This window comes from Mesorhizobium sp. WSM4313, assembly GCF_002294725.1.
Classification (GTDB): Bacteria; Pseudomonadota; Alphaproteobacteria; order Rhizobiales; family Rhizobiaceae; genus Mesorhizobium.
The window spans coordinates 2,501-58,656 of the sequence record NZ_NSFT01000014.1 but is presented as its reverse complement, the minus strand read 5'-3'; the positions used below and the strand labels follow the sequence as shown (position 1 = coordinate 58,656).

General features: G+C 63.8%; 53 protein-coding genes, 1 tRNA gene, 2 rRNA genes and 1 pseudogene (1 of these 57 cut by a window edge). 31 read left to right on the top strand and 26 right to left on the bottom strand.

The window, feature by feature from the left end; all coding sequences use genetic code 11:
• The 3 genes in view from phnG to CK219_RS24655 are tightly spaced (at most 1 nt apart) and all read left to right on the top strand, a layout consistent with a single transcriptional unit that may run on beyond the window.
• Positions 1-332: the 3' portion of a phosphonate C-P lyase system protein PhnG gene (phnG, locus tag CK219_RS24665; protein ID WP_095769215.1), read on the top strand. 130 nt of this gene lie to the left of the window's left edge; only the last 332 of its 462 coding nucleotides appear in the window; its start codon lies beyond the left edge, outside the window; its stop codon occupies positions 330-332.
• A complete protein-coding gene (gene phnH / locus CK219_RS24660; RefSeq protein WP_095769214.1) occupies positions 332-943 on the top strand; it encodes a phosphonate C-P lyase system protein PhnH in 612 nt (203 codons plus the stop codon). Before phnG ends, phnH begins: the two co-directional genes overlap by 1 nt.
• A 1-nt stretch (position 944) precedes the next feature.
• Positions 945-2,060 (top strand): carbon-phosphorus lyase complex subunit PhnI, encoded by a 1,116-nt coding sequence (locus CK219_RS24655; protein ID WP_095769213.1) that lies wholly within the window; start codon positions 945-947, stop codon positions 2,058-2,060.
• A gap of 2 nt (positions 2,061-2,062) precedes the next feature.
• Here CK219_RS24655 and CK219_RS24650 read toward each other — a convergent pair whose 3' ends face one another.
• Positions 2,063-2,245 carry a hypothetical protein gene (locus tag CK219_RS24650; protein WP_095769212.1) on the bottom strand — a complete coding sequence of 61 codons (183 nt, stop codon included), beginning with the start codon at positions 2,243-2,245 and terminating at the stop codon, positions 2,063-2,065.
• A 59-nt stretch (positions 2,246-2,304) separates the two neighbouring features.
• On the opposite strand from CK219_RS24650, the gene CK219_RS24645 reads away from it, so the two are divergent.
• From CK219_RS24645 to phnE (CK219_RS24605), 9 genes are all read left to right on the top strand, one after another.
• Positions 2,305-3,273 (top strand): alpha-D-ribose 1-methylphosphonate 5-phosphate C-P-lyase PhnJ, encoded by a 969-nt coding sequence (locus CK219_RS24645; protein WP_176477136.1) that lies wholly within the window; start codon positions 2,305-2,307, stop codon positions 3,271-3,273.
• Positions 3,270-4,046 carry a phosphonate C-P lyase system protein PhnK gene (phnK, locus tag CK219_RS24640; protein WP_095769211.1) on the top strand — a complete coding sequence of 259 codons (777 nt, stop codon included), beginning with the start codon at positions 3,270-3,272 and terminating at the stop codon, positions 4,044-4,046. Before CK219_RS24645 ends, phnK begins: the two co-directional genes overlap by 4 nt.
• Before the next feature lie 2 nt (positions 4,047-4,048).
• Positions 4,049-4,756: a phosphonate C-P lyase system protein PhnL gene (gene phnL / locus CK219_RS24635; protein WP_095769302.1), complete on the top strand. Its 708-nt coding sequence runs from the start codon at positions 4,049-4,051 to the stop codon at positions 4,754-4,756.
• Positions 4,753-5,367, top strand: a complete 615-nt coding sequence (locus tag CK219_RS24630; protein ID WP_095769210.1) for a DapH/DapD/GlmU-related protein — start codon at positions 4,753-4,755, stop codon at positions 5,365-5,367. The genes phnL and CK219_RS24630 overlap by 4 nt, the downstream gene beginning before the upstream one ends.
• A gap of 154 nt (positions 5,368-5,521) precedes the next feature.
• Positions 5,522-6,232 (top strand): DUF1868 domain-containing protein, encoded by a 711-nt coding sequence (locus CK219_RS24625; RefSeq protein ID WP_095769209.1) that lies wholly within the window; start codon positions 5,522-5,524, stop codon positions 6,230-6,232.
• 116 nt (positions 6,233-6,348) lie between these two features.
• A complete protein-coding gene (gene phnC, locus CK219_RS24620) occupies positions 6,349-7,206 on the top strand; it encodes a phosphonate ABC transporter ATP-binding protein (protein ID WP_095769208.1) in 858 nt (285 codons plus the stop codon).
• A gap of 141 nt (positions 7,207-7,347) precedes the next feature.
• Entirely contained in the window at positions 7,348-8,256 is a 909-nt protein-coding gene (phnD, locus tag CK219_RS24615; protein WP_095769301.1) for a phosphonate ABC transporter substrate-binding protein, read from the top strand.
• A 56-nt stretch (positions 8,257-8,312) separates the two neighbouring features.
• Positions 8,313-9,266 carry a phosphonate ABC transporter, permease protein PhnE gene (gene phnE / locus CK219_RS24610; protein WP_095769207.1) on the top strand — a complete coding sequence of 318 codons (954 nt, stop codon included), beginning with the start codon at positions 8,313-8,315 and terminating at the stop codon, positions 9,264-9,266.
• A gap of 1 nt (position 9,267) precedes the next feature.
• Positions 9,268-10,635 (top strand): phosphonate ABC transporter, permease protein PhnE, encoded by a 1,368-nt coding sequence (phnE, locus tag CK219_RS24605; RefSeq protein WP_095769206.1) that lies wholly within the window; start codon positions 9,268-9,270, stop codon positions 10,633-10,635.
• A gap of 294 nt (positions 10,636-10,929) precedes the next feature.
• On the opposite strand, the gene CK219_RS24600 is transcribed toward phnE (CK219_RS24605), so the two are convergent.
• The 3 genes from CK219_RS24600 to CK219_RS24590 all read right to left on the bottom strand — a co-directional run bounded on the left by CK219_RS24600 (position 10,930) and on the right by CK219_RS24590 (position 14,388).
• On the bottom strand, positions 10,930-11,781 hold the full coding sequence (locus CK219_RS24600) for a sugar phosphate isomerase/epimerase (protein ID WP_095769300.1): 852 nt from the start codon (positions 11,779-11,781) through the stop codon (positions 10,930-10,932).
• A 219-nt stretch (positions 11,782-12,000) separates the two neighbouring features.
• The gene (locus tag CK219_RS24595; RefSeq protein ID WP_095769205.1) at positions 12,001-13,188 is read right to left on the bottom strand and encodes a Gfo/Idh/MocA family oxidoreductase; all 1,188 of its coding nucleotides are present in this window, start codon (positions 13,186-13,188) and stop codon (positions 12,001-12,003) included.
• 144 nt (positions 13,189-13,332) lie between these two features.
• Complete coding sequence (locus CK219_RS24590; protein ID WP_095769299.1) at positions 13,333-14,388, bottom strand: sugar phosphate isomerase/epimerase; 1,056 nt, start codon at positions 14,386-14,388, stop codon at positions 13,333-13,335.
• 401 nt (positions 14,389-14,789) lie between these two features.
• Here CK219_RS24590 and CK219_RS24585 point away from each other — a divergent pair, with 401 nt between their 5' ends.
• The 4 genes from CK219_RS24585 (at position 14,790) to CK219_RS24570 (ending at position 18,774) form a co-directional block, all read left to right on the top strand.
• Positions 14,790-15,677 (top strand): sugar phosphate isomerase/epimerase, encoded by an 888-nt coding sequence (locus CK219_RS24585; protein WP_095769204.1) that lies wholly within the window; start codon positions 14,790-14,792, stop codon positions 15,675-15,677.
• Positions 15,678-15,723: 46 nt separating this feature from the next.
• Positions 15,724-16,893 carry a mandelate racemase/muconate lactonizing enzyme family protein gene (locus tag CK219_RS24580; protein ID WP_095769203.1) on the top strand — a complete coding sequence of 390 codons (1,170 nt, stop codon included), beginning with the start codon at positions 15,724-15,726 and terminating at the stop codon, positions 16,891-16,893.
• A 2-nt stretch (positions 16,894-16,895) separates the two neighbouring features.
• Entirely contained in the window at positions 16,896-17,612 is a 717-nt protein-coding gene (locus CK219_RS24575; protein ID WP_095769202.1) for a FadR/GntR family transcriptional regulator, read from the top strand.
• A 181-nt stretch (positions 17,613-17,793) separates the two neighbouring features.
• Positions 17,794-18,774 carry a hydroxyacid dehydrogenase gene (locus tag CK219_RS24570; RefSeq protein WP_095769201.1) on the top strand — a complete coding sequence of 327 codons (981 nt, stop codon included), beginning with the start codon at positions 17,794-17,796 and terminating at the stop codon, positions 18,772-18,774.
• Positions 18,775-18,854: 80 nt separating this feature from the next.
• Here CK219_RS24570 and CK219_RS24565 read toward each other — a convergent pair whose 3' ends face one another.
• On the bottom strand, positions 18,855-20,150 hold the full coding sequence (locus CK219_RS24565) for an amidase (RefSeq protein ID WP_095769200.1): 1,296 nt from the start codon (positions 20,148-20,150) through the stop codon (positions 18,855-18,857).
• Between the two features lie 119 nt (positions 20,151-20,269).
• Here CK219_RS24565 and CK219_RS24560 point away from each other — a divergent pair, with 119 nt between their 5' ends.
• Positions 20,270-20,617: a GFA family protein gene (locus tag CK219_RS24560; protein WP_095769298.1), complete on the top strand. Its 348-nt coding sequence runs from the start codon at positions 20,270-20,272 to the stop codon at positions 20,615-20,617.
• A 143-nt stretch (positions 20,618-20,760) separates the two neighbouring features.
• Here CK219_RS24560 and CK219_RS24555 read toward each other — a convergent pair whose 3' ends face one another.
• The 7 genes from CK219_RS24555 to CK219_RS24525 form a co-directional block, all read right to left on the bottom strand.
• Positions 20,761-21,864: an ABC transporter ATP-binding protein gene (locus CK219_RS24555; RefSeq protein ID WP_095769199.1), complete on the bottom strand. Its 1,104-nt coding sequence runs from the start codon at positions 21,862-21,864 to the stop codon at positions 20,761-20,763.
• On the bottom strand, positions 21,864-22,970 hold the full coding sequence (locus CK219_RS24550) for an ABC transporter ATP-binding protein (RefSeq protein WP_095769198.1): 1,107 nt from the start codon (positions 22,968-22,970) through the stop codon (positions 21,864-21,866). Before CK219_RS24550 ends, CK219_RS24555 begins: the two co-directional genes overlap by 1 nt.
• The gene (locus tag CK219_RS24545) at positions 22,967-23,188 is read right to left on the bottom strand and encodes a hypothetical protein (RefSeq protein WP_095769197.1); all 222 of its coding nucleotides are present in this window, start codon (positions 23,186-23,188) and stop codon (positions 22,967-22,969) included. The genes CK219_RS24550 and CK219_RS24545 overlap by 4 nt, the downstream gene beginning before the upstream one ends.
• Positions 23,185-24,141 (bottom strand): carbohydrate ABC transporter permease, encoded by a 957-nt coding sequence (locus CK219_RS24540; RefSeq protein WP_095769196.1) that lies wholly within the window; start codon positions 24,139-24,141, stop codon positions 23,185-23,187. Before CK219_RS24540 ends, CK219_RS24545 begins: the two co-directional genes overlap by 4 nt.
• A gap of 1 nt (position 24,142) precedes the next feature.
• Positions 24,143-25,048 carry a sugar ABC transporter permease gene (locus tag CK219_RS24535; RefSeq protein ID WP_095769195.1) on the bottom strand — a complete coding sequence of 302 codons (906 nt, stop codon included), beginning with the start codon at positions 25,046-25,048 and terminating at the stop codon, positions 24,143-24,145.
• Positions 25,049-25,112: 64 nt separating this feature from the next.
• On the bottom strand, positions 25,113-26,429 hold the full coding sequence (locus CK219_RS24530) for an extracellular solute-binding protein (protein WP_095769194.1): 1,317 nt from the start codon (positions 26,427-26,429) through the stop codon (positions 25,113-25,115).
• Between the two features lie 350 nt (positions 26,430-26,779).
• A complete protein-coding gene (locus CK219_RS24525; RefSeq protein ID WP_095769193.1) occupies positions 26,780-27,475 on the bottom strand; it encodes a TetR/AcrR family transcriptional regulator in 696 nt (231 codons plus the stop codon).
• Positions 27,476-27,683: 208 nt separating this feature from the next.
• Between CK219_RS24525 and CK219_RS24520 the strand changes: the two genes are divergently transcribed.
• From CK219_RS24520 to CK219_RS24510, 3 genes and pseudogenes are all read left to right on the top strand, one after another.
• Positions 27,684-28,880 carry a Tm-1-like ATP-binding domain-containing protein gene (locus tag CK219_RS24520; RefSeq protein ID WP_095769297.1) on the top strand — a complete coding sequence of 399 codons (1,197 nt, stop codon included), beginning with the start codon at positions 27,684-27,686 and terminating at the stop codon, positions 28,878-28,880.
• Positions 28,881-28,892: 12 nt separating this feature from the next.
• A complete protein-coding gene (locus CK219_RS24515; RefSeq protein WP_095769192.1) occupies positions 28,893-29,732 on the top strand; it encodes a phosphoenolpyruvate hydrolase family protein in 840 nt (279 codons plus the stop codon).
• A 4-nt stretch (positions 29,733-29,736) separates the two neighbouring features.
• Positions 29,737-30,154 (top strand): annotated as a pseudogene (locus tag CK219_RS24510) (cupin domain-containing protein).
• Between the two features lie 319 nt (positions 30,155-30,473).
• Here CK219_RS24510 and CK219_RS24505 read toward each other — a convergent pair.
• On the bottom strand, positions 30,474-31,664 hold the full coding sequence (locus CK219_RS24505; RefSeq protein WP_095769296.1) for a Xaa-Pro peptidase family protein: 1,191 nt from the start codon (positions 31,662-31,664) through the stop codon (positions 30,474-30,476).
• Positions 31,665-31,997: 333 nt separating this feature from the next.
• On the opposite strand from CK219_RS24505, the gene CK219_RS24500 reads away from it, so the two are divergent.
• From CK219_RS24500 to CK219_RS24470, 6 genes are all read left to right on the top strand, one after another.
• Entirely contained in the window at positions 31,998-33,608 is a 1,611-nt protein-coding gene (locus tag CK219_RS24500; RefSeq protein WP_095769191.1) for an ABC transporter substrate-binding protein, read from the top strand.
• 258 nt (positions 33,609-33,866) lie between these two features.
• The gene (locus CK219_RS24490; protein ID WP_095769190.1) at positions 33,867-34,853 is read left to right on the top strand and encodes an ABC transporter permease; all 987 of its coding nucleotides are present in this window, start codon (positions 33,867-33,869) and stop codon (positions 34,851-34,853) included.
• Positions 34,850-35,680 carry an ABC transporter permease gene (locus CK219_RS24485; RefSeq protein WP_095769189.1) on the top strand — a complete coding sequence of 277 codons (831 nt, stop codon included), beginning with the start codon at positions 34,850-34,852 and terminating at the stop codon, positions 35,678-35,680. The genes CK219_RS24490 and CK219_RS24485 overlap by 4 nt, the downstream gene beginning before the upstream one ends.
• Positions 35,677-36,684, top strand: coding sequence for an ABC transporter ATP-binding protein (locus tag CK219_RS24480; RefSeq protein ID WP_176477135.1), 1,008 nt, complete (start codon positions 35,677-35,679; stop codon positions 36,682-36,684). The genes CK219_RS24485 and CK219_RS24480 overlap by 4 nt, the downstream gene beginning before the upstream one ends.
• On the top strand, positions 36,681-37,457 hold the full coding sequence (locus tag CK219_RS24475; protein WP_095769188.1) for an ATP-binding cassette domain-containing protein: 777 nt from the start codon (positions 36,681-36,683) through the stop codon (positions 37,455-37,457). Before CK219_RS24480 ends, CK219_RS24475 begins: the two co-directional genes overlap by 4 nt.
• A gap of 63 nt (positions 37,458-37,520) precedes the next feature.
• On the top strand, positions 37,521-38,027 hold the full coding sequence (locus tag CK219_RS24470) for an L-2-amino-thiazoline-4-carboxylic acid hydrolase (RefSeq protein ID WP_095769187.1): 507 nt from the start codon (positions 37,521-37,523) through the stop codon (positions 38,025-38,027).
• 5 nt (positions 38,028-38,032) lie between these two features.
• Here CK219_RS24470 and CK219_RS24465 read toward each other — a convergent pair whose 3' ends face one another.
• From CK219_RS24465 to CK219_RS31830, 4 genes are all read right to left on the bottom strand, one after another.
• Complete coding sequence (locus CK219_RS24465; protein ID WP_245340609.1) at positions 38,033-38,821, bottom strand: DeoR/GlpR family DNA-binding transcription regulator; 789 nt, start codon at positions 38,819-38,821, stop codon at positions 38,033-38,035.
• 80 nt (positions 38,822-38,901) lie between these two features.
• Positions 38,902-40,200: an FAD-binding oxidoreductase gene (locus CK219_RS24460; RefSeq protein WP_095769186.1), complete on the bottom strand. Its 1,299-nt coding sequence runs from the start codon at positions 40,198-40,200 to the stop codon at positions 38,902-38,904.
• A gap of 2 nt (positions 40,201-40,202) precedes the next feature.
• Complete coding sequence (locus CK219_RS24455; protein ID WP_095769185.1) at positions 40,203-41,573, bottom strand: glutamine synthetase family protein; 1,371 nt, start codon at positions 41,571-41,573, stop codon at positions 40,203-40,205.
• Positions 41,574-41,633: 60 nt separating this feature from the next.
• Positions 41,634-41,795, bottom strand: a complete 162-nt coding sequence (locus tag CK219_RS31830; protein ID WP_176477134.1) for a hypothetical protein — start codon at positions 41,793-41,795, stop codon at positions 41,634-41,636.
• Between the two features lie 268 nt (positions 41,796-42,063).
• Here CK219_RS31830 and CK219_RS24450 point away from each other — a divergent pair, with 268 nt between their 5' ends.
• Positions 42,064-42,504, top strand: a complete 441-nt coding sequence (locus CK219_RS24450; protein ID WP_095769293.1) for a GFA family protein — start codon at positions 42,064-42,066, stop codon at positions 42,502-42,504.
• A gap of 19 nt (positions 42,505-42,523) precedes the next feature.
• Here CK219_RS24450 and CK219_RS24445 read toward each other — a convergent pair whose 3' ends face one another.
• The 5 genes from CK219_RS24445 to CK219_RS24425 all read right to left on the bottom strand — a co-directional run bounded on the left by CK219_RS24445 (position 42,524) and on the right by CK219_RS24425 (position 47,330).
• A complete protein-coding gene (locus CK219_RS24445; protein ID WP_095769184.1) occupies positions 42,524-43,285 on the bottom strand; it encodes a glucose 1-dehydrogenase in 762 nt (253 codons plus the stop codon).
• An 11-nt stretch (positions 43,286-43,296) separates the two neighbouring features.
• Positions 43,297-44,109 carry an ABC transporter permease gene (locus tag CK219_RS24440; RefSeq protein WP_040987444.1) on the bottom strand — a complete coding sequence of 271 codons (813 nt, stop codon included), beginning with the start codon at positions 44,107-44,109 and terminating at the stop codon, positions 43,297-43,299.
• Complete coding sequence (locus CK219_RS24435) at positions 44,109-44,972, bottom strand: ABC transporter permease (RefSeq protein ID WP_095769183.1); 864 nt, start codon at positions 44,970-44,972, stop codon at positions 44,109-44,111. Before CK219_RS24435 ends, CK219_RS24440 begins: the two co-directional genes overlap by 1 nt.
• 77 nt (positions 44,973-45,049) lie before the next feature.
• Positions 45,050-46,213, bottom strand: coding sequence for a spermidine/putrescine ABC transporter substrate-binding protein (locus tag CK219_RS24430; RefSeq protein WP_095769182.1), 1,164 nt, complete (start codon positions 46,211-46,213; stop codon positions 45,050-45,052).
• Positions 46,194-47,330, bottom strand: coding sequence for an ABC transporter ATP-binding protein (locus tag CK219_RS24425; RefSeq protein WP_095769181.1), 1,137 nt, complete (start codon positions 47,328-47,330; stop codon positions 46,194-46,196). Before CK219_RS24425 ends, CK219_RS24430 begins: the two co-directional genes overlap by 20 nt.
• Positions 47,331-47,446: 116 nt before the next feature.
• Here CK219_RS24425 and CK219_RS24420 point away from each other — a divergent pair, with 116 nt between their 5' ends.
• From CK219_RS24420 to CK219_RS24410, 3 genes are all read left to right on the top strand, one after another.
• Entirely contained in the window at positions 47,447-48,259 is an 813-nt protein-coding gene (locus CK219_RS24420) for a LuxR C-terminal-related transcriptional regulator (RefSeq protein WP_095769180.1), read from the top strand.
• 144 nt (positions 48,260-48,403) lie between these two features.
• Entirely contained in the window at positions 48,404-49,102 is a 699-nt protein-coding gene (locus tag CK219_RS24415) for a GntR family transcriptional regulator (RefSeq protein WP_095769179.1), read from the top strand.
• A gap of 233 nt (positions 49,103-49,335) precedes the next feature.
• Positions 49,336-50,691, top strand: a complete 1,356-nt coding sequence (locus CK219_RS24410) for a glutamine synthetase family protein (RefSeq protein WP_095769178.1) — start codon at positions 49,336-49,338, stop codon at positions 50,689-50,691.
• Between the two features lie 19 nt (positions 50,692-50,710).
• Here CK219_RS24410 and CK219_RS24405 read toward each other — a convergent pair whose 3' ends face one another.
• Complete coding sequence (locus tag CK219_RS24405) at positions 50,711-51,352, bottom strand: ThuA domain-containing protein (protein WP_095769292.1); 642 nt, start codon at positions 51,350-51,352, stop codon at positions 50,711-50,713.
• 312 nt (positions 51,353-51,664) lie between these two features.
• Here CK219_RS24405 and CK219_RS24400 point away from each other — a divergent pair, with 312 nt between their 5' ends.
• Positions 51,665-52,516 carry an NmrA family NAD(P)-binding protein gene (locus CK219_RS24400; RefSeq protein WP_095769291.1) on the top strand — a complete coding sequence of 284 codons (852 nt, stop codon included), beginning with the start codon at positions 51,665-51,667 and terminating at the stop codon, positions 52,514-52,516.
• Between the two features lie 69 nt (positions 52,517-52,585).
• Here CK219_RS24400 and CK219_RS24395 read toward each other — a convergent pair.
• The 3 genes from CK219_RS24395 to CK219_RS24385 form a co-directional block, all read right to left on the bottom strand.
• Positions 52,586-52,662 (bottom strand) — tRNA-Met (locus CK219_RS24395).
• Positions 52,663-52,900: 238 nt separating this feature from the next.
• Positions 52,901-53,015: ribosomal RNA gene (gene rrf / locus CK219_RS24390) — 5S ribosomal RNA — on the bottom strand.
• Positions 53,016-53,104: 89 nt separating this feature from the next.
• A 23S ribosomal RNA gene (locus CK219_RS24385) occupies positions 53,105-55,928 on the bottom strand.
• Positions 55,929-56,156: the final 228 nt, after the last annotated feature.

Genomic DNA, 56,156 nt, shown 5'->3' with positions numbered 1-56,156 from the left:
GCGGCCCCGAAACCGGACTGGTGACGGTGCGCGGGCGGATCGGCGGCGGTGGCGCACCGTTCAATGTCGGCGAAGCGACGGTCACCCGCGCCACGGTGCGTCTGCCCTCCGGCCAGGTCGGCCACTCCTATGCGCTCGGCCGCGACAAGGGACAAGCCAAGCTAGCGGCGATCGCCGACGCGCTGTGGCAGGACCCGGCGCACCGCGAAGCGGTCGAGACAAGGCTCGCCGCGCCCTTGCGCGCGGCGCTTGCTGCGGCGCGCGAGACAAAGCGCGTCGAAACGGCGGCCACGAAAGTGGATTTCTTCACCATGGTGCGCGGAGAGGACTGATGGATATCGCCACGCAATCGATCGACGGCGGCTTCGCAGAGCCGGTCTTCAACGCCCAGGCGGTGTTCCGCGCCATCATGGACGCGATGGCCCGCCCCGGCACCGTCCAGCCGCTGCCGCAGCGAGCCCGCCCGCCGGCGCCGCTGTCGGCGACGGCCGGCGCCGTGGCGCTCTCGCTCTGCGACAACGACACGCCGGTCTGGCTCGACCAGCCGCTGCAGGCGGAAGCCGCGGTCAAGGCCTGGCTCGGCTTCCACACCGGCGCGCCCTCGGCAAACACGCCGGCCGACGCACATTTCGCCCTGATCGTCAATCCGAAGGAGATGGCGGCGCTCGATGGTTTTGCGCAAGGCACGCAAGAATATCCCGACCGCTCGACGACGCTGATCCTCTTGGTCGACGATCTTGCCTCGGGCCCGTCGCTGCTGCTCGAAGGTCCGGGGATCGAAAAGACGTCGATGATCGCGCCTCCCGGCATGCCGCGCCATTTCGTCGAGCAGTGGAAGCAGAACACCCAGCGTTTCCCGCGCGGCGTCGACATCATCCTGGCGGCGCCCGGCAGCCTCGCCTGCCTGCCGCGCACCACCCGCATCAAGACGATGGAGGCATGACATGTATGTCGCGGTGAAAGGCGGCGAAGCCACCATTGCCAATGCGCATCGCCTGCTTGCCGACCGCCGCCGCGGCGACCGCTCGGTACCGGCGCTGCGCCTCGACCAGATTGTCGAGCAGCTGGCGCTCGGCGTCGACCGGGTGATGAGCGAAGGCTCGCTCTATGATCGCGAGCTCGCGGCTCTCGCCGTTACCCAGGCGCGCGGCGATATGATCGAGGCGATCTTTCTGGTGCGCGCCTACCGCACCACGCTGCCGCGCTTCGGCTACACCAATCCGGTCGACACCGGCGCCATGCAGGTCGAGCGTCGTGTCTCGGCCACCTACAAGGACCTGCCGGGCGGCCAGGTGCTCGGCCCGACCTTCGATTATACGCACCGCCTGCTCGATCCCGAGCTTGCCGCCGGCGCCGAGGTCGAGATGCCAGCGCAGCGTCCGGCCGAGCCGGAGGCCATGCCGCGCGTTTCGGCGATCCTCGCCCATGAAGGCCTGATCGAGGCCGATGGCGAGATGCCGCTTGACCACGTGCCCGGCGACATCACGCGCGAGCCGCTGCAATTCCCGATGGCGCGCGACATCCGCCTGCAGGCGTTGTCGCGCGGCGACGAAGGTTTTCTGCTGGCGCTCGGCTATTCGACGCAGCGCGGCTACGCCCGCAACCATCCCTTTGTCGGCGAGATACGCATTGGCGAGGTAGAGCTGGAGCTGGACGTGCCGGAGTTGCCCTTCGCCGTGCCGCTCGGCTCCATCCGCGTCACCGAATGCCAGATGGTCAACCAGTTCAAGGGCTCGGCCAAGGCGCCGCCGCAGTTCACGCGCGGCTACGGCCTGGTCTTCGGCCAGAGCGAGCGCAAGGCGATGGCGATGGCGCTGTGCGACCGGGCGCTACGCGCCGGCGAGCTCGGCGAGGATGTCGTTGCCGCCGCGCAGGACGAGGAATTCGTCATCTCGCATTCCGACAATGTCCAGGCCACCGGTTTCGTCGAGCATCTGAAGCTGCCGCATTATGTCGACTTCCAGGCCGAGCTCGGCCTGGTTCGCCGCATGCGCGCCGAATACGAAGCGCGGGAAAACGAGGACAAGGCCGCCGAGGAGAAGCGCGAGGCGGCGGAATGACTTCAGTGTCCGATACCGGAATGCCCGCCGCCGTCGAAGCCGCCAGTATAGTCGCCGCCACCGAAGGACTCGCCGGACGGAGGTTCCCTTGGCGCGGGGAGAACCATTTTCCGCAGCGCAAAGGTCGCGAAGCCGGCGAACACCAGCAGCAGCACGCCAAGATGCAACCAACCGGTAGAGTCCATTCGGGCGTCCTTCCGCGTCTTGGGCGCCAATTTCATAGCAGAGAGCGGACGTGATCGCCATGACCGACATCGCCACCTACAACTTCGCCTATCTCGACGAACAGACCAAAAGGATGATCCGCCGCGCCATCCTGAAGGGCATCGCCATTCCCGGCTACCAGGTGCCTTTCGCCTCGCGCGAGATGCCGATGCCTTATGGCTGGGGCACCGGGGGCGTCCAGGTCACCGCCTCGATCATTGGCCCCGACGACGTGCTGAAGGTCATCGACCAAGGCGCTGACGACACCACCAACGCCGTCTCGATCCGCGCTTTCTTCAGGAAAGTCGCCAATGTCGCTGTCACCACCGACACGGCAACCGCCACCATCATCCAGACCCGGCACCGCATCCCCGAGCATCCGCTGACCGCGGGCCAGGTGCTGGTCTTCCAGGTGCCGATCCCAGAGCCGCTGCGCTTCCTCGAGCCGCGCGAGACCGAGACGCGCAAGATGCACGCGCTGGAGGAATACGGCCTCATGCATGTGAAGCTCTATGAGGACATTGCCAGGCACGGCCGCATCGCCACCACCTACGCCTATCCGGTCAAGGTCGAGGGCCGCTACGTGATGGATCCTTCGCCGACGCCGAAATTCGACAATCCGAAGATGCACCGCTCGCCCGCCTTGCAATTGTTCGGCGCCGGCCGCGAGAAACGCATCTATGCGGTGCCGCCCTTCACCGACGTCGTCAGCCTCGACTTCGAGGACCATCCCTTCGAGGTGCAGGCCTTCGACCAGCCCTGCGCGCTCTGCGGCGCCGGGAATGTCTATCTCGACGAGGTCATCCTCGACGACCATGGCGGCCACATGTTCGTCTGCTCCGATACCGACCATTGCGAGAAGCGCCGCGCCGACTCTACCTCCCCCTCGTGGGGAGGTCGCGCCGAAGGCGCCGGTGGGGAAAACGGCCAATCTTCTCTTTCTTCAATCCCCACCCCGGCGCTGCGCGCCGATCCTCCCCACAAGGGGGAGGGTAAGGAGGCCGAATGACCGACGAACCGCTGCTCCGCGTCTCGGCGCTGTCCAAATTCTACGGCTCGCGCATCGGCTGCGAGAACGTCACCTTCGATCTGTGGCCAGGCGAGGTGCTGGCGGTGGTTGGCGAGTCCGGCTCCGGCAAGACGACGCTGCTCAACTGCCTGTCGACCCGCCTGCTGCCCTCTTCCGGCACGGCCAGCTACCGCATGCGCGATGGCCAATGGCGCGAGCTCTACCGCATGAGCGAGGCCGAGCGCCGCTTCCTGATGCGCACCGACTGGGGCTTCGTCCACCAGAACCCGGCGGACGGGCTGCGCATGACGGTGTCGGCCGGCGCCAATGTCGGCGAGCGGTTGATGGCGGTCGGCGACCGTCACTACGGCAAAATCCGCGCCACCGCCGTCGACTGGCTGTCCCGCGTCGAGATCGACGAGGACCGCATCGACGACGAGCCGCGCGCCTTTTCCGGCGGCATGCGCCAGCGCCTGCAGATCGCCCGCAACCTGGTGACCGGGCCGCGGCTGGTGTTCATGGACGAGCCGACCGGCGGCCTCGACGTCTCGGTGCAGGCGCGCCTGCTCGACCTGTTGCGCGGGCTGGTCACCGACCTCGGCCTGGCCGCGATCGTCGTCACCCACGACCTCGCCGTGGCGCGGCTTCTGTCGCAGCGCATGATGGTGATGAAGGACGGCCGCGTCGTCGAAAGCGGCCTCACCGACCGCGTGCTCGACGATCCGCGCGCGCCTTATACCCAGCTTCTCGTTTCTTCCATCCTGCAGGTGTGATGATGGCCACTCCTCTCGTTGTCTCCGATGTCGCCAAAAGCTTCACCATGCATCTGCGCGACGGCGTCACGCTGCCGGTGGTGACGGGTGTCTCCTTCTCGATCCGCGCCGGCGAATGCGCCGTGCTCGGCGGCCCGTCCGGCGCCGGAAAAAGCTCGATCCTAAAGATGCTTTACGGCAACTACGCCGTCGATGAAGGTCAGATCATCGTCCAGCATGGCGGCGGGCTGATCGACCTCGCCTCGGCCAGCCCGCGCACCGTGCTTTCCGTGCGCCGCCATACCATCGGCTATGTCAGCCAGTTCCTGCGCACCGTGCCGCGTGTCTCCGCGCTCGACGTCGTCGCCGAGCCGCTGGTCGAGCGCGGCGAGGACAGGGAAAGCGCGCGGACGAGAGCGCGTGCCCTGTTGGCGCAGCTCAACCTGCCGGAAAAGCTCTGGGCCTTGCCGCCCGCGACCTTCTCCGGCGGCGAGCAGCAGCGCGTCAACATCGCGCGCGGCTTCATCACCGAGCATCCGATCCTGCTGCTCGACGAGCCGACCGCCTCGCTCGACGCGAAGAACCGCGATGTCGTGGTCGAGCTCATCGCCGCCAAGAAGGCGGCGGGGGTCGCCCTGCTCGGCATTTTCCACGACCTCGATGTGCGCGAGGCTGTCGCCGACCGCGTCATCGACGTCACCGCCTTCGCCGCCGGAAAGATCGCCGCATGAAGAAGCTTTCGGAGGCGCCGCTGATCCATCCGACGGCGCAGGTCGAGAACTCGACGCTCGGCCGCTGGACCGAGATCGCCGAGCGCAGCCGCATCGCCGAATGCGAGCTCGGCGACTATTCCTACATGATGCAGGACTGCGCCGTGTGGTGCGCGACCATCGGCAAGTTCTCCAACATCGCGGCAAGCGTGCGCATCAATGCCACCAATCACCCGACATGGCGGCCGACGCTGCACCACTTCACCTACCGCGCCTCCGATTATTGGGACGACGCCGAACATGAAAGCGAGTTCTTCGCCGAGCGCCGCGCCAGGCGCGTCACGATCGGCCACGACACCTGGCTCGGCCATGGCTCGACCATCCTGCCCGGCGTCACAGTCGGCGATGGCGCGGCGGTCGGCGCGGGCGCCGTGGTGTCGAAGGATGTCGCGCCCTACACAATCGTCGGCGGCGTGCCGGCGAAGCCGATCCGCGAGCGCTTCGACCGCCGCACCGCCGAGCGCTACCAGGCTTTAGCCTGGTGGGATTGGGATCATGCAAGGCTGCGCGCTGCGCTCGACGATTTCCGCGAGCTGTCGGCGGAGGCGTTCCTGGAGAAGCATGGCGGCTAGGCGCGGTGAATGGTGAATGGTCAATAGTGAATGCAACGAAGCCCTTCTTTCTCACCATTCACCATTCACCATTCACCATTCACCATTCACCATTCACCATTCACACCGTTGACACATGACTCGGACAGGACGCCATCTCCCCAAGGAGATCGCGATGCTCGCCACAGTCAGACCCTCGCTCGCCGGATTTTTCGAAGGCACCAACCCGACGGCGCCGGTGCATCTCGGCACCCGTTATGACACATCGGGCAACTTCCTCCCCGAACCCGGCAACACGGTCGTCAGTCACCTCGTCGGCGGCTCGCCTTCGCAAGTTGCGATCATCGAGGTGCGCGAGCGCATGCTCGCCATGCCCGACGCGGATCGCCTCGCCTTCACGCCGATCTCCAGCCTGCACATGACCCTGTTCCAGGGCGTCATCGAATATCGGCGCCGGCTCCCCTACTGGCCCTCCGACGTGCCGCTCGACACCAGCATCGACGACATGACCCGCCTCTATCTGCAGCGCCTGGAGGGCTTTGAGGCCTGCCCTCCGTTTCGTATCAAGACCATCGGCGTTACGCCAAACGGCCTTACGCTTGCCGGTGCTTCCACTGAGGACGAGCGCATCCTGCGCCTGTGGCGCGACGCGCTGTCGGTGCCGTTCGGCTACCGCCATCCGGACCACGACGCTTATGTCTTCCACATCACCTTCGCCTATCAGATCCGCCGTCTAGCCGACGAGCGAGCCGCAGCCTGGCAGGATCTGTTCGATGACTGCCTGTCGTTCCTCGAAGGCGAGGCTCCTGTGATCGAGCTCAAGCCACCGGCCTTCTGCAGCTTCAAGGACATGAAGCATTTCGAGGAATTGCTGGTGCTTGGTTGAATCTCCAAGCCTGTGGGACGTAACAAAACTGACATCAATCCGACACCCCAGCTTCATCGGCCTGCGCTAGCGAAGGTTAACAGACCTGCAAAAGCGCGACGGACTGGAGTTTTGGTATGTCAGCATCATCGGCCACGCTTGAGATCCGCGGCGTAACCCGACGATTTGGCAAGAACACCGCCGTCAGCGATATCAACATCTCGATCCCGCGCGGCCAGATGGTCGGCATCATCGGCCGTTCCGGCGCCGGTAAGTCGACGCTTTTGCGCATGATCAACCGTCTTATCGATCCGAGCCAAGGATCGATTTTTTTTGAGGGCGCGGAGGTTTCCAGCCTGCAGGGATCGCCGCTGCGGCGCTGGCAGCGCGACTGCGCCATGATCTTTCAGCAGTTCAACCTCGTGCCGCGCCTCGACGTGCTGACCAACGTGCTGCTCGGGCGCCTCAATCATCGCTCGACGGTTTCCAATCTGCTCGGCATGTTCACACGCACCGAATGCGCCGAGGCCGTGGCCGCGCTCGAGCGCCTCGACATCGCCCGCACCGCGCTGCAGCCGGCCGGCACGCTGTCGGGCGGCCAGCAGCAGCGTGTGGCGATCGCCCGCGCCATGATGCAGCAGCCGAAGGTGATTCTGGCAGATGAGCCGATCGCCTCGCTCGACCCGCTCAACGCCAAGGTGGTGATGGATTCGCTGCGCGACATCAATCTGCGCGAAGGCATCACCGTCGTCACCAACCTGCACACGCTGGACACGGCGCGCGCCTATTGCACCCGTATCATCGGCATGGCCGCCGGCAAGGTCGTCTTCGACGGCGCTCCGGAAGACCTCGACCGCGACGCCGTGCGCACGGTCTATGGCGCCGATGCCAGCGGCGCCGAGATCTCGGAAGCCATCACGTCGACCGCCGTGACCATCAAGCCGAAGATCATCGCATCCGCCGGACCGCTCGAACCAGCCTTTCCTGGCTACTGAATCCACCGTTCCGGCCCCAGCCGGTGCGGGCAAATCGTGGATTTCAGCAGAGCAACCCGGATCGCCCGCCAGCGTCAAAGGCAAGACTTGAAAAATCAGAACGCCGCCGGCGCGCAGCCGGAGCAACAGGAGAGAGACAAAATGTTCAGGAAGATGGTTTTTGGGGCGGTTTCGCTGCTCGCCATGGCGGCCAGCGCCGCGCATGCCGCTGATATCAAGGAATTCCGCGTCGGCATCCTCGGCGGTGAGAACGAGACCGACCGCCTGCGCAACTACCAGTGCCTCGCCGATCACCTGAAGTCGGAATTCGGCTTCGAAAAGGTGTCGCTGTTCCCGGCCGCCGACTATGACGGCGTTATCCAGGGCCTGCTCGGCGGCACGCTCGACTTCGCCGAGCTCGGCGCGTCCGGTTACGCAAGCGTCTATCTCAAGGACCCGAAGGCGGTCACGCCGATCCTCACCACCAAGCAGACCGACGGCTCGACCGGCTATTATTCGATCGGCCTGGCGCTGAAGTCTTCCGGCATCACCGACATCAAGTCGGCCAAGGGCAAGAAACTCGGCTATGCCGATCCGGATTCGACCTCCGGCTATCTGATCCCGCTGACCCAGATTCCGAAGGACACCGGCGCTTCCAACGAAACCTACTTCGCCTCCACACAGTTCAACGGCGGCCATGAGAACAACGTGCTGGCTGTGCGCGACGGCAAGGTCGACGTGGCGGTGGACGATTCCTCCGGCATCGGCGACTTCAAGAACGGCTACACCTCAGGCACCTTCCACAAGGAAGTCGCCAAGGGTGCCGTCGACCCGAACGACTTCGTCGAAGTATGGCGCTCGGGCCTGATCCCGAACGGCCCGCTGGTTGTCCGCACCGCGCTCGGCGACGAGATGACCGCCAAGCTCACCGCTTTCTTCACCGCGCTGCCGGCCAAGGACAAGGCTTGCTTCGAAGGCGTCGAGGGTGGCGATTTCACCGGCTACGTCCCGGTGAAGCCTGACTTCTACAGCGTCATCGTCGAAGCCCGCAAAGCTGCCATCGGCGGTTAAAGGCATCAGGAAAAAGGGCGGCGTTCGAAACGCCGCCCTTTTTGCATGTCCCGATCATGACATCAGCGACACTCCATTCCGACGCCACCCGCCAGCAGGCCGACGCCTGGCGGCGCCAGACCTCGCTGCGCCGCTTCTACACCGGGCTCGGCGTCGGCCTGCTGCTTGTCGCCATGTGCGCGACCATGTGGTTCGCCGACGAAGCCAATGCCGGGCATTTCTTCGACCGGCTGCCCCACATCCTCGATTTCCTGAGCTGGCTGGTCCCGAAAGACTGGAACGATGTCTGGCGCGCCCTGTTCGACATCGCCTCGCCCAACGACAAGGGCACGCAGGAATTCAATTTCCCGCTTGGCCGCGTCTACATCTGGGGCGGCTTCTACATCCCCGAATATTTCGAGCTGATGCTGACCACGGTGAACGTGGCGCTGGTCTCGACCTTCATCGGCTTCGTCTTCGCCGTTCCCTTCTCCTTCATCGCCGCGCGCAACCTGACGCCGAGCCCGGTCCTGCGGCTCATCGTCAAGCGCTTCATGGAATTGCTGCGCGCCTTCCCCGAAATCGTCATTGCCGGCCTGTTCGCAGCCATCGTCTCGATCGGCCCGGTCGCCGCCATCATCGCCATCGGCCTGCATTCGATCGGCGCGCTGGGCAAGCTGTTCTACGAGATCAACGAGAACATCGACATGCGCGCGGAAGAGGGCCTGCGTGCTGTCGGCGCCAACTGGTTCGAACGCGTGCGCTTCGCCGACCTGCCGCAGGTGTTGCCCAATTTCATGTCCTATACGCTGCTCAGGATCGAGATCAACGTGCGCATCTCGACCATCATGGGCGCTGTCGGCGGCGGCGGCATCGGCGAGGAGCTGAAGCTTTCCATTTCACGCGGCTTCGGCGCCAAGACGCTGGCGCTGGTGCTCCTGCTCTTCGTCACCATCTTCCTGGTCGACCAGTTCTCCGCCTGGCTGCGCCGCAAGCTCGTCGGCGAGCAGGCCTTCCTGATGAGCGCTTGAAATGGCCGCCATAACCGCCTCCGAACTGAGCGCCATCGAAGGCCGCCATCCGCAGATATTCCAGCGGCCGGCCTATAAGCGTTTCTGGCCGCTGCTGCTGATCGCCGGCACCGTGCTCTATCTCGCCTATGCCTTGTGGTTCTTCAGCCTGCCGCAGGTGCTGCGCGAGTCGCACTGGGAACGCCTGCCGCTCTTCCTGTCGCAATGGATCAGCTACGACCTGCAGCCGGAATTCCGGCTCGACCAGCCCGAGATCACGCCGAAATATCCGCGCTTCTCGGCGCTCGGCGAGCATCCTGATCCCGACTGGGTGATCAAGAATCCGGACGGCACCTTCACCGTCCTGATCGACGGCCGGGACAAGACCGTCACCTTCGACAAGATCAGGGCAACGATCGTCGCCAACGGCCAGACGGTGCCGGTATCGCTCACCGGCGGCAAGCCGGTGGTGACAGGTCCGGTGCCCGACTGGGTGACCGTCCATGACGATGAGATCGTCGCCAAGATGGGCTTTGTCGGCGAGGTGCGCGTCACCGTCGATCGCGTCAAGGTGCGCAAGCGCTTCCTCGGCTGGGCAAATTTCGTCTTCGACACCCGCTCGCCCTTCTTCGGCAAATCGGCCGGCGAGGTCATCTCGCTCATCGCCTCCGGGCCAGAGCTCAAGCCAGGCACCTCGAACCTCGCTTTGGCCGCCGACAACATCTGGAACAACGCGCAGTGGCAGCATGGCGATGTCTGGACGAAGCTCCTGCAGACCATCGTCATGGCCTTCCTCGGCACGCTGCTTGGCGGCATCGTCGCCTTCCCGCTTGCCTTCTTCGCCGCCCGCAACATCACGCCGAGCGGGTTGCTCAGCCAGGTGCTGAAGCGCTTCTTCGATTTCATGCGCTCGGTCGACATGCTGATCTGGGCGCTGTTCTTCACCCGCGCTTTCGGCCCCGGGCCGCTGGCCGGCAGCGCCGCGATCTTCTTCACCGAGATCGGCACATTGGGCAAAACCTATTCCGAGGCGCTGGAGAACATCGACGACAAGCCGCGCGAGGGGGTGCTTTCAACCGGCGCCAACGGCTTGCTCGTGCAGCGCTACGGCGTGCTGCCGGAAGTGGTGCCGGTCTTCATCAGCCAGACGCTCTACCAGTGGGAATCGAACACCCGAGGCGCCACCATCATCGGTGCCGTCGGCGCCGGCGGCATCGGCCTGAAACTATGGGAAGCGATGCGCACCAATTCGAACTGGGCCAACGTCTTCTACATGGTTCTGCTGACGCTGCTCGTCGTCTTTATCTTCGACAACATCTCGAACTTCCTGCGCCGAAGGCTGAGCCGCACGCTGCATGATTACAACCGGCTGCAGGCTGCGCAGGGGTAACCTTGTGGCGCAGAAGCGCAAGCATCGTCTCGCCTGCGCCAAAGGTCGACCCCCACTCCGTCGAGCTTCGCTCGACACCTCTCCCCCGATCGACGGGGTAGAGGAAAGGCGCCAAGCTGTCCGATCCGCGCCTGTCGTCGAAGGCCGAGGCTTTTTCCTCTCCCGGCGCCAACAGGCTTCCTTTCCTCTCCCTCCGGAGGGGGGAGAGGTGGCTCGGCGAAGCCGAGACGGAGTGGGGGAACCACCTGGCAACCGCTGCCACGGCAAATAGAAAATGGATCAGGCGCAGGGCCCCTAAGCCGCCTTCTTCCACCCGTCCCTGATATGCCTGTACCCCTCGCGATAAACCGCCTCCGGGCTTTCCGCGAAATCCCGCCACACCTTGGTCGCCGCAGCCAGATCCTTCAGTGAGCGCCCGAACGATTCGATCGTCAGCCAGTCGTCATAGCCACTCTTGCGGATGGCGGAGAACGTCTCCTTCCACGGGATGTTGCCGCGCCCCGGCACGCCACGATCATTCTCCGAAATGTGGATATGGACAACGTTCCGGCGATGCTTTGTATAGGCGCCGATCGGATCGGCCTCCTCGATATTGGCATGGAACGTGTCGTACATCGCCTTGATGTGCGGCCGGTCGATCGCGTCGATGTGTTCGCACAGGTCGGCCATGGTGTTGACGAGATAGCATTCGAAGCGGTTGAGCGCTTCGAGCCCGATGGTCACGCCCTTCTTGCCGGCATAGTCGCCGATCGCGCGTTGCGAGGCGACCGAGCGCTTCTTTTCGGCGGTAGTCGGCCCGCTGCCGGAAAAGGCGCCGAGTGTCGAATGCAGCGGCCCGCTGAGCGTGTCAGCGCCGAGGGCTGCGCTGCAGTCGATCGCCCATTTCATATAGTCGATGCCGGCCTTTCGCGTCGCGGCGTCCGGCGAGATCAGGTTCATCGCCGGATCGCCCATCGCCGAAACCGCGGTACGCTCCAGCCCGATGCGGTCGAGCATCTCGCCCAACTTCTTGTAGTCGTCGGGCGCGCCCGCGAAGACCGGTATCTCGACGCCGTCGAAACCGGTCGCCTTGATGTCCTTCAGCAGCGCCTCGTGCTTCTTCGAGACGCTGGTGGTCCACAAGAACATGCACATGCCGATTTTCATCGACATCCCCCTCCCCAACTTGCGGCCAGCCATTTGCGTTGGCGGGCCACACTCCCCCTCATCCGGCCGCTCCGCGGCCACCTTCTCCCCGAGGGGAGAAGAGGTCGGCGCCGGCGTTGCTTGTCTCCTCTCCCCTTGGGGAGAGGTCGGATTGCCCCGAATTGCTCTTCGCAATTCGGCTGGCAATCCGGGGGACTCGCTTGGACGACGCAGCCGTCTCTACAGCTTCGTCCACGCCCCGTTTTTCTTCGACGACTTCACGCAGGCCTCGATGAAGGCCATGCCTTCGACGCCGTCGGCGACAGTCGGGAAGACCACATCCTTAGCCGGCTTGCCGCCCTTCCGGCGCGCCGCCCGGATGGCGCGGGCCGCTTCCTGGTAGATGTTGGCAAAACCTTCGAGATAGCCCTCCGGATGGCCCGACGGCACGCGGCTGACGCGCGCCGCCACGGGCATTGCTCCAGCGCCGGCGCGGGTGAGCAGTTGCTTCGGCTGGCCGAACGGCGTGTACCAGAGATAGTTCGGGTCGGCCTGCACCCATTCCAGCCCGCCCTTGGTGCCGTAGATGCGCAGCTTCAGCCCGTTCTCGTGGCCGGGCGCGACCTGGCTGGCCCAGATCATGCCCTTGGCCGGATGCTTATTGCCGACCGGCTTGAAGCGCAGCATCACGTTGACATTGTCGTCGAGCTGGCGCCCCGGCACGAAGGCGTCGAGATCGGCTGAGAGCGTATCGAGCTCAAGTCCCGAGACGAAGCGAGCCAGGTTATAGGCATGCGTGCCGATGTCGCCGAGCGCGCCGCCGGCGCCGGCCTGCTTGGGGTCGGAGCGCCAGGAGGCCTGCTTCTGGCCGGTGGCGGCAAGGTCCTCGGTCAGCCAGTCCTGCGGATATTCCGACTGCACGATGCGGATATCGCCGAGCATGCCCTTGGCCACCATCTCGCGTGCCTGCCGGATCATCGGATAGGCGGTGTAATTATGGGTCAGCACGAACACCTTGCCGGTCTTTTCGACAAGGGCGGCAAGCTTCTTGGCCTCGGCCAGCGAGGTCGCCAGCGGCTTGTCGCAGATGACATGGATGCCCGCCTCTAGGAAGGCTTTCGCCGCCGGCACATGCACGTTGTTCGGCGTCACGATCGCCACCGCCTCGATGCCGTCTGGACGCTTGGCTTCGGCCTTGGCCATCTCGGCATAGGAGCTGTAGCTGCGCGCGGGATCGAGCCCGAGTTCGGCGGCCGACGCCTTGGCCCGCGCCGGATCCGATGACAGCGCGCCGGCCACCAGCACGAAATCATTGTCCATGCGCGCCGCGATGCGATGCACCGCGCCGATGAAGGCGCCCTGCCCGCCGCCGACCATGCCATAGCGGATCGGGCCGCCTCCCGCTTCCGACTTCGATGCGCCGACCATTCTTGTCCTCTCTCTTTAGTTCCTCACCCTCCCCCTTGTAGGGAGGTCGACGCGCAGCGTCGGGGTGGGGGTATAAGAGTCCGCCACGACTTGGGATTCAACCCCACCCGGACCTGCGGCCGAACCTCCTCAAGGGAGCTGCAGTCAAATCCCCATCATCGCCCGCAGCAGCTTTTTATCGGTCGTGCCGGCGGCGAAATCGTCGAAGGCCTTCTCGGTCACCCGGATGATGTGGTGCTGGATGAAAGGCGCGCCTTCCGCGGCGCCGTCCTCGGGATGTTTCAGGCAGCATTCCCATTCCAGCACCGCCCAGGAATCGTAATTGTACTGGGTGAGCTTGGAGAAGATGCCGCTGAAATCCACCTGCCCGTCGCCCAGCGAGCGGAAGCGCCCTGCACGGTTCACCCAGCCCTGGTAGCCGGAATAGACGCCTTGCCGCCCGGTCGGGTTGAACTCGGCGTCCTTGACGTGGAAGGCCTTGATCCGCTCGTGGTAGATGTCGATGAACTCGAGATAGTCGAGCTGCTGCAAGAGGAAATGCGACGGGTCGTAGTTGATGTTGCAGCGCTTGTGGCCGCCGACCGCGTCGAGGAACATCTCGAAGGTGGCGCCGTCGAACACGTCCTCGGAAGGATGGATCTCATAGCCGACATCGACCCCGTTGTCCTCATAGACATCGAGGATCGGCTTCCAGCGTTTGCCGAGTTCGCCGAAGGCTTCCTCGATGAGGCCGGCCGGGCGCTGCGGGAACGGATAAAGGTAAGGGAAAGCGAGCGAGCCGGTGAACGACACCGAGGCGTTCAGCCCGAGATTGCGCGATGCCTTGGCGCCGAACTTCATCTGCTCGACAGCCCATTTTTGCCGTGCCGTGGGATTGTTGTGCACGGATGGCGGCGCAAATCCATCCATCTGCGCGTCATAGGCGGGATGCACCGCGACCAGTTGCCCCTGCAGATGCGTCGACAATTCGGTGATCTCGACGCCTGCATCCGCGCAGACGCCTTTCACCTCGTCGCAATACGCCTTCGACGACGCCGCCTTCTCGAGGTCGAACAGGCGCGCGTCCCAGGTCGGGATCTGCACGCCCTTGTAGCCCAGCCCCGCTGCCCATTTGGTGATGGAACCCAGCGAATTGAACGGCGCGGCGTCGCCCGCGAACTGCGCCAGAAACAGGCCGGGGCCCTTCATCGTCGTCGGCATCGGCATCCTCCCTCGTTTGTTTTCGCGACCAAGCATAGCGCCTATTGAAATGAGGGCCAGCCTGTTTGGTCAACCCTGTCGGCGTCTATGCATTGCGCCATTCTGGTATTACCAAATCCCGGAATTCGGTCAAGCGGCCGAAAACCGCGGAGGCGAGCCGAGCTTGCAAACAGATAAGTGGAATTACCACGTAAAATCAGACTATTGCTCGACGGGCAGAGCTTCAGCCGCCCAGTTGTTGCCGTGCATGAAAATTTGCTGTAGAGGTCATGGAGGGCCCAATTGGTCGAACCAGTTTCGAGGAAAATGCTGGCAACGCCTTGGGGAGGAATCATACGCCCGCCTCTACTGGAGGCGTCGCGGGGTGGAATGTGACAGGCGAATTCTGGGAAGGATAGACCATGCATCTTTCGACTCACAATTGGATGCGGGCGGAACCGCTGGAGGTGACGCTCAAGCGCATCAAGAAATTCGGCTACGAATCGATCGAGATTTCCGGCGAGCCCGAGCAGTACAAGACCAAGGAGACGCGCGCGCTCCTGAAGGAGCACGGCATCCGCTGCTGGGGCTCGGTGACTCTGATGCTCGGCGAGCGCAATCTCGCCGCCAGGGACCAGGGCCAGCGCGAGCGGTCCGTCCAATACGTCAAGGACGTGCTCACCATGGTCAGCGAGCTCGATGGCGAGATCATCACGCTGGTGCCGGCGACCGTCGGCAAGGTCGTTCCAGACGGCACCGAGGCGGAGGAATGGGGCTGGGTGGTCGATGCCACGCGCGAATGTTTCAGCCATGCCCAGAAGGTCGGCGTCAGGATCGCCGTCGAGCCGCTCAACCGCTTCGAGACCTACCTCTTCAACCGCGGCGCTCAGGCGCTGGCGCTCGCCGATGCGGTGAGCCCCGAATGCGGCGTCTGCCTCGACGCCTACCATATCCACATGGAGGAATTTAACGTCTATGACGCGATCCGTCAGGTCGGAAAGCGCCTGTTCGATTTCCATGTCGCTGACAACAACCGCTTCGCAGCCGGCCTTGGCCAGATCGACTGGCCGAAGATCGTGCGCACGTTGAAGGAAGTCGGCTATGACGGCGCGCTGACCAACGAGTTCGTCGCGCCCGTCGACCGCACGCCGGCGGCGCCCTATCCGGAGATGGTCGAGCGCAATCCGGTCGACATCTCGCCCGAGCAGCTCAAGTTCATCCAGGACCACGGCTCCAGTGTGCTCACGGAAAAATTCTACACCGACCAGATGCGCATCACCGCCGAAACGCTGCTGCCGCTGATCAAGTAGAAACCTGTCCCTTCCGCCCGGCTGGCGGAGGGGCCGAAGGGAAAACATGCGCATCAAAAGCGTCCAGGCCTGGTGGGTTCGTATCCCGATCGAAGTGGCGAAGCAGCATCGCAGCGACTTCGGTCAGGTGACGACGTTCGACGCCGCCATTCTGCGCATCGAGACCGCTGACGGCCTGGTCGGCTGGGGCGAGGGCAAGAACGCCGCCGGCAGCGCCGGCAGCTATGGCGCGCTCGTCCATATGCTCAACCACGAGATCGGCCCGCAGCTGATCGGTTGCGATCCGGCCGACATCGGCATCATCTGGGAAATGCTCTATAATGGCGTGCGGCATGAGACGGCGGCGCATGCCGGCCATGCCATGCCGCAGCTGGCGCGGCGCGGCATGAGTGTGGCAGCGATCAGCGCCGTCGACATCGCGCTCTGGGACATCCTGGGCAAGTCGCTGGGGCAGCCGGTGTGGCGGCTGCTCGGCGGCCGCAAGGTCGAGCGCATGCAGGCCTATGCCTCGGGCGGCTGGGCCTCAGCCGACGCCATCGGCGAGCAGTTGCAATCCTACATCGCCAAGGGCGGCTTCAAGGCGCTGAAGATGCGCATCGGCGCCATGGACGGCGCCCCGCATGTCTCGGCCGCGCGCGTGCGCGCCGCAAGGCAGGCGATCGGGCCGGATGTCGATCTGATGGTCGACGCGCACGGCACCTATACCGTCGCCGAGGCCAAGCGCTTCATCAACCTCACCGCCGATCTCGACCTTGCCTGGTTCGAGGAACCGGTGACCGCCGACGACAAGCCGGGCATGGCCGACGTGCGCGCCTCGGGATCGACGCCGATCGCCACCGGCGAAAGCGAGGCGACGCGCTATGCCTTCCGCGATCTGGCTGTGCTGAAGTCGGCCGACATCTTCCAGCCGGATCCCGCCTTCTGCGGCGGCATCAGCGAGGCGATGAAGATCGGCACCATCGCCAGCGCCTTCAACCTGCGATTCGCGCCGCATCTATGGGCCGGCGCGCCCTGCTTCTTTGCCGGGCTACATGTGTGTGCCGCCTCACCCGCCAGCTTCACCATTGAATATTCGCTCGGCGCCAACCCGATGATCCACGACCTCGTCGAGGAGACTGTCGAGGCGAAGGACGGTATGATAGCGATCCCTGAAAAGCCTGGATTGGGATTCACCATCTCCGAGCGATTCCTGGAGGCGCACGCGCAACGTATTTGACGATGAAAGAAAAGAACCTTCTCGCGGAACTCGCCGCCTATCTCTTTTCCAACTCGGACAAGGAGTCCGGCCGCACGCCCTCGGAGCGAGAGCTGGCGGAACATTTCGGCGTCAGCCGCGGCCAAATTCGCGAGGCGCTGGCCATCCTCGAGGCCATGCGCATCGTCGTGCGGCGCGCCAAATCCGGCATCTATATCGACACCAAGCAGGCGAGCGTGGAAGCGCTGGCGCTGTTCGCCCGCGCCGGCTTGCCGCTCGATCCGGTGCAGATCTACGAGACCGTCGAGCTGCGCAAGATCCATGAGATCAAGGCGGCCGAGCTTGCCTGCTCGCGCGCCACCGAGGAGAATTTCGAGCGCCTGCGCGAGATTCTCAAGGCCTCCGAAGAGCGCATCGCCGCCGGCGAAGGCCTCGCCAAGGAGGACCGCGAGTTCCACCTCGAGATCGTGCGCGCGACCAAGAACAGCGTCTTCCACAATATCTGCAGCGTTTATTACCTGATGGGCGAGCAGCGCCTGCCGATCTATTTCAACGATCCCGAACGCTCGGTGCGTTCGCATGCCGAGCATATCCAGATCTACGAAGCGCTGTTGCGCCGCGACGGCAACCTCGCCCAGGCCCTCATGAATGCCCATTTGCAGGGCGCCGAGAGCTACTGGAAGGGGATCATCGAAGGCCGCGGAATGGAGCCGAAAAGCGCGGCACTCGAAAAGGCTTGAGCAATTCCAGGAAGGTGTGGACCGTCAGGTTCGGCACCTCTGCCGTAGCCTATCGTCCGAAACTGCGTGAACCTACAGAGACAGGGGCAGTTCTCCGTTTCCGTGAAGCCGCGAAATTCCCTTGAGCATTTTGCAGCCAGACGTTTAGCTTGGCATCGCACAAATGCGGAAATGGAACCCCATGCGCAAGATCCTGTCGACGCATCCGCTGCACCCACGCGCCACGGCGATGCTGGCCGGCGCCGGGCGGCTTGCGATCGCTTCCGCGCTCGATGCCAAGACACTGACCACCGAGGCCCACGACGCCGACATCATCATCGTGCGCGCGCCGCTGCCGCCGGAGCTGTTTGCGGGTGCTTCGAGCCTGCGCGCCGCGATCCGCCACGGCGCCGGACTGGACATGATCCCGGTCGAGGCCGCGACCGCCGCCGGCGTGCTGGTGGCGAACGTGCCCGCCGTCAACGCCCGCTCGGTCGCCGAGCATGTGATGTTCACCGCCCTTGCGCTGCTGCGGCGCTTCCGCGTGATGGACCGCGACCTGCGCGCCAAGGGCTGGCTTGCCGGCCGCGAGCACGCCAACTCGACCAGCGAGCTGGCCGGCAAGACCATCGGCATCGTCGGCCTCGGCGCGGTCGGCCAGGCTGTCGGCCACATCGCCGCCCACGGCTTCGACCTCAATGTCGTGGCGACCACGCGCAGCCTGCGCCCCGCGCCCGAGCGTGTCGGCTTCCTGTCGATCGACGCGCTGGTCGAGCAGAGCGACATCATCGTGCTCTGCTGCCCGCTGACGCAGGAAACGCGCGGCCTCATCAGTCGAGAGCGCATTGCCCGCATGAAACCCAACACGCTGCTGATCAATGTCTCGCGCGGCCCGGTGGTGGATGATGAGGCGCTGATCGAGGCCCTACGTGCCGGCCGCATCAGCGGCGCTGCGCTCGACGTTTTTGCGACCCAACCGCTGCCGCCGAACCATCCCTATTTCGGCTTCGACAACGTCATCGTCACCCCGCATATGGCCGGCATCACCGAGGAATCGATGATGCGCATGGGCGTCGGCGCCGCCGCCGAGGCGCTGCTGGTGCTCGCCGGCAAGCTGCCCGTCAATCTGCGCAATCCGGACGTTATCGAGCACTATCGCCGGCGTTTTCCGGTCGGCGAATAGTTCCGCGGCGAGCATCGCGACGGCGGAGACCTGAGATGCGGGCCAGCCTTTCCGGACTTGCATCCTGATGGCCTGCGCAGTCACCGGCCAAGCAAAGCCTCGACCGCGGCGGCAATGCGCAGCAGATGACTGTCATGCCCGTGTTTGCCCACCAGCATCAATCCGGCCGGCAGGTTCGTGCCGGGCATCGGCAGCGAGATCGCGCAAAGGTCGAACTGGTTGGCGACCTGCGTGTTGCGCAAGAGCAGTCCTTCCGTCTTGTCGCGCAGAGCTTCGTCGCCGGCCATGGCGGAGATGGACGGCGCGACCATCGGCACGGTCGGCAATGCCAGAACATCGACCGTCTCCAGCCGTTGCGCCATGGCCGCCGCGAGCTCGCCGCGACGGCGGATCGTGCGGATATAGGCGGAAGCGGGAACAGCCAGCGCGCGCGACAATGGCCCGGTGACATGCGGATCGACCGGCACCGAGGCGCCGCCCGCCAGCCAATCGGCATGCACCTCCGCGCCTTCCATGGACGCGATGGTCCCGCGCCTGGTTGCTGCGCGCATCTCGGCGATAAGATCGTCGATGGACAAATCGGCGGCGCGGGCGCCGGCTCGTCCGATCCTGTCGATGCAGGCCTCGAAAGCTTCGGCGACCTTCGCCTGCGTTTCGCCGAACAAGACGCCGCGTGGAATGCCGACGCGCAGGCCGGCGAGCGAGCCTGGCTGAGGACCGGCGGGCTCTTGTCCCGCCATGATCGCATCGGCGATCGCGCAATCGGCGACGCTGCGGGCAAGCGGACCGATCGAATCCAGCGTCATCGACAGCGGAAAGGCTCCCGTCAAAGGCACGCGCCGCGCCGTCGGCTTGAAGCCGACGACGCCGTTGAGCGAGGCGGGGATGCGCACCGAGCCGCCGGTGTCCGAACCGATCGAGATGTCGCTTGTGCCCTCGCCGATCGCAACGCCGGCTCCAGATGACGAGCCGCCCGGGATCAGGCCGACATCGGCAGCGTTGCCCGGTGTGCCGTGATGCGGATTGTCGCCGATCGCGGTGAAAGCGAACTCGGTCATGTTGGTCTTGCCGAGGACGACCGCGCCCGCCTGGCGCAGCCTTTGCACGATCGCTGCGTCCCGCGCCGCCGGTTCGGCGCTGGCGCGGATCAGCGATCCGGCCGCTGTCGGTTCGCCGGCGACGTCGAACAGATCCTTGATCGAAACGATGCGCCCGTCGAGCGGCCCAAGGCTGACGCCGGCCTTGCGGCGGGCATCGGACGCATCGGCGGCTGCCCGCGCGGCCTCGGCATAGAGCTTCGTATAGACCTTCTCATCCCCCGCCCGATTGGCAAGACGTGACAGGATGATTTCAAGACGGTCGCGGATGGATTGCATTTTCGATGTCGGGCCTTGCAAAATTGCAACGTCTTTTAAGCGTGCGGCCTGGTCTTGGCCGGCGAAGAGATAACCCGGCAAGTGTGCCTTTGCACCCTGCCAGCGATGGAAAGATGCTGATGCTGTACAAAGGCAGCTGCCACTGCGGCAAGGTGGCGTTCGAGGTCGAAGGCGAGCTCGGCATGGCCGTGCGCTGCAATTGCTCGATCTGCTCACGCAAGGGCGCGCTTTTGTGGGCCGTGCCGCACGAAAAGCTCAATCTGGTCGCCTGGGGCGACGACCTCGGCCGCTACACCTTCGGCAAGGCTCAAATCGCGCACCGATTCTGCCGCACATGCGGCATGCACCCCTTTGCCGAGGACGTCGGCCAAGGCAACGAACGGTCCGCCTATATCAACATCAACTGCCTCGACGATGTTGATATCACCGCAATCGAGGTGTTCGAGTTCGACGGCCGCTCGGCTTGAAGCCAATTAACCGCCCGACGCTCCTGAGACCCGCCGGGCCGAAGCTCGCAAGGGCGAGCGGGCTGGCCTATTCGGCGGCCGGCTTGGGCCTTATCAGGAAGGCCACCAGTGCCGCCAGCAAGGTCGCCGGCTAAGTCCGACTTCTATCCGGCGTGCCGCAGGCTCACACCGCTGCCTTTATCGAACATCACCACCTTGTCGGGGTTCCAGGCAAAACGCACCGGCTCTTCGATAGCCACGTCGGTCCTGGCCGGCACGGTGGCCCGCAGCATCGTGTCGCCGACCCTGAGCGTCAGGATCTTTTCCACGCCGTGGTTCTCGACATCGTGCACGCGTGCCTCGACCGGAGCCCCGCTCTCCAGATAGACGTCCTCCGGACGGATGCCGAAGACGAGCGGGCGACCATCGGCCGCGCCGCTCGTCCTGCCCCCGCCAAAGCTCTTGGCGCCAATTGTGAGCGGCAGTTCGAAATTCACCGGCGCCATCACCGCGCGGTCATTGACCAGCCTGCCGTCGATGAGGTTCATCGGCGGCGAGCCGACGAAGCTCGCGACATAGGTGTCGCGCGGATTGTTGTAGATCTCATGCGGCGTGCCCGTCTGCACGATGCGGCCATGGTTGAGCACGCCGACCTTGTCGCCCATCGACATGGCCTCGATCTGGTCGTGCGTGACGAACAGGAACGTGGCGCCGAGTTGCATCTGAAGGTTCTTCAACTCCGTGCGCAGCGCTTCGCGCAGCTTGGCGTCGAGCGCCGAGAGCGGCTCGTCCATCAGGAACACGCGCGGCTTGCGCACGATGGCGCGGCCGATCGAGACGCGCTGCATCTCGCCGCCGGAAAGCCGGTCGGTCTTGCGGTCGAGCAGATGTTCGATCCTGAGCGTGCGGGCGGCGCGCGCGACACGGTCCTTGATCTCGGCATCCGGCAGCCGGCGGATCTTCGGCTTCAGCGGAAATTCGAGGTTCTGCCGCACAGTGTAGCGCGGATAAAGCGAATATTGCTGCAGCACCAGCGCGACGTCGCGCTCGGCCGCGCCCCAGTCGGCGACGTCGACGCCGTCGATGAGAACCTGCCCCTCGGTCGGCTTATCCAGTCCGGCGATCAGGCGTAGCGTCGTCGTCTTGCCGGCGCCGGTCTCGCCAAGCAGCACGAAGAACTCGCCGTCGGCTATGTCGAGGTTCAGACCCGTCAGCGCGGTGTGGCTGCCGTATTTCTTGGTGATGTTCTTCAGTTCGATATGGGCCATTACAGCCTTACTCCCAGCGACTTGCCGCTTGCCGTGTCGAAAAAGTGCGCCTGCTCGGGATCGATGCGGACATGGACTTTCTCACCGGGGCCCGAGACGTAGCCCGCCTTGGTGCGGGCGCGCAGCATCGTGGAGCCGAGCCTGAGATCGACAATGTCGAAGGACCCGAGCGGCTCGATGATGCTCGCCTCGACTGGCATGTAGCCGGGCGCCGCATCGTGCCGCACGAGTACGCCCTCCGGGCGGATGCCGAGCGTCAGGCCGCCATTGGCTGCATGCCCGTTGAGCTTGGACAGGAGCTGGCGCGGGAACTCGAAGCCAGCCGGCGCATCGCCGACGGTTACGGAGGCAGTGCCCGCCTGATCCGCGACATTGACCTCGGCAATGTTCATCACCGGGCTGCCGACGAACTGCGCCACGAACAGGTTTGCCGGATGCGAATAGACCTCATCCGGCGTTCCGACCTGCTGGATGAAGCCTTCATGCATGATGACGATGCGGTCGGCGAGGCTCATCGCCTCGATCTGGTCGTGCGTGACATAGATCGTGGTCGACCCTTGCTTGACGTGCAGGCGCTTGATCTCGGCGCGCATCTCCTCGCGCAGCTTGGCGTCGAGCGCGCCGATCGGCTCGTCCATCAGCATCGCCTTCGGGCGCCGCACCAGCGCACGACCGATGGCCACGCGCTGCATGTCGCCGCCCGAGAGCGCCGACGGCCTCTTGTCGAGCAGATCGGTGATGCGCAGGACCCGGGCGACCTCGCGCACGGACTTGTCGACTTCGCCGCTGCTCATGCGCATTGCACGCAGCGGAAAGGCGACGTTCTCGAACACCGTCATATGCGGGTAGAGCGAGAAGGACTGGAACACCATGGCGATGTCGCGGTCGGCCGCCTTGAGGTGCTGCACCGGCTTACCGTCGATCAGGATGTCGCCCTGGTCGATCGTCTCCAGCCCTGCCACGGCGCGCAGCGTCGTGGTCTTGCCGCAGCCCGACTGGCCGAGCAGCACGATGAACTCGTTGTCGGCGATGGCCAGGTTCAGATTATGGATGACCTGGACGGCACCGAAGAATTTCTCGATGCCGCGAAGTTCGATCTGCGTCACTGGCGGGCTCCCTCATGCGTCGCGGCGCCGGTTTCCTCGCTCTGCTCCGGTGCGATCTTGGACGTGATGTTGAAGCCGATCAGCCCGATCAGGATGATCGTCACACCGTATGAATGCAGGCCGAGGCTCCATGGTTGGCAGAGCGCTACGATGCCCAGCACCATTAGGATTTGCGAGGCCGGCAGCAGGTACTTCTCGTTGGTGGAGCGAAAACTCATTTGCGGATTGCTCCGAACGTCACGCCGCGAAGCAGATGGTTGCGCAGCAGGAAGGTGAAGATTGCGACCGGCAACAGGAACAGGAAGGTACCCGCCGCGATCGTCGTCCAGTCCGGCAGGCCGGAGCCGATCTGCGAGGGGATGAAGGGCGGCGCCGTCTGGGCGCGCCGGTTGGTCATGATCAGCGCAAAGGCGTATTCGTTCCAGGCAGTGATGAAGCAGAACACGGCAGTCGCCGCGATGCCGGTCGCGGCCTCGGGCAGCACGATCTTGAAGAAGGCCTGCATGCGCGTGTAGCCGTCGACGAGTGCTGCTTCCTCATACTCCTTCGGGATCTCGTCCATGAAGCCCTTCATCAGCCAGACCGAGAAGGACAGGTTAAAGGCAACGTAGAGGATGATCAGGCCGATATGCGAATCGTTGAGGCCGACCATCCGGTACATCAGGAACATTGGGATTGCGACCACCACTGGCGGCAGCATGCGGGTCGACAGGATGAAGAAGAGCAGGTCCGCCTCGCCCGCGATCTTGAAGCGTGAGAAGCCATAGGCGGTGAAGGTTCCCATGCCCACAGCCAGCACCGTGCTGATCACAGCCACGATCAGGCTGTTCATGAACCGGTCGGGATATTGCGAAAGCTGCACGTCCTTGCCGACCTTCAGCACCCGCTCGCCGCCGTCATAGATGCGTTTTTCCCACCAGGGCGCGGCATCGTAGACTTGCGGATCCACGGGCTTCTGCATCTGCACGCGCTTGGTGAAGAGCCGCACGAACGGCGTCACCTCAGGCTCGAACAGCACGGTGGGCGGGACGCTGACGGCGAGCTCCTTCGGCTTGAAGGCCGTCGAGGCGATCCAGTAGATCGGTGCCAGGAAGATCAGCGTCGCGATCAGCACCGCGGCGATGGCGATGCGATTGAAGGCGACCTCGGAAGAAGTGCGGACGGCGGCCATGTCAGCGCTCCTTCACCTTGTTGAGATACTTCACGTAGAGGTTGGTGATCGCCAGCACCATGATCAGCACGATGTAGGCCAGCGCGCAGGACTTGCCCGTATCCCACTGCTGGAAGGCCTGCTTGTAGAGCCGGATCGCGATCAGCTCGGCGGTCGGCTGGGTGGTCATGGTGTAGGCGATGTCGAAGGTCTTGAAGGCTTCCATGGTGCGGAAGATCAGCGCGATCAGAAGGATCGGCGAGACCAGCGGCAAGGTGATGCGAGTGAAGGTGTACCACCACCCGGCGCGGTCGATCGCGGCCGCCTCGTAGAGATGCTGCGGCACGGCCGAGAGACCGGCGAGCGACAGCAGCATGACGAAAGGCGACCACATCCAGATATCGGTGATCGCGACCGCGTAGAGCGCGCTGTCGGGATTGGAGAGCCAGGCGAAGTCGCCAAGGCCGAAGACATAGTTGATCGGTCCCCAGGACGGGCTGTAGAGCAATTGCCAGAACAGGCCGACGACCGCCGCGGACATCATCATCGGCAACAGCAGCAGCGTGGTGATCAGGCCCTTCATCGGAAAGCTGCGGTTGAGCAGAAGCGCAAGGCCAAAGCCGACGATCATCTGCCCAGCCACCGAAACGATCACGTATTTGGCGGTGATGACGAAGTTCGACCAGATGTGATCGTCGCTCAGCAGCTCACGATAGTTCTGCAAGCCGACGAACTGCCAGGGTTCGCTGCGGTTCGCGGCGAAGTTCGTAAAGGAATAGCCGAGCGAATAGATCAGCGGGAAAATATTGAAGACGATCAGAAAGACCAGCGTCGGGATGATGAACAGGTTGCGGATGGTCAGATCGGACCAGCCGCGAGCGGCGGCCCTGGACGCTGGATCAAGATTGGTAAGGGCTACCGAAGCCAACTTTGTCTCCTGAAAACAGGAATGCCGGAGGGGGAAACCTCCTCCGGCATTCTGACTGCGATGCTTACTTGTAACGGTTGTATTTGGTGAAGGTCGCCTTCCAGTCGGCGGCCGTCTTGTCGAGCGCCTCCTGGGCGGTACCCTTGCCGCCGACCACGAACGGATAGATGTTCTGGTTCAGCTGATCGAGCACTTCGGCGTATTCAGGCGTTGCCCAGAAGTCCTTGACCATGAACATCGTGTCATAGAACGCCTTGTTGTAGGGCGTCGCGTTCTGGAAGGCTTCGGACTTCAGCACGGCCTGGCTGCAGGTGTAGCCGCCGAGCTCGGCCCACTTCTTCTGGGTCTCGTCCTTGATGAACCACTCGAGGAACTTCATCGCCTCGTCCTTGTTCTTCGAATACGAGACGACCGAGATGCCCTGGCCGCCGAGCGCGGCGAAGCGCTTGCCGTCCGGGCCGGCCGGATTGGCGAAGAAGCCGGTGACGTCGGCATAGGGGTTGGTGGCCTTGTTCACCAGCGGCGGGAAGAAGGCGAAGAAGTTCATGCTCATCGCTGCCAGGCCGCCGGTGATCGCCTGGTTGTCTTCCACGAAGAAGGTCTTGCCCCAGCCCGGAGGCGTGAACTTGTAGAGTTGCTTGTACATGTCGAGGCCGGCGGCGGCTTCCTTGGAGTTGGTGATGCCGTCGACCTTGTAGGTCGCGTAGTCGCCGAGATCGCCGCCATAGCTGAAGATGGCGCTTTCGACGCCCATCGCCATCGCGTCATAGGAATTGTCGGTGTAGATGGCCACGCCGTACCGCTTCTGGTCCGGACGGTGGAAGAACTCGGCGATGTCGCGCAGCTGCGCATAGGTCGTCGGCACCGCGAGGTCGTAGCCGTATTTGGCCTTGAAGGCTTCCTTCTCCTTCGGGTCCTCGAACCAGTCCTTGCGATAGGACCAGCCGATCGCGTCGCCTTCCAGCGGGATCGCCCAGTATTTGCCGGAACCGCCCGGATACTCGGCGTAATACTTGATGGTCGCGGGCGCCATCACGTCGCCAAGCTTGTGCTGGTTGAAGAAGTCGGTCAGGTCGACATAGTGGCCTTGCGTCGAACCGGCGCCCAGCCATTGCGAGTCGCCGACGACCATGTCGTAGGCATCGCCATGCGCGTTGAACTCGGTGAAGGCCTTGGTCTGGAAGTCGGGCCACGGCGTCGTCTGAACGGTGACCTTCACGCCGGTTTCGGCCGTGTAGTCGTTGACGAGTTCCTGCAGATAGTTCGCCGGGTCCCATTCCGCCCAGAAGATGGTGAGTTCTTTATCCTGCGCGCGGACGGATGTCCCGCAGGCAAGCGCCAGCCCAATACCAGCAATCACGCTGGTCATAATCTTGCGCATAGTTTTCCTCCCTTGTGCGCATTCTACCGTCTCATGCGAGCCGGCGGCGAAGCCGGCCTTGGTAGTTCCTCCTGTGATGGCACCTCTCCGGTCCAGGCCTCCCACCCTGTCGGAAATGGATCGCAGCCTTCACTTTGATCCGCTTTATCGGTCCTAAATCTGGTATTACCAATTCCCGCTTGACGTCAAGCGCTTTCTTGGGAGGCTAGGCGCAGACGAACGAGCCCACCATTATGGCATCTGCCTGTTTTCCCTTGTTTTTCCTACTCCTTGATACGCCGATCCCTTGTAAGGGCCAGCTCACCCCATTTAACATTCAAAATCGTCCCCACAATCTGGTCGAACCAGATTTATCCGATCGTCGCCCCAGGCGCCGCAGCCATTCCTGCAGATTTCGCCTCCGATTCCGCCATTGCGGCGCGCACCAGCGCGCCTGCCGCCCACTGCGCGACCGACATCATCTCGGCGCTGTTCAGTCCCCAGATGTCCTTCAGCACCGTGACCACCTCGACGCCGAACATCAGCGACAGCGCCTGGGCCAGGCGCGCGAGCTGGCGCGGCTTCAAGCGCCCCTTGAGCGGCGCGATCGCATCCTTCAACAAATCGACGCGATGACCGCGAATGAAGGCCGGTTCGGATCCCAGCGTGCCCGCCTGGCGCTGCGCCCATTGATCGAGGGACAGTTTCAGCGCCGCCTTGAACGTTGCCTCGAAGGCTTCGATGCGCGGCATCGCGGTCGCGAACAGATCTGCCACGCGCCGCTCGGCATCGTCGGATGCCGACTTCCAGGTAAGGATAGGGCCGAGCCCTTCATCGACCACGGCCTGCACCAGCGCCGCCTGGCTCGGGAAATACCGGTAGGCGGTGGCGCGCGACACCTCTGCCGCCTCCGCGACCTCGCTGACCGAAGGGGTCATGCCTGATTGCATCAGCCTCGTCGCCGTTTCCAGCATCAGCCGCTTTGTGCGGGCGCGCGGCCCCTTCTCGGCGGCCGGCGCCTGTGCGGCGTCATCGATGGAGGCGGCTTGTTGACGTGAGACATCCATATCAATACGATACGCGCGTCTCAAAAATTTGCAATGGCGCAATGCCGGTCAATAACGGGTCCCCACCAGCGACGAGGCTTTGCCGAGGAGCTTAAGGGTGGGGCAAAAAATAGGGTCCCCACCAGCGACGAGGCTTTAGCCTAGGAGCTTGAGGGTGGGGCAAAAAAGGCCGGCGGCAAAGCCGGCCATGCCGGACGGGGAACCGCGGATGAAGCGCATCTATGTGATCGGCACCGCCGACACCAAAGGCGAGGAACTCGCCTTCCTGGCCGATGCCGTCGCCAAGGCCGGCGGCGCGGTCGTCCGTGTCGATATCGGCACGCGAGGCGCGACCGTCCCGGTGGATATCTCTGCCAGCGAGGTCGCCGCGCATCATCCCAAGGGAGCCGGCACTGTTCTCGGCATCGACGATCGCGGCACCGCCGTTGCCGGCATGGGCGCGGCCTTCGCCAATTTCATCCAGTCACGTGACGACATCGCCGGGGTGATCGGCATCGGCGGCGGCGGCGGCACCTCGATCGTCACCGCCGGCATGCGGGCGCTGCCGCTCGGCCTGCCGAAGATCATGGTCTCGACATTGGCCTCCGGCGATACCGCGCCTTACGTCGACATCTCCGACATCATCATGATGCCGTCGGTCACCGACATGGCGGGACTGAACAGGCTCTCCCGCATTGTGCTGCACAATGCCGCCCAGGCGATCGCCGGCATGGCCGCGAAGCCCGCCTCGGCCGCCGCCGGCAAGCCGGCGCTGGGACTCACCATGTTCGGCGTCACCACGCCCTGTGTGACGGCGATCGTCGACCGATTGCGCCTCGACTATGACTGTATGGTCTTCCACGCCACCGGCACAGGCGGCCGCTCGATGGAGAAGCTCGCCGACAGCGGCCTGCTCGCCGGCGTCCTCGACATCACCACCACCGAGGTGTGCGATTTCCTGTTCGGCGGGGTGCTGCCGGCGACCGAGGATCGCTTCGGCGCGATTGCGCGCACGAAATTGCCCTATGTCGGCTCGGTTGGCGCGCTCGACATGGTGAACTTCTGGGCGCCGCCGACCATTCCGGAAAAATATCATGGGCGGCTCTTCTACGAGCACAATCCCAATGTCACGCTGATGCGCACCACGGCCGAGGAATGCCGCAAGATCGGCGAATGGATCGGCGGCCGCCTCGCCCGATGCGACGGTCCGGTCCATTTCCTGATCCCGGAGAAGGGCGTCTCGGCGCTCGATATCGAAGGCGGCGCCTTCTTCGATCCAGAAGCCGACGCCGAGCTGTTTGACGCCATCGAACGCACGATCGGTCCGACCGGGAACCGCACCGTGACGCGCCTGCCGCTGCACATCAACGACCCCGCCTTCGCCAAGGCCGCGGCGGAGGCCTTCCTCGACATCGCCAAGAAGTGAGACAAGACAAGCATGGCTGCCATTCCGCGCAAAACGATTCTGGAAAAATTCCGCAAGATGATCGCCGACGGCGTGCCGATCATCGGCGGCGGCGCCGGGACCGGCCTGTCGGCCAAGGCCGAGGAAGCCGGCGGCATCGACCTGATCATCATCTACAATTCCGGCCGCTATCGCATGGCCGGCCGCGGCTCGGCCGCCGGCCTGCTTGCCTACGGCAACGCCAACGAGATCGTCAAGGAAATGGCCTATGAGGTGCTGCCGGTGGTCAAGAAGACGCCGGTGCTGGCCGGCGTCAACGGCACCGATCCTTTCGTCATCATGCCGCTGTTTCTCGCCGAGCTGAAGACGATGGGCTTTTCCGGCGTGCAGAACTTTCCGACCGTTGGCCTGTTCGACGGCACCATGCGCCAGAGTTTCGAGGAGACCGGCATGGGTTTCGGACTCGAGGTCGACATGATCGCCGAGGCGCACAAGCTCGACCTTCTCACCACGCCCTATGTCTTCAACCCGGACGAGGCGCGCGCCATGACGAAAGCCGGCGCCGACATCGTCGTCGCCCATATGGGTGTCACGACCGGCGGCTCGATCGGCGCCACCTCGGCGAAGACGCTCGACGCCTGCGTGAAGGAGATCGACGCCATAGCCGATGCCGCGCGCTCGGTGCGCAAGGACGTGATCCTGCTTTGCCATGGCGGGCCGATCTCGATGCCTGACGACGCCCGCTATATCCTCGAGCGCTGCGAGGGGCTGCACGGCTTCTATGGCGCAAGCTCGATGGAACGGCTGCCGGCCGAGGCGGCGATCGCCAGGCAGACGGCGGATTTCAAGACAATCACGAAAAGGAAGGGATGAAGCAATGGCCGACAGGAGCAAGGTGTTCGTCTATCCGAAGGATGTCAGCGCCTTCGGCTTCGACTGGGGCAAGCTGTCGCTGACCGTCGCGCCGGAAGTGAATGGCGCAGCCCGCTTCTCCGGCGGGCGTCGTCGACTTGCCGCCGGGCAAAGGCCACACCCGCCACAACCATCCGGGCGCCGAAGAGATCATCTTCGTCATCTCCGGCAACGGCGAGCAGATGGTCGAGGACGAGAGCGGCAATCCTGTGGTGGCGAAAGTCGGCCCTGGCTGCACCATCTATGTGCCGGAAAGCCGCTTCCATTCGACGCTCAACACCGGCGGCCAGCCGATGCAGCTGTTTGTTGTCTATTCGCCGGCTGGGCCGGAACTCGCGCTGCGAGAGCTACCGGACTTCAGGCTGCTGCCGGCTGGCAAATGATGATGTTTCCTTTTCCCCGTTCCAGCGCTGGTCGACCCCCACTCCGTCTCGGCTTCGCCGAGCCACCTCTCCCCCGATCGACGGGGGAGAGGAAAGGCGCCAAGCTTTTTGCCGTCAGCGCTCGTCCAGCAAGGCTCCTTTCCTTTCCCTCCGGAGGGGGGAAAGGTGGCGCTGCGAAGCAGCGACGGATTGGGGGAACCACCTGGCAATCAAGCCTCAGGTCGATCACTCACGCCAGTTACGGAAGATATGTGCATAGCGTAGCGCAACCGGGGAGAAGGTGCCCGAAGGGCGGATGAGGGCAGCGCCGACCTTCTCCTTAAGAAATCCCGCCCCTGTTCCACCCACGCCCGCGGTCGCCGAACATCACATAGCCGGCGTCAGTGACGGCCACCGTGTCCTCCAGCTTGATGAAGCCGCGTGTCGGGTGAAGCATGGTCGTCTCGACCGACAGCACCATGTTCTTTTCCAGCGGCTTGGCTGCATAGGTGCCCTCATAGGCGACCGGGTGATTGGTCATCAGGAACGGCGCCTCATGCGTGATCAGCCCCATGCCGTGCGCGAAGAAATCCGTATAGGCCGCGACCTTGGATGCCTTCAGAACGCTCTCGGCATGCGCGATCATGTCGCCGCCCAGTATGCCGGCCTTGACCTTGGAAAAGGCCGCCTGCTGCACGGCTTCAACTTCAGCCAGAAGATCCTCCAATTCCGCATCCGGCTCGCCAAGCACGCCCATGCGGCAGAGGTCGCCGATATAGCCGTGATAGTTGCCGCCGGAATCGATCGACAACACCTCGCCCTTCTTCCAGGCCTGGCTGGACGCGGCGCGGTTGTGGCTGGAACCCAGCGTCAGCAGGCAGTATTCGAAATGCGCGCCGCGATTGGTCTCCTCGCGCCTTAGCCGCTCGATGATGTCGGTCTTGCTGGTGCCCTCCCGCGCCCAGCCAATCGTCGCCAGCATGGAATCGGTGATCAGCTCGGAAGCGATGCGTAGTTGTTCGAGTTCCGCCTCGGTCTTGATGGCGCGCATACGCTCCAGCATGTCGGTCGCGTCGATCAGCTTTGCATCCGGCAGCGCCTTGCGGATCAGCGTGTAGGCATCCGACGGCAGGAAGGCCGGCTCGATGCCGATGCGGGCGGCTTGCTTGCCGATCTGCTTGAGATGCTCCACCGCCAGATTGGCGGCATCGAGCGTGCCCCAGCAGGCGGCGTGCAAGGTCGGCGTCCAGAACGGATGGTTCTGGTGTTCGCCGCCTTCCATCTTGTTGCCGATATAGGCCGCATGTTCCGGCCCGCCCTTCTCGTAAAGGACGATCGGCAAATAGCGGCTGTGACCGATGGCATCCATCGCCGCGAAGAAGATGAACTTGTAGCCGCCGAGCAGATATTGCGTGTTGTGCTTGGAGGTGGCGAAGAGCACGTCGATGCCGGCGTCTTCCATCAGCCGATCCACCCGCGCCTGATCGAACGGGACATTGCTGACCTCGGTTTTGCCCGGAGCGATGTTCATCTGCCTCTCCCTATCTTTGTCGGCCGCAGGAGCGCCGAAAGTCATGATGTATGGCTGTTGGCCAAATCTGCATCTTTTTGGCCACTCTGGTCCAGCCAGAATTGATCACTTTCCCGCCAAAGCCGGTTTCCGTCCAAATCCCGATCACGCTTGTCTGTAATCTGGTCCTACCAGATAAGGGCATGAGAGCCTCCGTCGGCTGGCTGGTCCAGCGGACGGAAATTTCAAAGCCAAGCCATGATGCGCCAAATCCGTCTCTGGCGAAACCTTTGCCAAGGGCCATAATCACCGGATTGCCGCGCCTGCCACGGCGCGAAGAGGGGAGTTTGAGCGATGTCCGAATTGACGATTTCACGCCGCGGCCTATTGGCCGGCTCGGCGCTGCTGCTGGCCTCCACCGCGCTTCCGACCATCGGCCTTGCGCAGACGCCCAAGAAGGGCGGCCGGCTGATCGTCGCCGCGGATTCCGAGCCGCGCAACCTCAACCCGGCGATCGTCGCCTCCAACGGCGTCTTCTTCATCTCCAGCAAGATCGTCGAGACGCTGGCCGAAGCCGCCTTCGACGGCAAGGAAGGGCTGCAGCCGCGGCTGGCGCTTTCCTGGGAACGCGCTGCCGACGGCCTGTCGGTGACCTTCAAATTACGCGACGGCGTCAAATGGCATGACGGCAAGCCCTTCACTTCCGCCGACGTCGCCTTCTCGGCGCTGCAGATCTGGAAGCCGCTGCAAAATCTCGGCCGCACCGTGTTCAAGGACCTGGAGGCCGTCGACACCCCGGACGATCTCACCGCGATCTTCAAATTCGCCAAGCCGACGCCGTTCCAGCTGATCCGCAATGCGCTGCCGGCGCTGTCGAGCGTCGTGCCGAAGCACCTCTATGAGGTGGGCAAGATCGAGGAAAACCCGGCCAACAACGCGCCGGTCGGCACCGGTCCGTTCAAGTTCGCCGAATACAAGGCCGGGCAATATTACCGGCTGACCCGGAACGACGCCTATTGGGGCAAGGACGAGCCCTATCTCGACGAGATCGTCTATCAGGTGCTGCCGGACCGCACCTCGGCCGCGGCCGCGCTGGAAGCCGAAGAGATCCAGCTCGCCGCCTTCTCCGCCGTGCCGCTCGCCGACCTCGACCGCATTTCCAAGGTGCCAGGCCTGAAAGTCATCACCAAGGGCTATGAGGGGCTGACCTACCAGCTCGTCGTCGAGATCAACCACCGCCGCAAGGAGCTGGCCGATCTGAAAGTGCGGCAGGCGATCGCGCATGCCATCGACAAGGATTTCGTCGTCAAGACGATCTTCCTTGGCTATGCCGCGACCGCCACCGGCCCGGTGCCGAAGAACGATCCGCAATTCTACACCGCCGACGTGCCGACCTATCCCTTCGATATCGCCAAGGCCAATGCGCTGCTGGACGAAGCCGGCTACAAGCGCGCCGACGACGGCAAGCGCTTCGCGCTGAAGCTGCTGCCGGCGCCTTACTTCAACGAGACGAAGCAGTTCGGCGATTATCTGCGCCAGGCACTCGCAGCGATCGGCATCGACGCCGAGATCGTCAACAACGACTCCGCCGCGCACATCAAGGCCGTCTACACCGACCACGCCTTCGACCTCGCCGTCGGCCCGCCGGTGTTCCGCGGCGACCCGGCAATCTCGACCACCATCCTGGTGCAGAGCGGCATTCCCGACGGCGTGCCCTTCTCCAACCAGGGCGGCTACAAGAACGCCGAGCTCGACGCGCTGATCGCGAAAGCATCGGAGACGCTGGATACAGCGGCCCGAACCGAGCTTTACAAGGAGTTTCAGAAGAAGGTGGCGGCCGATTTGCCGCTGATCAACGTCGCCGAGTGGAGCTTCATCTCCGTCGCCCGCGAGACGGTCGGCAACATCGCCAACAACCCGCGCTGGGCGGTATCGAACTGGGCGGACACTTATTTGGCCGGCTGATCTCCTTGCGGATTGCCTGCCGCGGTGCTCAGCTTTGAGAATGAGAGTTCCTTCGCGCCCCCCTCTGTCCTGCCGGACATCTCCCCCTCTAGGGGGGAGATTGGCAGTTCTCGCGCCTCGCTCATTCCTGCGGCGTCGAAAATTGGCGAAAGCCTATGTGACGGCAAATCTCCCCCCTAGAGGGGGAGATGTCCGGCAGGACAGAGGGGGGCGCCGTAGAGCGCAATCTCGAAGGGTTGCGAGCAGCGTCCTTTCGCCATGACCCGCGCCCTCCGCCTCCTGCGCCGCCGCGTCGTCGGCAGCGTCTTCGTGCTCCTCATCGTCGTCATCGGCAGCTTCCTGCTGCTCGAAGCCGCCCCCGGCGACGCGGTCGACGCCTATATCGTCTCGACCGGCGGCGATGCCGGCATGATCGAACTGCTGCGCCACCGCTGGGGCCTCGACCAGTCGGAGCTGACGCGCCTCGCCAACTATCTCTGGGCGCTGCTGCATCTCGACCTTGGCCATTCCGTCACCTTCTCGCGGCCGATCCGCGAAATCATCTTCGAGCGCCTGCCAACCACGCTGATCCTGATGGGCAGCGCCACCGCGCTCTCCTTCGGCCTCGGCTCGGCGCTCGGCATCTATGCCGGCGCCAGACCCGGCAGCGTCCGCGACCGCTTCCTCTCCATCGGCTCGCTGGCGCTTTATGCCGTGCCCGGCTTCTGGCTCGGCCTGGTGCTCATCGTCATCTTCGCCGTCGATTTGCGCTGGCTGCCGATCGGCGGCATCGAGACCATCGCCGCCGGGAAAACCGGAGTGGCGCGCGTCGCCGACATTGCCATCCATCTCGTGCTGCCGGTCTCGGCGCTCGGCTTCATCTATCTGGCACTTTATTTGCGCATGATGCGCGCCGGCATGGCCGAGGCCTGGCGGCAAGACTTTATCCTCGCCGCCCGCGCCAGGGGCCTGCCCCGCCGCCGCATCGTGTTTGCCCATGTTGCCCGCAATGCGCTCCTGCCGCTGGTCACCATGCTTGGCCTGCAATCGGCGCAGATGCTGGGCGGCAGCGTCGTCATCGAAAGCGTCTTTGCCGTGCCTGGCCTCGGCCGCCTGGCGCAGGAAGCCGTCGCCGGGCGCGACACGCCGCTGCTGCTCGGCATCATCCTGGTGAGCGCCGTCCTGGTCGTCGTCATCAACCTTCTCGTCGATCTCGCCTACGCTGTCCTCGATCCGCGCGTCGGCGCCGGCGAGGCAAGCGCATGAACCGCCTGCATCGTTTCTTCCGCACGCCGGAAGCAATCGCCGGCGCAATCATCCTGGCCTTGCTCATTGTGATGGCGCTGGCGGCGCCGCTGCTGTTTCCCGGCGACCCGCAGGCCATCGCCGGACCGACGCTGCTGCCGCCGTTCCAGGACTGGTCGCTGCCGCTCGGCACCGACCGGCTCGGCCGCGACGTGCTGGCCGAGCTGTTCCATGGTGCCCGCACGTCGCTGGCGGTGGGACTGGCGGCGGCCGCCGCGGCGCTCCTCATCGGCTCGGTGATCGGCACTTTGGCCGGCTTCGCCGGCGGCCTAATCGACGAAGTGCTGATGCGCATCACCGATGCCTTCCAGACCGTGCCGAGCTTCCTGCTGGCGCTCGCCTTCGTCAGCATCGTCGGACCTTCGCTCAGCGTCGTCGTCGCCGCGATCGCGCTCGGCGCCTGGACCGGGCCCGCGCGGGTTGCGCGCGCGGAAGTCCTGTCGATCCGTGAGCGCGACTATGTCGCCGGCGCCCGCGTCATCGGCATGCATCCGCTGGAGATTGCTTTTCGCGAGGTGCTGCCCAACGCGCTGCCGCCGGTGCTGGCGCTATCCTCGGTGATCGTGGCCGCCGCGATCCTCACCGAGGCCGCGCTCTCCTTCCTTGGCCTGGGCGATCCCAACCGCGTCACCTGGGGCGGCATGATCGCCGAAGGCCGCGCGGTGCTGCGCACCGCGCCGTTTTTGTCGGTCGTTCCCGGTATCGCGCTGATGCTGACGGTGCTCGGTGTCTACCTCGCCGGCGAAGGCGTGGTCGAAAGCACCGCTGTGCGCAGGAGCCTGTCGTGACCGCGCTGCTTTCGGTCCGCGATCTGTCGGTGGGCTGTCGGCGCGACAGGGCCGAGGCGCCGGCGCTGAAAGGCATCAGCCTGGATGTGAAAACCGGAGAGCGCCTGGCGATCATCGGCGAAAGCGGCTCGGGCAAGAGCACGCTGGCGCTGGCGATTGCGGGGTTGTTGGCGAGGGGTGCAAAGGTTGAAGGTTTGATCGGATGGAAACAATCGAGCCTTCAATCGCCTCATTCCTTCGCGCCCCCCTCTGTCCTGCCGGACATCTCCCCCACAAGGGGGGAGATCAGCAGTTCCGCTGCCGGCTCTCCCCATGCAACGCCGGCGATTGGCGAAAGCGGCCGCGACAGCTCAATCTCCCCCCAAGTGGGGGAGATGTCCGGCAGGACAGAGGGGGGCGCCGTAGAGCGCCGACCTTTTCATCCTCGCGATAATCCCCTCCTCGGCCGCGACATCGGCTTCGTCTTCCAGGACCCCTCTTCCAGCCTCGATCCGGTCATGCCAATCGGCAAGCAGATCGCCGAAGTCGTCCACACCCATCTCGGCCTCAGCTGGCCTGACTCCTTCGCCCAAGCCAAAACCGTCCTCGACCGCGTCCGCCTTCCCGACCCCGAAGCCGTCCTCCACGTCTACCCGCACCAGCTGTCCGGCGGCCAGAAGCAGCGCGTGGCCATCGCTGCGGCCATCGCTGCTGGACCCAAACTCTTGATCGCCGACGAAGCGACCAGCGCGCTCGACACCATCGTCCAGGCCGAGATCGTCGCGCTGATCCGCCGGCTGGTGGCCGAGGACGGCATGACGCTGCTTTTCATCAGCCACGATATCGCGCTCGCCGCCACGCTTGCCGATCGCGTCGCGGTGCTGCGCCACGGCGAATTGGTCGAACTCGGCGAGACCGATCAAATCCTCAACGCGCCGCGCCATGCCTATACGCGCGCCCTGCTCGATGCGCATCTCGGCCTCGACGCCGAGCCGCTGCTTGACCGGCAAGGCGCCTCGGCATGACCGTGCTTGCCGTCTCCAGTCTCGCCAAGCGCTACCGCCGTGGCGGTAAGCCTTTCGCGGCGGTCGACGACGTGTCGTTCGAGATCGGCCGTGCAGAAACGCTGGCGCTCGCCGGCCCGTCCGGCAGCGGCAAGTCGACGATCGCGAGGCTGGTCTTGCGGCTGATCGAGCCCGATGCCGGCCGCGTCGACTTCGAAGGCGCGGACTTCCTCGCGCTATCCGGCGCCGCTTTGCGCGCGCGCCGCGCCCGCATCCAGATGGTGTTCCAGGATCCGCTCGCAGCCTTCAATCCACGCGTCACCGTGGCGCGCGTGCTTGACGATCCGTTGCGCATCCATGGCATTGCCCCACGTGCGGAGCGCCCGCGCCGTATCGCGGCACTGCTGGAGCGCGTCGGCCTCGATGCCGGCCTCGCGGCTCGTGCCATCCATGAGATTTCCGGCGGCCAGCGCCAGCGCGTGGCGATCGCCCGCGCCATCGCGACGCGGCCGACGCTGATCGTGCTCGACGAGGCGGTGTCGGCGCTCGATGTTTCGGTGCGCGGCCAGATCCTGGAATTGCTGCTCGACCTGCAAAGGCAGGAACGGATCGCGTATCTGTTCATTTCGCATGATCTCGGCGTCATCCGCGCCGTGGCGCATCGCGTCGTCATCCTCGACGCCGGCCGGATCGCCGAGAGCGGCGATGCCCGCGCCGTCATCGCCAACCCGCGATCGGCGATCGGCAAGGCGCTGGTGGCGGCGACGCCAAGATTGACCAGGAACCGACCATGATCCCGCAAAGTGGGACCCGGTTTGCGGACAGATCATGGCCAAACGACAAAATCAGGACACAGCATGACCGATCCCGAAGCAGCCAGAGCCGAAATACTGTCGCGCGAGCTCGACTCCGCCTTCCGCAACCGGGCCGACCTCTATCGTCTCTTCCTCGACGAGCTGACCGCCGAGCTTGGCGCCGAGAAAGCCGAGGCGTTAATGATCCGCACCATCGAGAAGCGCGGCCGGGAAGTCGCGGCTGCGGCGTTCGCCGCTTTCGGCCCCAATGATGCGCCGGCGATCGGCGACGCCTTTCTGGCGGTCAGTCCGGATGGCGGGCGCATGTATCCGACCGATGTCGAGCGCGGGCCTGGCCACATCGCCTTCAAGGTGAAGCGCTGCCCGCTGAAGGATGCCTGGATCGAGGCCGGCGTCGGCGAGGAGAAACTCGCCACGCTCTGCCGCATCGCCGGCGCCTTCGACCGCGGTCTGTTCGAGGCAACCGGCGTGCGCTTCTCCAATGTCACCTGGACGCCGGGTCATGGCTCCGGCTGCTGCCATATCGCGCTGACAAACCGCGACGCTTAACCTATTCAGCTCTCGGCAAACACGTGCAGCTCGCCGCCTGCCTCGTCGATCGCCGCGCGCATCTCGGCTGCCGGCTCGCTGTCGGTGACGACATCGGAAATCTCGCTCAGCGCGCAGACGCGTTCGAGGCCGCTGCGGCCGAACTTGTCGTTGGTCACGACCAGCATGGTCGACAGCGACCGTGCCATCATCGCGCGCTTCACCGCCGCAGCGCCCGAGATCATGTCGCTCGGCCCTTCGGCATTCAGCGCCGAGGCGCCGATGATGGCGACGTCGGCATTGTAGCGGCGCACGAATTCCACTGTGTCCTCGCCAAGTACGGCCGCCTCGCGGCTGTCATAGGTGCCGGGGCAAAGGATGACGCGGAAGCCCGGATTGGCGCCGGCCACCGAGGCGACGCCGACGGAGTTGGTGATGATCGTCAGGTCCCGGCCGTGTTGCGAAAGGCTGCGCGCGACTTCATAGGTGGTCGATCCGCCGTCGATCATCACGATACTGCCTTTCTCGATCAGTCCGGCCGCACCTCGTCCGACACGGGCCCGCTCCTCGACCATTGTGAGGCCGCGTTCGGCGATCACCGGTTCCGACGTCACCAGCGAAATGGTGGCGCCGCCATAGGTGCGGTTGATGAGCCCGGCTTCGCCGAGCTCGATCAGGTCGCGGCGGATGGTCTCCCCGGCGACGCCGATGCGGCGCGCAAGCTTCGAGATGCGGATCGATGCCGAGCGCCGCACCTCCGACAGGATCAACTCGTGGCGCTCCTTCTTGGTCAGCCGGCCGGGCTCGATGTTCATCGCTCTTCCCTAGCTATGACACCGAAGATTCGTCCCCGGCGCCGCCAGACATTAGCCACGCCGGGGAAAGGAAACCAGCGTCAGTGACGCAACCGATCGCGCATCGCATACCACAGCATGCCGAGCACATAGAGCGGGCCGCGCAGCGCCGTGCCGCCCGGGAAGGGCAGCGGCGTCAGCGCCGAGAACAGGTCGAGCCGCGAGGCATCGCCCGTGATCGCTTCCGCCAAGAGCTTGCCCGACAGCGTCGACAGGATGACGCCATTGCCGGAATAGCCATGCGCGAAATAGACCTCGCCGTAATTCCCGACATGCGGCAGGCGCGACGTGGTGATGGATACCAGACCGCCCCAAGCATGGTCGATCCGGCAGCCCTTGAGCTGCGGAAAGGTCTTCTCCATATGCGGCCGCACGAAGCCGGCAATGTCGGCCGGCGCCGACGGCGTGTAGCGCTCGCCGCCGCCGAACAGTAGGCGTCCGTCCGCCGACATCCGGTAATAGTTGACGACGAACAGCGTGTCCGAGACGGCGACATTGGCGGGGATGACATTGCGCTCGCCCAGAGGCTCGGTGGCGACGATGTAATTGCCGACCGGCATGATGTGGCTGTTGACACGCGGCTCCAACCCCTTGAGCAGCGCATCGCCGGCCAACACCACATGCCTGGCGCGGACCGAGCCCTTGTCGGTGAACACCCGGATGGAAGGCTCGCGCTCCAGCCGCACCGCCACCGAGTTCTCATGGATGACGACACCTGCAGCGACGGCCGCGCGGGCAAGTCCCAGCGTGTAGTTGAGCGGATGCATGTGGCCGCCGAGCCGCTCGAACACCGCGCCGTGATAAGGTGTGTCGACCATCCGCCGCGCCTCGGCCGCCGACAGGATCTCGACATCGGTGAAGTTCATCACCTTGGCGAGGCATGCGGCCTCTTCCTCGAAATCGCGCACATCCGAAGCGCTGACCGCGCCGACCAGATGGCCGGTCTGGCGCAAGTCGCATTCGATGTGGTGACGCTCGATGATATCGAGCACCAGCCCGCGCGCCTCGAAGGCCAGATCGAACAGCGCCTTTGCCCGTTCCGGCCCAAAGCTTTTGACCAGGCCCCTGGCGCCCTTGCGCAGGCCGGGGATCATCTGGCCGCCATTGCGCCCCGAAGCGCCCCAGCCGATCTTGCCGCCTTCGAGCAGCACCACTTTAAGACCACGCTCGGCCGCATGCAGCGCCGCCGACAGACCCGTGCAGCCGCCGCCAACCACTGCCAGATCGGCCTCGACATCGCCGGCAAGCGCGGGATGCTCGGGCGCCGGATTGGCGGTAGCAACATAGTAGGACTTGTCGATGTCGAGACCGGAATTGAAACCTGTCGAACGCGAAGCCATGGTCACACCTTGAGCAGCAGATGGTCGCGTTCCCAGGACGTCACGACGCTCTGGAACAGGTCGAGCTCGACGCTCTTCACGCGCAGATAGGTTTGGAAGAAATCCTCGCCGAGCAGCGCCCGCACGGGCTCGCAAGCGGCGAAACGGTCAAGCGCTTCCTCCATCGTCTTTGGCAGTGTGCTCTTGCTCTTATAGGCGTTGCCGAAGGACTCCTCCGAACGCGCAAGCTTCTCCTCGATGCCGAGATAGCCGGCGATCAGCGAGCCGGCCATGGCGAGATAGGGGTTGGCGTCTGCCCCCGGCAGCCGGTTCTCGATGCGGCGCGCGGCGCGCCCGCCCAGCGGCACGCGCAGGCCGCAGGAGCGGTTGTCGTGCGACCATTCGATATTGGCCGGCGCGCTGTGGCCGGGCCGGATGCGCCGGTAGGAATTCGCATGCGGCGCAAACAGCGGCATGATTTCAGGGATATATTTCTGCAGGCCGCCGATGAAGTGCGCGAACATCTCGCTGTCCTCGCCGTCTCCGCCGGCAAACAGGGGCTCGCCCTTCCGATCGACGATCGACATGTGCAGGTGCATGGCGCTGCCGGCCTGCGCCGCGATCGGCTTGGCCATGAAGGTGGCATGCATGCCGTTCGCCTGGGCGATCTGCCGCGCCAGGCGCTTGAACAGAAGCACCTGGTCGGCGACCGTCAGCGGATCGCCATGCAGCAGATTGATCTCGAGCTGCGCCGTGCCGGATTCGTGGATCAGCGTCTCCACCGGCAAGCCGGTGATGGCGGCATGCTCATAGAGCTGCCGCGTCACCGTTTCGAATTCCTCCATCGCCTGCATGTCGTAAGGATGCTGCACGCTTTCCGGCCGGCCGTTGCGCCCAACCGGTGCGGTCAAAGGCTGATCGGGGTTGGGGTTGGGCGCCGTCAGATAAAACTCGAGCTCCGGCGCCATCACCGCACGCCAGCCGCGCTGCTCATAAAGGTCGAGCACGGCTTTCAGCACATGGCGCGGCGAGGCCATCCAGGGCCGGTCGTCCATGTGGAACGTGTCGGCGAAAACATAGGCTTTGCCGGCGCTGCCGGGCGCAAGGCACAGGCTCGAAACGTCCGGCACCATGCGCATATCGGGATCCTGGTAAGCAAAGCCTTCGTCGATGGAGCCGGAATAGCGGCCGTCGATCGCCACCAGGAAGGCACTGCTCGGCAGATAGAGCGCGCGGTCGTCGAGCGACTTCAGGAATTTGGCGACCGGCAAGGTCTTGCCGCGCAGCACGCCGTTGACGTCCGGCACGAAGCATTCGACTTCGTTGATCGCATGCGTTTTCAGCCAGCTTTGCGTGTCCGCGCCGGGAAATGAGGTGTTCAGATTGTCAGGCATTGGTCATGTCCATACGAAGGAGAGATCGCTTCGGCGGGCATGTCCGTTCCGGTAGGGGCGTTATCTAAGCTGCGTTATCCGAGGACGGGCGCCCGCCTGTTGACCGGCCGAAGGCCGGGTCAGCGCGCCCTGCACCCCTTCGGTCCAGCCGTCGCGAACGACATGCGAGCCGACCTTGGTCTCCTCCGCGCGCTGCAGGTTCTCGTGGCGGCAGCAGCGCATGATCAGCGGCGCTCCGCCAAAGCGCGCGCCGTTGCGGCCGCAACTGGAAACGGCCGGGTGGTGGAAAGCCTTTCTACCGCTCGCATGACAAGCCTTGTCGAGAACCTGGCATGGTTTGGCCGATCAGCGCGCGCCGCGCAAGCCCGCCTATGAAACCGCTGCCCATTGCTGGCCCAAACGGGCGGAGGGAACCGGGTACCTGCTTGTGCTGTTCCCATATGCGCCGCATGCCGACAGAACGATTTCCGAAGCAACCAGGAGCGATCAGATGGAAAGCAGGAGCGACACGGGCGCATGTTTTTGCGGAGCGATTGCCGCCGAGATGCAGGGCGATCCGTTCTGGATCTGCTTCGATCACGACGACGACTGCCGCCGCGCGATTGGCAGCCCGCTGACCATCTGGGTCGGTTACCGGCCGGACCAGTTCCGCTTCACGCGCGGGCAACCCCGGAGCTTCTCGAGGACGAAAGGTGTCGTTCGCACCTTCTGCGACAGATGCGGCACCTCGATCACGTATCGCGACGAAGGGCTGAGCGACGAACTCTATGTCACGATCGGCTTCTTCGATCATCCGGAGCGGTTCAAGCCGCACGCCCACGCTTATTGGCGCCTTCGGCTGCCTTGGCTGGAATTCGCCGACGATCTGCCGCGCATCGACACCTACTCGCGGCGCCGCGATCCGGCATTCGGAAATCCCAACGACCGGTAGGCGATTTGCCAGGCGCGCCTCAGCCGATACTCTCGCCGCCATCAACCACCAGCGCCTGGCCGGTCATGAAGGACGAGCGATCGGAGACGAGGAACAGGATCGCCTCCGCGATCTCCTCCGCGCTCGCCCAGCGCCCCATCGGGATCTTGGTGCGGACGTAGTTTTCTATCGCGTCGCGCCCGCCCATCTGGGCGATGAACGGCGCGTTGAACGGCGTGTCGACCCAGCCCGGGCAGAGCGCATTGATGCGCACATTGTGCTTGGCGTAGTCGAGCGACATCTGCCTGGTCATCGCCACTACGGCATGCTTGGAGGTGGCATAGGCGATCATCTCGCGGTCGTAGAACACGCCGGAATTGGATGCGGTATTGAGGATGACGCCGCCTCCTTGCGCGATCATCGCCGGCATGACGGTCTTGGCCGCCAGGAATTGCGCCCGCACATTAATGCGCCAAGAGGCGTCCATCCCGTCAGTGCCCACTTCCGTCAGCGTGCCGCCGACCTGGATGCCGGCATGGCTGTGCAGGATGTCGATCCGGCCGTGCCTGCCGAGCGTTCCCTCGATGAGGCCTTCGACGGCCGTATCGTCGCCGACATCGGTGGTGACCGCCTCGGCCCGGCCGCCAGTTTCGCGGATGTCGGAAGCGGTGGCTTCGCCGGCCGCCGGATCGCGGTCGGCAATGACCACATGCGCCCCTTCCCTGGCCATGATCATCGCGCCGGCGCGGCCGATGCCCGACCCGGCGCCCGTCACCACGGCGATACGGTCTTTCAGGATCATGGATTGGTCTCTCAAGGCGATGGCTTCCGTCGGCCGAGCTGCCATTGCGCTAGCAGCACGAGCAGGACCGACGCGCAGAGCACGATCGTGGCGATGGCATTGATCTCCGGCGTCACGCCACGCCGGATCGAGGCGAAGACGTAGATCGGCAGCGTCGTCTGCGCGCCGGCGACGAAGAAGGCGATGATGAAGTCGTCGAAGGAGAAGGTGAAGGCGAGCAGGAAGCCCGCGATCACCGCCGGCATGATCTGCGGCAGCACGATCGAGCGGAATGTCGTCAGCGGCGTGGCGTAGAGATCGCTCGAGGCCTCGACCAGGTTGCGGTCGAGGCTCGCAAGCCGCGTGCCGACGATCATCGTCACCAGCGCCATCGAAAACAAGCCGTGCGCGGCGATGATCGACCCATAGCCGAGCGAAAGCCGCGGCGGCTGGTCGGTCGGCCACAGCGAAGCGAGGAACGGATTGACGACGGCGAAGAGCTGCACCAGCGCCACCAGCGTCGAGATGCCGATGACGACGCCGGGAACGACGATGGCCGCGCCCAGCAGCGCGTCGAAGAGCGCCCGCGTCCGCGCGCCGACGCGCTGCAGTCCGAGCGCCGCGGCGGTGCCGCAGAAAGCCGCGAGCAGCGCGCTCGTCGTGGCGATGAACAGGCTGTTCTTCAGCGCCTCGACCAGGAAGGGATTGGACAGCGCCTTGCCGTACCATTGTACGGAGAAGCCGGTGAACTCGCTGGCATGGTGGCCGGCATTGAAGGAGAACAGCACGACCAGCGCGATCGGCAGATAGAGGAACGCAAAAACGGCAACGACGAAGGCGCGCATCAGATCAGGTCCACCCGGCGTGCGCCCGAAAGCCGGGTCGAGATGCGATTGGCGACGATCAGCACCACGACCGAGACCAGCACCAGCGTGATGGCGATGGCCGATCCGAATGGCCAGTTGCGTGATTGCAGGAAGAGATCGACCAGCGCGTTGCCGATGAAGAACACCTTGCCGCCGCCGAGCAGCGTCGGGATCAGATATTCGCCTAGCAGCAGGATCATCACCAGCGAGAAGCCGGTCATCACGCCGGGCAGCGATAGCCGGAGCGTCACGCCGAGGAAAGTCGACAGCGGTGTCGCGCCAAGGTCGGCGGAGGCCTCCAGCAGGCGCCGGTCGAGCCGCTCCAGGCTGACATAGATGGGCAGGATCATCAGCGGCAGGTAGCCGTAGACGATGCCGAGCAGCACCGCGCCCGGCGTGTTGATCAGCCTCAGATCCTCGATGCCGACATAGGCGAGCAAAGCCGGGATGCCGCGCCCGCCAAGGATATACATCCAGGCATAGGTGCGCATCAGAAGGCTGGTCCAGAACGGGATGACGATCAGCGCAAGCAGGATCAGCCGCCAGCGCTGCGGCGCGCGCAGCGCCAGATAATAGGCGACCGGATAGGCGACGAGCAGGCAGGCAAGCGCGCCGGCCGGCGCCAGCACCATCGTGTTCCAGAAGGCCGTCGCCCGTGCCGGCAGGTTGGCGTATTGCGCCAAGGTCAGCGCGGCCTGGTAGCCGCCCTCCGGCGCCCGCTCGCCGACACTGAAGATGGCGATGGCGACGAAGGGCAACACCAGGAATACGACTAGCCACAGCGTCGCCGGGGCGAGCAGCAGCGCCGTCACGAGGTTTTTGCGAAAGAGACTGCGGCGCATCGGGAAAGCCGGTTGGGAGTCGGCGGACTTTCGTCCGCCGGTCGCATTGTCTGGTTCTGGTTTGTTGCCGGTCCCGCTCAAGCCGACTTGAAGCGCGCCATCAGCTCGGCGCGGCCCGGATCGGTGAGCGTCGCGGCGGCGCCGAATTCGAGCGGTTTCAACAGGTCGGCCGCCGGATAGAGGATCGGGTTGTCGAGCACTTCCTTTGGCAGCAGCGCGTTGACGCGCGCGTCGGTCGAGGGGGCGCCATTGGCCAGATGCTCCTTCACCGCCACCTTCGGGTTCATCAGGTAGTTGAGCAGCGCATAGCCGGCCGGCTTGTTCGGCGCGTCCTTCGGGATGGCGTAGAAGTCGGTCCAGATCTCGCCGCCCTCCTTGCCCAGCACATAGGCGATCTCGGGAATATCGCGATGCAGCTGCGCGCCGTCATTGGTCCAGCACATCGTCATCCAGGCATCGCCGGCGCGCATTCCCGGCTGGTAGTCGCTCGACACCGCGAACAGATGCGGCTTGACCTTCAGCAGCAGTTCCTCGGCCTTGGCCAGCTCGTCCTGCTTCAGCGAGTTGAACGAATAGCCGTAATATTTCAGCGCATTGCCGATCGTGGTGAGCTGATAGTCATGCACCATGGCGCGGCCATCGCCTTCCGCCATGGCCGTGTCCCAGAACTCCTTCCAACTCGACATCGGCTTGGCGAGCTTCTTGATGTTGACGGCAAAACCGGTCGTGCCCCAGTTCTTCGGCACGGCGTAGATCGTGCCGTCGATCGTGCCTTCCGCCGTGAAGCGCGCATCTTCCGACTTGCCGTCGAAATTGCCGAGCTTGGCCATGTCGAGCGCCTCGATGATGCCGAGCTTCTTGTAGGTCGAGATGGTGTAGTTGGTGGGCACGAACAGGCTCCAGCCCGAGCCGCCGGCCTGCAGCTTGGCCAGCATCTCCTCGTTCGAGCCGAAGACATTGACCTCGACGGCGACGCCGGTCTCCGCCTTGAAGTTCTCGAAGGTCTGCGGGTCGTGGTAGTTCGGCCAGGTGGCGATCGACATGCGGTCGCCGAGGTTCTCGGCGGCGAAGGCGGGTGTCGGCATGATACCGAGCTCACGCGCCATCACGGCGGTGGCGACACCGAGCCCGGTGAGGCCGAGGAAGTCGCGCCGGCTGATCGAGCCGCGCTTCAAACGCATCAACTGGTCGACGAATTTATCGGGGGTTATCGGCAGTCCGTCACGATAGGATTTCGGCATGTTGGTCTTCCCTCTGGTTTGTCCCGTTATTGTTGGCGTGCGGAAACGCCAGCGGCGCTCCGGCGGCAAAGCCGATGGCGACGGGTTCGCCCGGCTTGAACAGATTGCCTTGGCCGATCACGTGATCGGCCTTGGCGAGCAGCGATCCGATGCCCTGGACTTCGATGGCGTATTCGGCTGTCGAGCCCAGGAAGATCCGATTGCGCACGATGCCTTTCAAGGCACCGCCCCCAGGCGCCGAAAGGCTGAGCGATTCCGGCCGCAGGCTGACGGAGACGGCTTCGCCGCGGCCGAGCGGCACCCGCTTGCGCGCCGAAATCACCGTGCCATCGGCGAGCGCGACATCGACGAGGTCACCCGAGAGTCCGGCCACCTTGCCGCTGAGAAGATTGGTCTTGCCGACGAAGTCGGCCACGAACAGGTCGGCCGGCTCGTCATAGATCTCGCTCGGCTGCCCGAGTTGGACGACGCGGCCGCCATTCATGACGCAGACGAAGTCGCTCATCGACAGTGCTTCCTCCTGGTCGTGGGTGACCAGCACGAAGGTGATGCCGATCTCGCGCTGCAGGTTCTGCAGCTCGATCTGCATGTCGGTGCGCAGCTTCTTGTCGAGCGCCGCCAGCGGCTCGTCGAGCAACAGCACCGCCGGCTTGTTGACCAGCGCGCGGGCGAGCGCCACGCGCTGCTGCTGGCCGCCGGAAAGCTCGTGGACCTTGCGGCGCCCGTAGCCGGCGAGCTGCACCATCGAAAGCGCCTCGCCTGCCCTTAAGGCGATCTCGCGCGACGACAGGCGCGGCCTTGCCTGGCGCAGCCCGTAGGAGATGTTCTCCTCGACATCGAGATGCGGGAACAGCGCATATTGCTGGAACACCATGTTCACCGGGCGCCGGTAGGCCGGCGTTCCGGCCATGTCGCGGCCGCGGATCAGCACCTGGCCCTCGCTCGGCTGCTCGAAGCCGCCGATCATGCGCAGGCAGGTCGTCTTGCCGCAGCCGGAAGGCCCGAGCAGCGCGACGAAAGCCGAAGGCGGGATGGCAAGGTCGATGCCGCTGACCGCGGTGATGGCGCCGTAGCGCTTTGTGACCGCGCGAAATTCGATATCGGGCACTGCAGTCAAGCCAAGGCTCCAGCGACAGCGTGAGGCAATGCCTTGACGCTAGCAGAGGCAATGCACCTGGTATATACCTCGCAGGTGGTATATTTAGCCGATTTTATCGTTTAGAGGGGTATGGATTGGCTACCTCCCGCAGTGACGACTACAACGCCTTGGCCGCCGTGATCGCCGCGTCGCGCGAGACCGGCGGCGATCATTTCGGCAAGGCGATCGTCGGCTGGCTCAGCGGACATGTCCGTTTCGATCACTGCGTGATCTTCGGCTATCGGGGTGCCGCACGGCCACCGCTCCTGTTCGAGACCTTCTCGCCGGCGGAGAGCCACATCTTTGTCGCGCTCTACCAGGAGGGGCCCTATCTGCTCGACCCGTTCCACCACGCCGCGGTCGAGCGCAAGGAGGGTTTCTGGCGCATGCGCGAGCTCGCGCCGGACCGCTTCTATGCCAGCGAATACTACCGCTCCTATTACAGCCAGACCAAACTTGCCGAGGAGGTCGGCTTCTTCGTGCCGCTGGCCGGCAAGGACGCGCTGGTGCTGTCGCTGATGCGGCTGCGCGCCACTGGGCCGTTCGGAACGGCGGATGCCAGGCTGCTGCGCGACATGGCGCCGGCGGTGATCGGCTTCTGCAGGCAGCGCTGGCCCGCTTTGCCTGCCGAAGAGGTTGTGGCCCGGCCCTCCGGCGAAACCGTCGCGCCGACCAACGAGCTCGACCGGGCGCATATCTGGAAGAGCCTGTCCTTGACCTCGCGCGAAAAGCAGGTCGTCGACCTGGTGCTTCAGGGCCACTCCACGGAATCGATCGCCAGGGCGCTGCGCATCGTGCCGGGGACCGTCAAGGTCCACCGCCGCAACGTCTACCGCAAGCTGAAGATCAAATCGCAGGCCGGCCTGTTCGCGCGCTTCGTCGAGATCATCGACGCTCGGATTGGATAGCGACCCCAGTCGCCCTTGCGGCGGTTCGCGTTGACCGTCTATCGTGCGGCCGAACGACCGGCCAGGTATCCCGGCGGCGACCAGCTATTCCCGCGTCGGACGTGACGAAACAAGTTTCAGGACCCATCAAGCAGCGCATCGCCAATGGCCGACAAATCGCAATTCGGACTGACCGCTGTCGATACCGTTCCGCTGCATGAAAAAGTCTATCTGGAACTGGTGCGGGCGCTGATGTCGGGCCAGCTCCGGCCTGGCCAGAAGCTGACCTCGCGCAAGCTCGCCAAGGAGCTCGGCACCAGCGACATGCCAGTGCGCAGCGCCTTCATGCGGCTGCAGGCGCTGAGGGCACTGAGCCCGATGCCGAACGGCAGCGTCGAGGTGCCGCTGATTTCCGCCGACCGCTTCCAGCAACTGACCGCCGTGCGCACGGTCCTGGAAGGCACGGCCACCGAGCTCGCGACAAAACTCATCAACGGCAACAATCTGCGCGCGATCCGGCGCCACTGCGCCGAACTTACCGAAGCCGCCCGCGGCGGCGGGATCGAAAACTATCTGCGCAAGAACTATGACTTCAAATTCTCGATCTACCGCCATTGCGGCAACGAGCAGATGATCTTTCTGATCGAGACGGTATGGATGCAGGTCGGCCCATTCCTGCGAAATCTGCACATCGGTTTCGAGGATGACCTGGCCGGCATTCTCGGCATCGACTATCACGAGGAGGTCGTGGCGGCGATCGAGGCTCATGACGGCGAAAGGGCGCGGGCCGCGATCGTGCGCGATATCGCCGAGGGCGCGGCCCACATCCTCGGCCATGTGAAATTTCCGGAACTGCGCCACTGACAGCCAGGCGGGCCTCCGAATCCGGCTTGGCTTTCGCCGATCGGGCCGCTATGTTGCGATCGCAGATCGCACAATGTGGACCTGAAATGCCTCCCGATATCCCGGCTAATGATTTGAAAACATGAAGGAAAATCGCTCGGCATCAGCCGTGCTGGCCTTCACGAACTCACAAGCCGAAAATTGGATATCGTAGCCGACAGGGCTACAGCACCCAGAAAAACAGGGGCTGGAAATTGAGCGATGCGATTGCGGATGTTTTGAAGTGGCTGGACAGCAGGAAGGACATCCAGAGCCTGCGGGCGGCGGTGTGCGACCTGAACGGTATCATGCGCGGCAAGCGCATTCCGGTCGAGCAGGCGCGTAAGGCGCTCGAAGGCAAGCTGCGCATGCCCTACTCGGCCATCGGGCTCGACATATGGGGCGAGGACATCGAAGGCAACGCCCAGGTGTTCTCGACCGGCGACGCCGACGGGCTTTGCCATTGGACGGGGCGCGGCATATTGCCCGTCAACTGGACGGCGCATCCGACGGCGCTGTTGCCGGTCTGGTTGGCGGATGACAGCGGCGCCCCCTATCTTGGCGACCCGCGCCGCGCGCTGGCCCGCATCCTCGACCGCTACGCCGCCCTCGGCCTGACGCCTGTCACCGCGACCGAACTCGAATTCTACCTCGTCGACCCGACGTCGCAGCGGCCTGTCGGACCGGTCTCGCCGGTAACCGGGCGGCGCCTCGATTCCGACGCGGCGCTCTCGATCGATGAGGTCGACGATTTCGAAGCCTTCATCCACGATATCTACGAAGCCTGCCGCATGCAGGACATTCCGGTCGACACCGCGATTGCCGAGAACGGCGTCGGCCAGTTCGAGATCAATCTCAACCATGTGCCCGACGCCCTGCGCGCTGCGGACGACGCTGTGCTCTTCAAGCGCACCGTCAAGGGCATCGCGCGCAAGCATGGCTTCGCTGCCTGCTTCATGGCCAAGCCTTATGGCGAGCGAGCCGGCAATGGTTTCCACGTCCATTTCAGCGTCCTCGACAAGGACGGTCGCAACATCTTCGATGACGGCTCGGACCAGGGCTCGGACACCATGCGTCATGCTGTCGGCGGCCTGCTCGCCGCGATGGCGCAAAGCACGCTGGTGTTCGCGCCGCATTTCAATTCCTACCGCCGGCTGCGGCCGCGATCCTATGCGCCGACGGCCGTCGCCTGGGGTTATGAAAACCGCATGGTGGCGATTCGCATTCCGGGCGGCCCGTCGGCCGCACGCCGCATCGAGCACCGCGTCTCCGGCGCCGACGCCAATCCCTATCTGGTGCTGGCGGCGATTCTCGGCGCGGCCTTGATCGGCATCGAGCGCCAGCTCTCGCCCGGTGAGCCGACCGGCGGCGAAGGCCAGGGGCTGACGCTCGCCAAGCTGCCGCCGGATTGGGCCTCGGCGATCGCCGCCTTCGAGGCGGGCCAGCGTGTCGCCGAAATCTTCCCGGACGTGCTGCGCGACGCCTTCGTCGCCTGCAAGCGCCAGGAGCTGAACACCTTCGCGCTCAACGTCAGCGACTTCGAGATCGAGACCTATCTCGAAAGTGTTTAGCCGACCTTGAGCCGGTCGCTCAGCGCGCCGCCCACGCCAGCCCTCGGCGCAGGATGGTGCGCATCTGCGGGACCTCGAACTCCGAGGCCACGTGACCGAGCGAGGAATAAAACACGCGCCCCTTGCCGTGCTGGCGCTTCCACACCACCGGCATGACGACGCCGTCGATCCACGGCGCGTGGTCGCCAGAAAAAGTGGTGGTCGCCAGCACCTCGTTGGATGGATCGACATGCATGTAATACTGCTCGGAGCGGTAGGGGAAATCCTCGATCCCCTGCATGATCGGGTCGTCACGCCGCACCACGTTCACTTGATAATCGATGATGTTCCCGGGATGCGCGACCCATTGGCCGCCGCACATGAACTGGTAGTTCGTTGATTCGCGAAAAGCGTCGCCCATGCCGCCATGATAGCCGCCGAGGCCGACGCCGTTTTCGACCGCCTCGGTCAGGTTCGCCTCTTCGGCCTTGGTAAGCTTGGACATGGTATAGATCGGCACGATCAGGCTGAGATCGGTGATCGCCGGATCGGCGAACACCGCTGTCGTGTTTTCGACGCGCACGGCAAAGCCTTCTTCCTCGAGCATCGCCTTGACGACGCGCGCCCCGGCTTCGGGTTCATGCCCTTCCCAGCCGCCCCATACGATCAGCGCTTGCCGCATCTTTGTCTCCGTCAGTTTGGTTGCGTTCATTCGAGATCGCCAAGGGCGAATACTTGCGGGGATTTCGGACGTTAATGCACGTCAGCAAAAAGCCGGGGCGAGTCTACCCACAAATGGGTTTGCGACGAAACACGAAACCATTCGAACGCGGCGCGCCTTCGCGCCAACTCATCTTATGCGGCCTGTTGAAGCCTTACCCGAAAAATATGCCGGCGGGGAGGTGACATCCCGGTCGCGGGAACCAGATTGGGTCGAGGGCCACTGGTGCCCGGACAGATCCGTGGTCGTCACGAAACGCACAGGAACATGATCATGATGATTCTCGCCTTCGGTGCAGCGGGAAATTTTGCGGGCAGCGTCATTCCCGCCCTTGCCGCTCGGGGTGCGCGCGTCCGTGCCTTCGTCCGCAAGCCTGAGCAGGCTGAACTGGTACGCCGTCACGGCGCAACCGAGGTTGCCATCGGCGATCTGCGCGATCGTGCAGCTTTGGATGGGGCGCTCAAGGATGTGGGCGCCGTCTTCTATATCGCCCCAGCCTTCATTCCCGCCGAGGCTGATGTGGGAAAGAAAGTCGTGGAGGCCACTATCGACGCCGGTGTGCGCCGGTTCGTGTTCTCGGCCGTGATCCATCCGGTGCTTTCGGACCTCGTCAATCATGTCGCCAAAGCGCCGGTCGAGGAGGCGGTTCTCAACTCCGGCCTGGAATATACGTTCCTCCATCCGGCGCGCTACTTCCAGAACTACGCGGCATTCTGGCCCAAAGTCGTGAAAGAGGGCGTGCTTGCGGAGCCCTGGTCGTCCGGGACACGCTTTTCGCTGGTCGACTATCGCGATGTCGCCGAGGTCGCCGCGATAGCCCTGACCGAAGAGCGGCTGCTTTTTGGAACGTTCGAGCTCTGCGCACCTGGGCAACTTAACCGCCTCGATGTCGCTGCGCTGATGAGCGATGTGCTGGGCCATGAAGTTAGGGAGCGCCGCGATCCCGATGTGCTCGGCGATGTTCCTCCCGGCTTGCGGGCGATGTTCGATCACTACGATCGCCACGGCCTGCTCGGCAACCCACTGACGCTACGTGCGATCTTGGGCCGGGAGCCGCGGTCGCTGCGTGCTTATTTGGAGGAATTGGCGCAAGGCGATACTGCCCGATCCGGCGAGCAAGGATGAACAGCCGGCCCCCATGCCACCCCAGCCGAATACAAAAAACGGCCCGCGAGGAGCGGGCCGTTTTTTGTTTGGTTGCGGGGACAGGATTTGAACCTGTGACCTTCAGGTTATGAGCCTGACGAGCTACCGGGCTGCTCCACCCCGCGTCAACTACGAGCAAGCGTTTGCTTGCGATTACGAGCAAGCGTTTGCTTGCGACCACGAGCAAGCGTTTGCTTGCGTCCTTGGAGGTAAGTTTGATCTTACCTGATTCAAGAGCCGCCAAATGAAAGGGCCGCTTGCGCGGCCCAGGCTCCCGTTTGGCGGGCCTTAAGATCGTAGAGAGAAGATTGTCTTCATCCGGATCCTGTGGATCTGGAAGTGAGGTGAACATGCGCTTTGCAGACCTGGCAGCGACCTACTCTCCCGCGTCTTGAGACGAAGTACCATCAGCGCTGGAGCGTTTCACGGCCGAGTTCGGAATGGGATCGGGTGCAGCCGCTCCGCCATAACCACCAGGTCGGCAAAACGCACGTTCAAATCGAGAAGCTGTTTTCTGTGCCGGCGACAATCCTTCGGATTGCGCCTAGATGGATATAAGTAATGAGAACGATCAAGCCTATCGAACTATTAGTACCGGTAAGCTTCAAGCGTTGCCGCTCTTCCACACCCGGCCTATCAACGTGGTCGTCTTCCACGGTTCTCAGGGAATACTCGTTTCAAGGTGGGTTTCCCGCTTAGATGCCTTCAGCGGTTATCCCGTCCGGATATAGCTACCCTGCAATGCGGCTGGCGCCACAACAGGTCCACCAGAGATCCGTCCATCCCGGTCCTCTCGTACTAGGGACAGATCCTTTCAATATTCCTACACCCACGGCAGATAGGGACCGAACTGTCTCACGACGTTCTGAACCCAACTCACGTACCGCTTTAAATGGCGAACAGCCATACCCTTGGGACCTGCTCCAGCCCCAGGATGCGATGAGTCGACATCGAGGTGCCAAACAACCCCGTCGATATGGACTCTTGGGGGTCATCAGCCTGTTATCCCCGGCGTACCTTTTATCCGTTGAGCGATGGCCCTTCCACGCGGGACCACCGGATCACTATGACCGACTTTCGTCTCTGCTCGACTTGTCAGTCTCGCAGTCAGGCAGGCTTATGCCATTGCACTCAGCGAACGATTTCCGACCGTTCTGAGCCCACCATCGCGCGCCTCCGTTACTCTTTAGGAGGCGACCGCCCCAGTCAAACTACCCACCATACATTGTCCCGGACCCGGATAACGGGCCGCGGTTAGACATCCATAGTGATAAGGGTGGTATTTCAAGGGTGGCTCCACCTGAGCTGGCGCCCAGGCTTCAAAGCCTACCACCTATCCTACACATGCCACTACGAATGCCAATGTAAAGCTATAGTAAAGGTGCACGGGGTCTTTCCGTCTAACCGCAGGAACCCCGCATCTTCACGGGGAATTCAATTTCACTGAGTCTATGCTGGAGACAGCGGGGAAGTCGTTACGCCATTCGTGCAGGTCGGAACTTACCCGACAAGGAATTTCGCTACCTTAGGACCGTTATAGTTACGGCCGCCGTTTACTGGGGCTTCGATTCAGAGCTTGCACCCCTCCTCTTAACCTTCCAGCACCGGGCAGGCGTCAGACCCTATACGTCGCCTTGCGGCTTCGCAGAGCCCTGTGTTTTTGATAAACAGTCGCTACCCCCTGGTCTGTGCCACCCTCCTCTGCTTGCGCAGAAAAGGGTCACGCTTCTTCCGAAGTTACGCGTGCAATTTGCCGAGTTCCTTCAGCATAGTTCTCTCAAGCGCCTTGGTATACTCTACCTGACCACCAGTGTCGGTTTCGGGTACGGTCTATAAGGAGGAGCTATTTCCTGGAACCACTCCGCTGCCCTTTCAATCCGATAAGATTGGACAACTTGTGTGATCCGTCACTACCTCCAGGCCCACGAATATTAACGTGGTTCCCATCGACTACGCGTTTCCGCCTCGTCTTAGGGGCCGGCTAACCCTGCTCAGATTAACTTTAAGCAGGAACCCTTGGTCTTTCGGCGGGGGAGTCTCTCACTCCCCTTACGTTACTCATGTCAGCATTCGCACTTCTGATACCTCCACCGCCCCTCACGGGTACGGCTTCATCAGCTTACAGAACGCTCCGCTACCGCTCGTGATTGCTCACGAACCCTAAGCTTCGGTGTATGGCTTTAGCCCCGTTACATTTTCGGCGCAAAGACCCTTATTTAGACCAGTGAGCTGTTACGCTTTCTTTAAATGATGGCTGCTTCTAAGCCAACATCCTGGTTGTTTTGGGATCCTCACATCCTTTCCCACTTAGCCATAACTTGGGGACCTTAGCTGTAGGTCAGGGTTGTTTCCCTTTTCACGACGGACGTTAGCACCCGCCGTGTGTCTGCCGACTAGTACTCCCAGGTATTCGGAGTTTGGTTAGGTTTGGTAATCCGGTGAGGACCCCTAGCCCATCCAGTGCTCTACCCCCTGGGGTATTCGGTCGACGCTCTACCTAAATAGATTTCGCGGAGAACCAGCTATTTCCGAGTTTGATTGGCCTTTCACCCCTAGCCACAAGTCATCCCGAACTATTGCAACAGTTATGGGTTCGGTCCTCCAGTAAGTGTTACCTTACCTTCAACCTGCTCATGGCTAGATCACTCGGTTTCGGGTCTAATGCGACGAACTGAACGCCCTGTTCAGACTCGCTTTCGCTGCGCCTACACCTACCGGTTTAAGCTTGCTCGTCACACTAAGTCGCTGACCCATTATACAAAAGGTACGTGGTCACCCTTGCGGGCTCCCACTGTTTGTAGGCAATCGGTTTCAGGTACTCTTTCACTCCCCTTGTCGGGGTGCTTTTCACCTTTCCCTCACGGTACTAGTTCGCTATCGGTCATGCACGAGTACTTAGGCTTGGAAGGTGGTCCTCCCAATTTCAGACAGGATTTCACGTGTCCCGCCTTACTCGAGGACGATTGATCGCATTACGCGTACGGGGCTGTCACCCGCTATGGCCCTACTTTCCAGAAGGTTCCGCTTGTCTCTCAATCGCCACTGGCCTGGTCCGGGTTCGCTCGCCACTACTTCCGGAGTCTCGGTTGATGTCCTTTCCTACGGGTACTTAGATGTTTCAGTTCCCCGCGTTCGCCACTTTATCCCTATGTATTCAGGATAAGTTACCTATTAGCGATACTTGGAAACCACAGCAGCAAGACGGCGCGATCCGAAGGATCGTCGCATCCCTGCTGCTCTGATTTTCCAAGTACCTTAGGTGGGTTTCCCCATTCGGAAATCTACGGATCAAAGGGTATTCGCACCTCCCCGTAGCTTATCGCAGCGTATCACGTCCTTCATCGCCTGTGCATGCCAAGGCATCCACCAATTGCCCTTAAGACACTTGATCGTTCTCATTGCCAATACCCATCACGCAATCCCCGAAGGGATTGTCGTTCAAGCCAAATCCCTTGCGGGATTAGCTAAGCGCGATCTCGAAGAGATCGTCGCCTGAGCAAAATCCTGTGCGGGACTTGCTTCAATGGAATTGGCACAAAAAGACCAGCTTCTCGAGATCGGTTCGAGGGCGCGGTTAGGCAAACCCATCATATGCAAGGGATTGAGCGTCCCTTGCGAC

Coding starts and splice junctions, on each gene's coding strand:
- phnD (WP_095769301.1), top strand. CDS start 7,348: ATGTTCAGGAAGATGGTTTTTGGGGCGGTTTCGCTGCTCGCCATGGCG.
- CK219_RS24485 (WP_095769189.1), top strand. CDS start 34,850: ATGAACCGCCTGCATCGTTTCTTCCGCACGCCGGAAGCAATCGCCGGC.
- CK219_RS24405 (WP_095769292.1), bottom strand. CDS start 51,352: ATGCGGCAAGCGCTGATCGTATGGGGCGGCTGGGAAGGGCATGAACCC.
- CK219_RS24555 (WP_095769199.1), bottom strand. CDS start 21,864: ATGGCCCATATCGAACTGAAGAACATCACCAAGAAATACGGCAGCCAC.
- phnC (WP_095769208.1), top strand. CDS start 6,349: ATGTCAGCATCATCGGCCACGCTTGAGATCCGCGGCGTAACCCGACGA.
- CK219_RS24540 (WP_095769196.1), bottom strand. CDS start 24,141: ATGGCCGCCGTCCGCACTTCTTCCGAGGTCGCCTTCAATCGCATCGCC.
- CK219_RS24465 (WP_245340609.1), bottom strand. CDS start 38,821: ATGAACATCGAGCCCGGCCGGCTGACCAAGAAGGAGCGCCACGAGTTG.
- CK219_RS24470 (WP_095769187.1), top strand. CDS start 37,521: ATGACCGATCCCGAAGCAGCCAGAGCCGAAATACTGTCGCGCGAGCTC.
- CK219_RS24595 (WP_095769205.1), bottom strand. CDS start 13,188: ATGGTCGGCGCATCGAAGTCGGAAGCGGGAGGCGGCCCGATCCGCTAT.
- CK219_RS24560 (WP_095769298.1), top strand. CDS start 20,270: ATGCTGTACAAAGGCAGCTGCCACTGCGGCAAGGTGGCGTTCGAGGTC.
- CK219_RS24500 (WP_095769191.1), top strand. CDS start 31,998: ATGTCCGAATTGACGATTTCACGCCGCGGCCTATTGGCCGGCTCGGCG.
- CK219_RS24590 (WP_095769299.1), bottom strand. CDS start 14,388: ATGCCGACGACGATGAAGGGCCCCGGCCTGTTTCTGGCGCAGTTCGCG.
- CK219_RS24630 (WP_095769210.1), top strand. CDS start 4,753: ATGAAGAAGCTTTCGGAGGCGCCGCTGATCCATCCGACGGCGCAGGTC.
- CK219_RS24655 (WP_095769213.1), top strand. CDS start 945: ATGTATGTCGCGGTGAAAGGCGGCGAAGCCACCATTGCCAATGCGCAT.
- CK219_RS24490 (WP_095769190.1), top strand. CDS start 33,867: ATGACCCGCGCCCTCCGCCTCCTGCGCCGCCGCGTCGTCGGCAGCGTC.
- CK219_RS24520 (WP_095769297.1), top strand. CDS start 27,684: ATGAAGCGCATCTATGTGATCGGCACCGCCGACACCAAAGGCGAGGAA.
- CK219_RS24515 (WP_095769192.1), top strand. CDS start 28,893: ATGGCTGCCATTCCGCGCAAAACGATTCTGGAAAAATTCCGCAAGATG.
- CK219_RS24575 (WP_095769202.1), top strand. CDS start 16,896: ATGAAAGAAAAGAACCTTCTCGCGGAACTCGCCGCCTATCTCTTTTCC.
- CK219_RS24460 (WP_095769186.1), bottom strand. CDS start 40,200: ATGGCTTCGCGTTCGACAGGTTTCAATTCCGGTCTCGACATCGACAAG.
- phnL (WP_095769302.1), top strand. CDS start 4,049: ATGGCCACTCCTCTCGTTGTCTCCGATGTCGCCAAAAGCTTCACCATG.
- CK219_RS24585 (WP_095769204.1), top strand. CDS start 14,790: ATGCATCTTTCGACTCACAATTGGATGCGGGCGGAACCGCTGGAGGTG.
- CK219_RS24455 (WP_095769185.1), bottom strand. CDS start 41,573: ATGCCTGACAATCTGAACACCTCATTTCCCGGCGCGGACACGCAAAGC.
- CK219_RS24475 (WP_095769188.1), top strand. CDS start 36,681: ATGACCGTGCTTGCCGTCTCCAGTCTCGCCAAGCGCTACCGCCGTGGC.
- CK219_RS24505 (WP_095769296.1), bottom strand. CDS start 31,664: ATGAACATCGCTCCGGGCAAAACCGAGGTCAGCAATGTCCCGTTCGAT.
- CK219_RS24435 (WP_095769183.1), bottom strand. CDS start 44,972: ATGCGCCGCAGTCTCTTTCGCAAAAACCTCGTGACGGCGCTGCTGCTC.
- CK219_RS24525 (WP_095769193.1), bottom strand. CDS start 27,475: ATGGATGTCTCACGTCAACAAGCCGCCTCCATCGATGACGCCGCACAG.
- CK219_RS24430 (WP_095769182.1), bottom strand. CDS start 46,213: ATGCCGAAATCCTATCGTGACGGACTGCCGATAACCCCCGATAAATTC.
- phnK (WP_095769211.1), top strand. CDS start 3,270: ATGACCGACGAACCGCTGCTCCGCGTCTCGGCGCTGTCCAAATTCTAC.
- CK219_RS31830 (WP_176477134.1), bottom strand. CDS start 41,795: ATGCGCTGCTGCCGCCACGAGAACCTGCAGCGCGCGGAGGAGACCAAG.
- CK219_RS24565 (WP_095769200.1), bottom strand. CDS start 20,150: ATGCAATCCATCCGCGACCGTCTTGAAATCATCCTGTCACGTCTTGCC.
- CK219_RS24400 (WP_095769291.1), top strand. CDS start 51,665: ATGATGATTCTCGCCTTCGGTGCAGCGGGAAATTTTGCGGGCAGCGTC.
- CK219_RS24580 (WP_095769203.1), top strand. CDS start 15,724: ATGCGCATCAAAAGCGTCCAGGCCTGGTGGGTTCGTATCCCGATCGAA.
- CK219_RS24570 (WP_095769201.1), top strand. CDS start 17,794: ATGCGCAAGATCCTGTCGACGCATCCGCTGCACCCACGCGCCACGGCG.
- CK219_RS24650 (WP_095769212.1), bottom strand. CDS start 2,245: ATGGACTCTACCGGTTGGTTGCATCTTGGCGTGCTGCTGCTGGTGTTC.
- CK219_RS24600 (WP_095769300.1), bottom strand. CDS start 11,781: ATGAAAATCGGCATGTGCATGTTCTTGTGGACCACCAGCGTCTCGAAG.
- phnH (WP_095769214.1), top strand. CDS start 332: ATGGATATCGCCACGCAATCGATCGACGGCGGCTTCGCAGAGCCGGTC.
- phnE (WP_095769206.1), top strand. CDS start 9,268: ATGGCCGCCATAACCGCCTCCGAACTGAGCGCCATCGAAGGCCGCCAT.
- CK219_RS24645 (WP_176477136.1), top strand. CDS start 2,305: ATGACCGACATCGCCACCTACAACTTCGCCTATCTCGACGAACAGACC.
- CK219_RS24530 (WP_095769194.1), bottom strand. CDS start 26,429: ATGCGCAAGATTATGACCAGCGTGATTGCTGGTATTGGGCTGGCGCTT.
- CK219_RS24450 (WP_095769293.1), top strand. CDS start 42,064: ATGGAAAGCAGGAGCGACACGGGCGCATGTTTTTGCGGAGCGATTGCC.
- CK219_RS24545 (WP_095769197.1), bottom strand. CDS start 23,188: ATGAGTTTTCGCTCCACCAACGAGAAGTACCTGCTGCCGGCCTCGCAA.
- phnE (WP_095769207.1), top strand. CDS start 8,313: ATGACATCAGCGACACTCCATTCCGACGCCACCCGCCAGCAGGCCGAC.
- CK219_RS24415 (WP_095769179.1), top strand. CDS start 48,404: ATGGCCGACAAATCGCAATTCGGACTGACCGCTGTCGATACCGTTCCG.
- CK219_RS24625 (WP_095769209.1), top strand. CDS start 5,522: ATGCTCGCCACAGTCAGACCCTCGCTCGCCGGATTTTTCGAAGGCACC.
- CK219_RS24440 (WP_040987444.1), bottom strand. CDS start 44,109: ATGCGCGCCTTCGTCGTTGCCGTTTTTGCGTTCCTCTATCTGCCGATC.
- CK219_RS24445 (WP_095769184.1), bottom strand. CDS start 43,285: ATGATCCTGAAAGACCGTATCGCCGTGGTGACGGGCGCCGGGTCGGGC.